General features: G+C 27.1%; 59 protein-coding genes, 2 pseudogenes and 1 riboswitch (1 of these 62 running past the window's edge). Of the genes and pseudogenes, 49 read left to right on the plus strand and 12 right to left on the minus strand.

Features of this window, described 5'->3' with window-relative positions:
• The first annotated feature begins 187 nt into the window (after nt 1-187).
• From CLOACE_RS04015 to eutM, 5 genes are all read left to right on the plus strand, one after another.
• A complete protein-coding gene (locus CLOACE_RS04015) occupies nt 188-850 on the plus strand; it encodes a cupin domain-containing protein (protein ID WP_070109765.1) in 663 nt (220 codons plus the stop codon).
• A 20-nt stretch (nt 851-870) separates the two neighbouring features.
• On the plus strand, nt 871-1,599 hold the full coding sequence (locus CLOACE_RS04020) for a BMC domain-containing protein (protein WP_070109766.1): 729 nt from the start codon (nt 871-873) through the stop codon (nt 1,597-1,599).
• A gap of 34 nt (nt 1,600-1,633) precedes the next feature.
• Entirely contained in the window at nt 1,634-3,232 is a 1,599-nt protein-coding gene (locus tag CLOACE_RS04025) for an acetaldehyde dehydrogenase (acetylating) (RefSeq protein ID WP_070109767.1), read from the plus strand.
• On the plus strand, nt 3,232-3,882 hold the full coding sequence (locus tag CLOACE_RS04030; protein ID WP_070109768.1) for a phosphate propanoyltransferase: 651 nt from the start codon (nt 3,232-3,234) through the stop codon (nt 3,880-3,882). Before CLOACE_RS04025 ends, CLOACE_RS04030 begins: the two co-directional genes overlap by 1 nt.
• A 68-nt stretch (nt 3,883-3,950) precedes the next feature.
• A complete protein-coding gene (gene eutM / locus CLOACE_RS04035; protein ID WP_070109769.1) occupies nt 3,951-4,241 on the plus strand; it encodes an ethanolamine utilization microcompartment protein EutM in 291 nt (96 codons plus the stop codon).
• Nucleotides 4,242-4,464: 223 nt separating this feature from the next.
• On the opposite strand, the gene CLOACE_RS04040 is transcribed toward eutM, so the two are convergent.
• On the minus strand, nt 4,465-4,956 hold the full coding sequence (locus CLOACE_RS04040; RefSeq protein ID WP_070109770.1) for a hypothetical protein: 492 nt from the start codon (nt 4,954-4,956) through the stop codon (nt 4,465-4,467).
• A 147-nt stretch (nt 4,957-5,103) separates the two neighbouring features.
• On the opposite strand from CLOACE_RS04040, the gene CLOACE_RS04045 reads away from it, so the two are divergent.
• The 15 genes and pseudogenes from CLOACE_RS04045 (at nt 5,104) to CLOACE_RS04115 (ending at nt 20,980) form a co-directional block, all read left to right on the plus strand.
• A complete protein-coding gene (locus CLOACE_RS04045; protein ID WP_070109771.1) occupies nt 5,104-5,508 on the plus strand; it encodes a gamma-glutamylcyclotransferase family protein in 405 nt (134 codons plus the stop codon).
• Nucleotides 5,502-5,693: pseudogene (locus CLOACE_RS04050) on the plus strand (hypothetical protein); the annotation flags it as partial. The gene CLOACE_RS04045 and the pseudogene CLOACE_RS04050, both read left to right, overlap by 7 nt.
• 46 nt (nt 5,694-5,739) lie before the next feature.
• Nucleotides 5,740-5,958: a DUF4351 domain-containing protein gene (locus tag CLOACE_RS04055; protein ID WP_070109773.1), complete on the plus strand. Its 219-nt coding sequence runs from the start codon at nt 5,740-5,742 to the stop codon at nt 5,956-5,958.
• A gap of 347 nt (nt 5,959-6,305) precedes the next feature.
• Nucleotides 6,306-7,133 (plus strand): Hachiman antiphage defense system protein HamA, encoded by an 828-nt coding sequence (locus tag CLOACE_RS04060; protein ID WP_101495382.1) that lies wholly within the window; start codon nt 6,306-6,308, stop codon nt 7,131-7,133.
• Nucleotides 7,123-10,500 carry a DEAD/DEAH box helicase gene (locus CLOACE_RS04065; protein ID WP_070109774.1) on the plus strand — a complete coding sequence of 1,126 codons (3,378 nt, stop codon included), beginning with the start codon at nt 7,123-7,125 and terminating at the stop codon, nt 10,498-10,500. Before CLOACE_RS04060 ends, CLOACE_RS04065 begins: the two co-directional genes overlap by 11 nt.
• Nucleotides 10,501-10,933: 433 nt before the next feature.
• Entirely contained in the window at nt 10,934-11,737 is an 804-nt protein-coding gene (locus tag CLOACE_RS04070; protein ID WP_070109775.1) for a hypothetical protein, read from the plus strand.
• A 46-nt stretch (nt 11,738-11,783) separates the two neighbouring features.
• On the plus strand, nt 11,784-12,002 hold the full coding sequence (locus tag CLOACE_RS04075) for a DUF4351 domain-containing protein (RefSeq protein ID WP_070109776.1): 219 nt from the start codon (nt 11,784-11,786) through the stop codon (nt 12,000-12,002).
• Between the two features lie 600 nt (nt 12,003-12,602).
• Nucleotides 12,603-14,012 (plus strand): hypothetical protein, encoded by a 1,410-nt coding sequence (locus CLOACE_RS04080; protein WP_070109777.1) that lies wholly within the window; start codon nt 12,603-12,605, stop codon nt 14,010-14,012.
• Between the two features lie 103 nt (nt 14,013-14,115).
• Nucleotides 14,116-14,658 (plus strand): GIY-YIG nuclease family protein, encoded by a 543-nt coding sequence (locus CLOACE_RS04085; RefSeq protein WP_070109778.1) that lies wholly within the window; start codon nt 14,116-14,118, stop codon nt 14,656-14,658.
• Between the two features lie 182 nt (nt 14,659-14,840).
• Nucleotides 14,841-15,545: a lantibiotic protection ABC transporter ATP-binding protein gene (locus tag CLOACE_RS04090; RefSeq protein ID WP_070109779.1), complete on the plus strand. Its 705-nt coding sequence runs from the start codon at nt 14,841-14,843 to the stop codon at nt 15,543-15,545.
• 2 nt (nt 15,546-15,547) lie between these two features.
• The gene (locus CLOACE_RS04095; RefSeq protein ID WP_070109780.1) at nt 15,548-16,297 is read left to right on the plus strand and encodes a lantibiotic immunity ABC transporter MutE/EpiE family permease subunit; all 750 of its coding nucleotides are present in this window, start codon (nt 15,548-15,550) and stop codon (nt 16,295-16,297) included.
• Nucleotides 16,297-17,073: a lantibiotic immunity ABC transporter MutG family permease subunit gene (locus CLOACE_RS04100; RefSeq protein ID WP_070109781.1), complete on the plus strand. Its 777-nt coding sequence runs from the start codon at nt 16,297-16,299 to the stop codon at nt 17,071-17,073. The genes CLOACE_RS04095 and CLOACE_RS04100 overlap by 1 nt, the downstream gene beginning before the upstream one ends.
• Before the next feature lie 55 nt (nt 17,074-17,128).
• Nucleotides 17,129-17,791 carry a response regulator transcription factor gene (locus CLOACE_RS04105; RefSeq protein ID WP_070109782.1) on the plus strand — a complete coding sequence of 221 codons (663 nt, stop codon included), beginning with the start codon at nt 17,129-17,131 and terminating at the stop codon, nt 17,789-17,791.
• Nucleotides 17,779-19,140 carry a sensor histidine kinase gene (locus CLOACE_RS04110; RefSeq protein ID WP_070109783.1) on the plus strand — a complete coding sequence of 454 codons (1,362 nt, stop codon included), beginning with the start codon at nt 17,779-17,781 and terminating at the stop codon, nt 19,138-19,140. The genes CLOACE_RS04105 and CLOACE_RS04110 overlap by 13 nt, the downstream gene beginning before the upstream one ends.
• A 154-nt stretch (nt 19,141-19,294) precedes the next feature.
• A complete protein-coding gene (locus tag CLOACE_RS04115; protein ID WP_070109784.1) occupies nt 19,295-20,980 on the plus strand; it encodes an ATP-binding protein in 1,686 nt (561 codons plus the stop codon).
• A 143-nt stretch (nt 20,981-21,123) separates the two neighbouring features.
• On the opposite strand, the gene CLOACE_RS04120 is transcribed toward CLOACE_RS04115, so the two are convergent.
• Nucleotides 21,124-22,038 (minus strand): MBL fold metallo-hydrolase, encoded by a 915-nt coding sequence (locus CLOACE_RS04120; protein ID WP_070109785.1) that lies wholly within the window; start codon nt 22,036-22,038, stop codon nt 21,124-21,126.
• Between the two features lie 288 nt (nt 22,039-22,326).
• Between CLOACE_RS04120 and cobU the strand changes: the two genes are divergently transcribed.
• From cobU to CLOACE_RS04140, 4 genes are all read left to right on the plus strand, one after another.
• Nucleotides 22,327-22,872 (plus strand): bifunctional adenosylcobinamide kinase/adenosylcobinamide-phosphate guanylyltransferase, encoded by a 546-nt coding sequence (cobU, locus tag CLOACE_RS04125; protein ID WP_070109786.1) that lies wholly within the window; start codon nt 22,327-22,329, stop codon nt 22,870-22,872.
• A 25-nt stretch (nt 22,873-22,897) separates the two neighbouring features.
• Entirely contained in the window at nt 22,898-23,659 is a 762-nt protein-coding gene (cobS, locus tag CLOACE_RS04130) for an adenosylcobinamide-GDP ribazoletransferase (RefSeq protein WP_070109787.1), read from the plus strand.
• Nucleotides 23,660-24,054: 395 nt separating this feature from the next.
• Nucleotides 24,055-24,432 (plus strand): ArsR/SmtB family transcription factor, encoded by a 378-nt coding sequence (locus tag CLOACE_RS04135; protein WP_070109788.1) that lies wholly within the window; start codon nt 24,055-24,057, stop codon nt 24,430-24,432.
• Between the two features lie 2 nt (nt 24,433-24,434).
• Nucleotides 24,435-26,336 carry a heavy metal translocating P-type ATPase gene (locus CLOACE_RS04140; RefSeq protein ID WP_070109789.1) on the plus strand — a complete coding sequence of 634 codons (1,902 nt, stop codon included), beginning with the start codon at nt 24,435-24,437 and terminating at the stop codon, nt 26,334-26,336.
• Nucleotides 26,337-26,618: 282 nt separating this feature from the next.
• Here the strand turns inward: CLOACE_RS04140 and CLOACE_RS04145 are convergent, their stop codons facing one another.
• A complete protein-coding gene (locus tag CLOACE_RS04145; RefSeq protein WP_242866392.1) occupies nt 26,619-27,884 on the minus strand; it encodes a PLL family lectin in 1,266 nt (421 codons plus the stop codon).
• A gap of 213 nt (nt 27,885-28,097) precedes the next feature.
• Here CLOACE_RS04145 and CLOACE_RS04150 point away from each other — a divergent pair, with 213 nt between their 5' ends.
• The 4 genes from CLOACE_RS04150 to cbiB all read left to right on the plus strand — a co-directional run bounded on the left by CLOACE_RS04150 (nt 28,098) and on the right by cbiB (nt 32,487).
• On the plus strand, nt 28,098-29,123 hold the full coding sequence (locus CLOACE_RS04150) for a FecCD family ABC transporter permease (RefSeq protein WP_070109790.1): 1,026 nt from the start codon (nt 28,098-28,100) through the stop codon (nt 29,121-29,123).
• A 13-nt stretch (nt 29,124-29,136) separates the two neighbouring features.
• Nucleotides 29,137-29,886, plus strand: coding sequence for an ABC transporter ATP-binding protein (locus CLOACE_RS04155; protein WP_070109791.1), 750 nt, complete (start codon nt 29,137-29,139; stop codon nt 29,884-29,886).
• A gap of 14 nt (nt 29,887-29,900) precedes the next feature.
• A complete protein-coding gene (locus CLOACE_RS04160; RefSeq protein WP_070109792.1) occupies nt 29,901-31,388 on the plus strand; it encodes a cobyric acid synthase in 1,488 nt (495 codons plus the stop codon).
• A 154-nt stretch (nt 31,389-31,542) separates the two neighbouring features.
• On the plus strand, nt 31,543-32,487 hold the full coding sequence (gene cbiB / locus CLOACE_RS04165) for an adenosylcobinamide-phosphate synthase CbiB (RefSeq protein WP_070109793.1): 945 nt from the start codon (nt 31,543-31,545) through the stop codon (nt 32,485-32,487).
• Nucleotides 32,488-32,762: 275 nt separating this feature from the next.
• Here cbiB and CLOACE_RS04170 read toward each other — a convergent pair whose 3' ends face one another.
• The 4 genes and pseudogenes from CLOACE_RS04170 to CLOACE_RS04185 form a co-directional block, all read right to left on the minus strand.
• On the minus strand, nt 32,763-33,167 hold the full coding sequence (locus tag CLOACE_RS04170) for a hypothetical protein (RefSeq protein WP_070109794.1): 405 nt from the start codon (nt 33,165-33,167) through the stop codon (nt 32,763-32,765).
• Nucleotides 33,168-33,249: 82 nt separating this feature from the next.
• A pseudogene (locus tag CLOACE_RS04175) lies at nt 33,250-33,396 on the minus strand (flavodoxin family protein); the annotation flags it as partial.
• A gap of 16 nt (nt 33,397-33,412) precedes the next feature.
• Nucleotides 33,413-33,604, minus strand: coding sequence for a helix-turn-helix transcriptional regulator (locus CLOACE_RS04180; protein ID WP_070109795.1), 192 nt, complete (start codon nt 33,602-33,604; stop codon nt 33,413-33,415).
• A complete protein-coding gene (locus CLOACE_RS04185) occupies nt 33,594-33,812 on the minus strand; it encodes a hypothetical protein (protein WP_070109796.1) in 219 nt (72 codons plus the stop codon). Before CLOACE_RS04185 ends, CLOACE_RS04180 begins: the two co-directional genes overlap by 11 nt.
• A 236-nt stretch (nt 33,813-34,048) precedes the next feature.
• Between CLOACE_RS04185 and CLOACE_RS04190 the strand changes: the two genes are divergently transcribed.
• Nucleotides 34,049-34,597, plus strand: coding sequence for a DUF7010 family protein (locus CLOACE_RS04190; RefSeq protein ID WP_070109797.1), 549 nt, complete (start codon nt 34,049-34,051; stop codon nt 34,595-34,597).
• Nucleotides 34,598-34,814: 217 nt separating this feature from the next.
• Here the strand turns inward: CLOACE_RS04190 and CLOACE_RS04195 are convergent, their stop codons facing one another.
• Both CLOACE_RS04195 and CLOACE_RS04200 read right to left on the minus strand, forming a co-directional pair.
• Nucleotides 34,815-35,015: a helix-turn-helix transcriptional regulator gene (locus CLOACE_RS04195; RefSeq protein ID WP_070109798.1), complete on the minus strand. Its 201-nt coding sequence runs from the start codon at nt 35,013-35,015 to the stop codon at nt 34,815-34,817.
• Nucleotides 35,016-35,019: 4 nt separating this feature from the next.
• A complete protein-coding gene (locus tag CLOACE_RS04200; protein ID WP_070109799.1) occupies nt 35,020-35,361 on the minus strand; it encodes a DUF3796 domain-containing protein in 342 nt (113 codons plus the stop codon).
• A 336-nt stretch (nt 35,362-35,697) separates the two neighbouring features.
• Here CLOACE_RS04200 and CLOACE_RS04205 point away from each other — a divergent pair, with 336 nt between their 5' ends.
• From CLOACE_RS04205 to CLOACE_RS04220, 4 genes are all read left to right on the plus strand, one after another.
• Nucleotides 35,698-35,985 (plus strand): ribosomal protein L7/L12, encoded by a 288-nt coding sequence (locus CLOACE_RS04205; protein ID WP_070109800.1) that lies wholly within the window; start codon nt 35,698-35,700, stop codon nt 35,983-35,985.
• A 74-nt stretch (nt 35,986-36,059) separates the two neighbouring features.
• On the plus strand, nt 36,060-36,797 hold the full coding sequence (locus CLOACE_RS04210) for a hypothetical protein (protein WP_242866394.1): 738 nt from the start codon (nt 36,060-36,062) through the stop codon (nt 36,795-36,797).
• Nucleotides 36,798-36,888: 91 nt separating this feature from the next.
• Nucleotides 36,889-37,554: a hypothetical protein gene (locus CLOACE_RS11855; protein ID WP_070109802.1), complete on the plus strand. Its 666-nt coding sequence runs from the start codon at nt 36,889-36,891 to the stop codon at nt 37,552-37,554.
• A 171-nt stretch (nt 37,555-37,725) separates the two neighbouring features.
• Entirely contained in the window at nt 37,726-38,640 is a 915-nt protein-coding gene (locus tag CLOACE_RS04220; protein ID WP_070109803.1) for a DMT family transporter, read from the plus strand.
• Between the two features lie 164 nt (nt 38,641-38,804).
• On the opposite strand, the gene CLOACE_RS04225 is transcribed toward CLOACE_RS04220, so the two are convergent.
• The gene (locus CLOACE_RS04225) at nt 38,805-39,416 is read right to left on the minus strand and encodes a VanZ family protein (protein ID WP_070109804.1); all 612 of its coding nucleotides are present in this window, start codon (nt 39,414-39,416) and stop codon (nt 38,805-38,807) included.
• A 410-nt stretch (nt 39,417-39,826) separates the two neighbouring features.
• Between CLOACE_RS04225 and CLOACE_RS04230 the strand changes: the two genes are divergently transcribed.
• From CLOACE_RS04230 to CLOACE_RS04290, 13 genes are all read left to right on the plus strand, one after another.
• Complete coding sequence (locus CLOACE_RS04230) at nt 39,827-40,939, plus strand: pyridoxal phosphate-dependent aminotransferase (protein ID WP_070109805.1); 1,113 nt, start codon at nt 39,827-39,829, stop codon at nt 40,937-40,939.
• A gap of 1 nt (nt 40,940) precedes the next feature.
• Nucleotides 40,941-42,260, plus strand: coding sequence for a cobyrinic acid a,c-diamide synthase CobB (locus tag CLOACE_RS04235; RefSeq protein ID WP_070109806.1), 1,320 nt, complete (start codon nt 40,941-40,943; stop codon nt 42,258-42,260).
• A gap of 169 nt (nt 42,261-42,429) precedes the next feature.
• Nucleotides 42,430-43,506, plus strand: coding sequence for a nicotinate-nucleotide--dimethylbenzimidazole phosphoribosyltransferase (gene cobT / locus CLOACE_RS04240; RefSeq protein ID WP_070109807.1), 1,077 nt, complete (start codon nt 42,430-42,432; stop codon nt 43,504-43,506).
• A 168-nt stretch (nt 43,507-43,674) separates the two neighbouring features.
• A complete protein-coding gene (locus CLOACE_RS04245; protein ID WP_070109808.1) occupies nt 43,675-44,301 on the plus strand; it encodes a precorrin-8X methylmutase in 627 nt (208 codons plus the stop codon).
• A gap of 153 nt (nt 44,302-44,454) precedes the next feature.
• Nucleotides 44,455-45,534, plus strand: a complete 1,080-nt coding sequence (gene cbiD / locus CLOACE_RS04250; protein WP_070109837.1) for a cobalt-precorrin-5B (C(1))-methyltransferase CbiD — start codon at nt 44,455-44,457, stop codon at nt 45,532-45,534.
• 15 nt (nt 45,535-45,549) lie between these two features.
• Nucleotides 45,550-46,152: a precorrin-6y C5,15-methyltransferase (decarboxylating) subunit CbiE gene (cbiE, locus tag CLOACE_RS04255; RefSeq protein ID WP_070109809.1), complete on the plus strand. Its 603-nt coding sequence runs from the start codon at nt 45,550-45,552 to the stop codon at nt 46,150-46,152.
• A 172-nt stretch (nt 46,153-46,324) separates the two neighbouring features.
• On the plus strand, nt 46,325-46,888 hold the full coding sequence (cbiT, locus tag CLOACE_RS04260) for a precorrin-6Y C5,15-methyltransferase (decarboxylating) subunit CbiT (protein WP_070109810.1): 564 nt from the start codon (nt 46,325-46,327) through the stop codon (nt 46,886-46,888).
• A 5-nt stretch (nt 46,889-46,893) separates the two neighbouring features.
• Nucleotides 46,894-47,577 carry a cobalt-factor II C(20)-methyltransferase gene (locus CLOACE_RS04265; RefSeq protein ID WP_070109811.1) on the plus strand — a complete coding sequence of 228 codons (684 nt, stop codon included), beginning with the start codon at nt 46,894-46,896 and terminating at the stop codon, nt 47,575-47,577.
• Nucleotides 47,578-48,342 (plus strand): precorrin-4 C(11)-methyltransferase, encoded by a 765-nt coding sequence (gene cobM / locus CLOACE_RS04270; RefSeq protein ID WP_070109812.1) that lies wholly within the window; start codon nt 47,578-47,580, stop codon nt 48,340-48,342. It abuts the gene before it with no gap.
• On the plus strand, nt 48,339-49,313 hold the full coding sequence (cbiG, locus tag CLOACE_RS04275) for a cobalt-precorrin 5A hydrolase (protein WP_070109813.1): 975 nt from the start codon (nt 48,339-48,341) through the stop codon (nt 49,311-49,313). The genes cobM and cbiG overlap by 4 nt, the downstream gene beginning before the upstream one ends.
• Before the next feature lie 14 nt (nt 49,314-49,327).
• Nucleotides 49,328-50,050, plus strand: a complete 723-nt coding sequence (gene cobJ / locus CLOACE_RS04280) for a precorrin-3B C(17)-methyltransferase (protein WP_070109814.1) — start codon at nt 49,328-49,330, stop codon at nt 50,048-50,050.
• A gap of 192 nt (nt 50,051-50,242) precedes the next feature.
• Nucleotides 50,243-51,019, plus strand: coding sequence for a cobalt-precorrin-6A reductase (locus CLOACE_RS04285; RefSeq protein WP_070109815.1), 777 nt, complete (start codon nt 50,243-50,245; stop codon nt 51,017-51,019).
• A gap of 184 nt (nt 51,020-51,203) precedes the next feature.
• On the plus strand, nt 51,204-51,776 hold the full coding sequence (locus CLOACE_RS04290; protein WP_070109816.1) for a hypothetical protein: 573 nt from the start codon (nt 51,204-51,206) through the stop codon (nt 51,774-51,776).
• A 178-nt stretch (nt 51,777-51,954) separates the two neighbouring features.
• Here the strand turns inward: CLOACE_RS04290 and CLOACE_RS04295 are convergent, their stop codons facing one another.
• Both CLOACE_RS04295 and CLOACE_RS04300 read right to left on the minus strand, forming a co-directional pair.
• Nucleotides 51,955-53,088: a sensor histidine kinase gene (locus tag CLOACE_RS04295; RefSeq protein ID WP_070109817.1), complete on the minus strand. Its 1,134-nt coding sequence runs from the start codon at nt 53,086-53,088 to the stop codon at nt 51,955-51,957.
• Entirely contained in the window at nt 53,066-53,776 is a 711-nt protein-coding gene (locus CLOACE_RS04300; RefSeq protein ID WP_070109818.1) for a response regulator transcription factor, read from the minus strand. The genes CLOACE_RS04295 and CLOACE_RS04300 overlap by 23 nt, the downstream gene beginning before the upstream one ends.
• Before the next feature lie 371 nt (nt 53,777-54,147).
• Between CLOACE_RS04300 and CLOACE_RS04305 the strand changes: the two genes are divergently transcribed.
• The 3 genes from CLOACE_RS04305 to CLOACE_RS04315 form a co-directional block, all read left to right on the plus strand.
• Nucleotides 54,148-55,089: a Rossmann-fold NAD(P)-binding domain-containing protein gene (locus CLOACE_RS04305; RefSeq protein ID WP_070109819.1), complete on the plus strand. Its 942-nt coding sequence runs from the start codon at nt 54,148-54,150 to the stop codon at nt 55,087-55,089.
• Nucleotides 55,090-55,164: 75 nt separating this feature from the next.
• A riboswitch (cobalamin riboswitch) is annotated at nt 55,165-55,340 on the plus strand.
• 147 nt (nt 55,341-55,487) lie between these two features.
• Nucleotides 55,488-56,438 carry a sirohydrochlorin cobaltochelatase gene (locus CLOACE_RS04310; protein WP_084027541.1) on the plus strand — a complete coding sequence of 317 codons (951 nt, stop codon included), beginning with the start codon at nt 55,488-55,490 and terminating at the stop codon, nt 56,436-56,438.
• Nucleotides 56,439-56,450: 12 nt separating this feature from the next.
• A protein-coding gene (locus CLOACE_RS04315; protein ID WP_070109820.1) for an ABC transporter substrate-binding protein crosses the window boundary here: on the plus strand, nt 56,451-57,671 show its 5' portion. It continues 192 nt past the right edge of the window; 1,221 of the gene's 1,413 nt are visible here — the first part of the coding sequence; its start codon is at nt 56,451-56,453; its stop codon lies off the right edge, out of view.

Below are 57,671 nucleotides of genomic sequence, written 5' to 3' on the forward strand. Positions count from 1 at the left end.
GTTATAATCAGTATCATGAACCATAGTGAAAACCTCCTGTATGTTTATACTCAACACCTATATCATACATGATTTTCACTATGGTTTTAATATTTTTTATCTGTTGCATTTAATTTTACAATGAACCTAATTATACTATTTTAAGATTTATATAGACACAAAATATCGTTTGAAAGGATGTGAATACATGAAAAGATTAATCTGTGCAAAGGACATTGAACCATTAATATCAAATAATGAAAAGTTATTTTATATAGATGGTACTGAAATAATTACACCATCAGCTAAGGATATTGCAAAGAATAATGGAATAATATTCACAACACAATCTCCTGCTCCTAAAGCAGAAACTGCAGATGCAAAAAAGAATATAAGCATAGAGGACATTGATAGTGAAATGATGCTTAAATTATTTAGAACAATGATGGACAAGGGTATGTTACAAGAAATGCTTCAATGCTTAAAGCAAAAAAATCTTCCATATGAAGCTGACTGTGATGCTACTGGACTTAAAGTTGTTAGAGGAAATACAGTAAAGATGGATGTATTTGATACAGGTAACCCAAATGCAAAAGTTCTTTTCCAAGAATTAATAAGCAAAGATGAATCAAAAATCAGTGCTGGATTTTTGATTATCGAAAATTCAAAATTTGATTGGGAATTAACTTACGAAGAAATTGATTATGTTATTGAAGGAACTTTAACTATTGAAATCAATGGAAAGACATACATAGCTCATGCAGGAGATGTATTATTTGTACCATCAGGTTCTAAAGTAGTTTGGGGTTCTCCAGACAAAGCTAGGGTATTTTATGCAACATATCCAGCAAACTGGGCGGATCTTTTATAGAAGATTAGGAGGATTAAACTATGCAAGCGCTTGGTTTAATAGAAACAAAAGGATTGCTTGCAGCTGTTGAAGCAGCAGATGTAATGGTAAAATCAGCAGATGTAAGTATTATTGAAAAAGCTTATGTAGGTGGAGGTCTTGTTACAGTTTCAGTTAAAGGTGATGTAGGTGCAGTAAAAGCATCTATAGAAGCTGCAGTAGCAGCTGTAAAAAAACTTGGTGAAGAATTTTTAGTTTCAGATCATGTAATTCCACGTCCTCATGAGGAATTGGAAAGCATAATTGGCCCTAAAACATCAGAAGAAGTTTTAGAAGAACCATCATCTTATGAAAATACAGATAATGTAGAGTATGCAGATGAAATAAAAGATGCAGAAAAAATAGAAGAAATATATGAAGTGAAAAATATAGAGAATATAGATAATCTAGTTGAAGTAGAAAAAAAAGAAGAAGTAAATGAAATAGAAGATGTAGAACAAACTGAAGATAATATTGAAGAAAATCAACAATATGCAGAAGATAAACTGCATAAATTAAATTTAGATAATCTTCATAAAGAAGATATAGACAATTTAGTAAGTAAAAATGGTATAGAAAAAGCCATATTGATATTATCTAAATTAAAAGTTGTTAAGCTTAGAAATCTAGCTCGTGAATATAAAGATTTTGTAATTACAGGCAGAACAATTTCAAAGGCAGGCAAAAATACATTAATTACAAAATTCAAATTATATTATGAGAAAAATTAGTTATTGTAAGTTTTACGAAAGGAAGTAATGCATAATGGAAAATTTCGATAAGGATTTGCGCTCAATACAACAAGCAAGAGACCTTGCTAGACTTGGAAAAATAGCAGCTGACAAAATTGCTGATTATAATGAAGAGCAAATTGATAAAATTATACGTAATATGGTTAGAGTAGCAGAAGAAAATGCTGTTTGTTTAGCACAAATGGCAGTTGAAGAAACAGGTTTTGGTAAAGTTGAAGATAAAACTTTTAAAAACCATTTAGCAGCTACTGTATTATATGATTCAATTAAAGATATGAAAACTATAGGCATAATTAAAGAAGACAAAGAAAAGAAGCTTATAGAAATTGCTGAACCAGTTGGTTTAGTTATGGGTATAGTACCTTCAACAAACCCAACTTCTACTGCAATTTTTAAATCAATAATTTCAATTAAATCTCGTAATGCTATAGTATTTTCACCACATCCATCTGCTGCAAAATGTACTATTAAAGCAGTTGAATTAATGAGAGATGCAGCTATTGAAGCTGGAGCACCAGAAAACATTATAAGTGCTGTAACTATTCCAACAATTGGAGCTACAAATGAATTAATGAAAAGCAAAGAAGTTTCTATAATAATAGCTACAGGTGGACCTGGAATGGTAAAAGCAGCTTATAGTTCAGGAAAACCAGCTCTTGGTGTTGGTGCAGGAAACTCCCCAGCATATATTGAAAGAACTGCAAATGTTCAACAAGCTGTTAGAAACATTATGGCAAGTAAAACTTTTGACAATGGTACAATTTGTGCTTCAGAACAATCAATAATCTGTGAAGAATGTAACCATGATGCAGTTGTTGAAGAATTCAAAAAACAAGGTGGATACTTCATGACAGCAGAAGAAACTGATAAAGTTTGTAAATTATTATTCAAAAATGGACATAGCATGAATGCTAAATTTGTTGGAAGAAGTCCACAAGTTATTGCAAATGCTGCAGGCTTTATAGTTCCACAAGGAACAAAAGTACTTATAGGAAAGCAAAATGGAGTAGGTGAAGGTAACCCATTATCTTATGAAAAACTTACAACAGTTCTTGCATTCTATACAGTAAAAGATTGGCATGAAGCATGTGAATTAAGCATTGAATTACTTCAAAACGGAATTGGACATACAATGAGCATCCACACTGAAGATAGAGATATGGTTATGAAGTTTGCTAGAAAGCCAGCTTCTCGTATTCTTGTTAATACTGGTGGAACTCAAGGTGGAACAGGTGCAAGTACAGGTCTTAATCCTTCATTTACTTTAGGATGTGGTACTTGGGGAGGAAGTTCAGTATCTGAAAATGTTACTCCAGAACACCTTATAAACATAAAAAGAGTTGCTTATGGTATAAAAGACTGTACCACATTAGCATCTAATGACCCAACTTTCAATTGCATAAAAACTAACCCAAATTGTCATGGAGTCCAAAATCAATTTATGAACATGAGTCCAGCTCAAATTGCAGCAGCTGCAGCAGCTTTAAATAAAGTTACTAATTGTGTTGAAGATACTACTCATTGTAATGAATGTAGCAGTGAAAGCACAAAAAATGAAGAACTTTTAGATTTAGTTAATCAAATAGTTTCTGCTATTAAAGGAAAAAACTAGTGGATAATTTGGAACAAGTATTAAAGCTGTTATTAGAAGCTGTTAAAAGCAAAGATACAAGTACTGCAGTTCACAAAGATCCATCTGGAATTCCAGTAGGAGTTTCAAATAGACATGTTCATCTTTCAAGAAAGGATTTAGATATTCTTTTTGGTAAAGATTATAATCTTGTGAAAATCAAAGACTTATCTCAACCTGGACAATATGCTTGCAAGGAAACTGTAACAATTTGTGGACCAAAAGGTGCAATTGAAAAAGTTAGAATACTAGGTCCTATAAGAAGTAAGACTCAAGTTGAAGTATTAGCTGGAGATTGCATTAAACTTGGAACAGTACCACATGTAAAATTATCTGGAGATTTAGCAAGAACATCTCCAATTACAATAGTTGGACCTAAGGGTTCAGTTCAAATTGACGAAGGGTTAATAGTTGCACAAAGACATATTCACATGACACCTGAAGATGCTAAAAATTTAGGTGTACATGATGGACAAATAGTATCAATAAAATTTGAGGATTTAAGAGGCGGAATATACAATAATGTAGCTATAAGAGCCAATGATTCCTCAAAGCTAGAATGTCACTTAGACATTGAAGAAGCTAATGCTATGAGCATTAACTCAAAATCAAGAGTAGCAATAGTAAAATAAATGTATATAAATAAAAAATTTAAATAAATAAAAAATAAAAAATAAATGATAATTAGGAGGATTTTAAAATGAAATATGATGCATTAGGAATGATAGAAACTAAAGGATTAGTAGGATCAATAGAGGCAGCAGATGCTATGGTTAAGGCTGCAAATGTATATTTAATAGGTAAAGAATATGTTGGAGGCGGACTTGTAACTGTTATGGTTAGAGGAGATGTTGGAGCTGTTAAAGCTGCTACAGATGCTGGAGCTGCTGCTGCACAACGTGTTGGAGAATTAATATCAGTTCACGTTATACCAAGACCACACTCAGAAGTTGAAGTAATTCTTCCATCATCAAAAGAAATTGCAAAATAATTTAATTTAAATGTAAAACGTCGCTAAAGTTATTTAGCGGCGTTTTTATTGTTATGATGTTATTTAGCTACTTATTATATAACAAATTAAAAGGTGAAATATTTAAATTTTTACTCTTTAGTTATGAAAAATATTAGTAAATATAAATGTGAAAATAAGAATCTAACTTATATGTTTTACTCCTTTAACTTTTAAATTTGGAAATAAGCTATAATTTTAAAAATTAACACATAACAATAATTTTATATGGTGTAGTTTGAGCAGGAATACTTTTAGTTGTAGGGCCATAAACCACAATTAGATTTCTGTTTGCAGGATTACCTGTAAAAGCTTGCCCATTTTCTAATAATATTTGTGTAGATGGACCAATATTTAATTTTAATTCATTATCACTACTAATTAATTGACTATCAAAGTAATCTACTTTTACATTTTCATTTTGTACATTTTTAGCCATGACAATTGCTTGGAATTGAGGAGGGTAAATAAGAGGAACAGGTGCATTTGCATCATAAAATCCAGTTACCATATCTCCTATCTTTACCATAACATGATCTACAAAATAAGTAGAAGGGGATACTACAAAATTTACTAAATTACCATATCCATTTTCTACAGATATTAATTTATAACAACCAGAGCTGTTTGGATCTCCATATATTTCAAAGTCATTAATCATAGTAATCACGCCATTAAAATACTGAAATGTTTTCATTTTATTCCTCCAAGATTATTTAAATTACTATATATAGCTTATGTGAATTTTAATTTTTTGTGTAATATATGCTTAATTTTAAGATGATAATTTATAATTAATTTGTTATAGTTATTATATAAAATTAACTGGAAAAGAGGTTTTAACATGTTATATTTTGCTTATGGAAGTAACCTTAATAAAATTCAAATGAAACAAAGATGTGGAGATTCAATACCAGTAGCCAAAGTTACCCTTAAAGATTATGAATTAGTATTTAATAAATATGCGGATGTTATAGAAAATAAAGGACAAACTGTTCACGGTGCAATTTATAAAGTCTCCGAAATTGATATAAAAAATCTTGATATATATGAAGGATACCCAGACCTTTATAAAAAAGTAGATGTAAAAGTTACAGATGAAAGCGGCAAAGAATATAATGCATTTGTATATGTTATGGTGGTTAAGGGGTTAAAGAAACCTGAAGAAGAGTATTATAATATTATTGTTGAAGGATATAAAAATTGGGGATTGTGTTTGGATAATTTGGAATCTGCTAGAGGAAGGTAAAAAAAATGAGAATGACTGAATTGGGGAAAAGTTTAATAGATGAAGGAAAGAATGAAGGAAAAAAAGAGAAAACTATAGAGATAGTTAAAAAAGCAATAAAAAAAGGAATGGATGATGAAACAATAAAAGAATTAACTGACTTAGATATTGATGAAATTGAATTAATAAGAAAAGTATTAAAATAAAAATGATTATTAATGTAGAATAATTACTTATAAGGAGAAATTGAGGATGACTGAACTTGGTGAAAGTTTGATACAAGAAAGAATTGAAAAGGGAATAAAAGAAGGTAAATCAGAACTTTTAATTAAAGTGTTATTGAAAAAGTTTAAAAAGTTACCAAATGGATATAAAGAAAAAATAAAATCACTTCCAGAAGAAACATTAGAAATAATTGCAACGGATATATTTGACTTGAATTCAATTGAGGAATTAGAGCAATATTTTTAAAGAGTAAAATTTAATATAATTTTGATGGATAAATGCATTGGTAATAAAGCCGATGCATTTTGTTTTATTTAAAATAATGATGATAATTGTAGTAGATCTTAAAAGGTTTTATTTTTTGTTACGTTTATGATTAATATTGGATATTATGTATTAATTTGATATAATTATGGTATAATCTGAAAAATAAAGGATTGCAATTATTGTTAATTAGGGTAATTGTTTTATTGTAGATTAATTAGAGTAGGACAAACTATTTTTTATAAAATGTAATAATATTTAATATTTTTATATAAGTATTTTTAATGCAGATAATGTCTATAATGTGAAGTTGAAAGATGGTGTATTAGTTGATAGGCACAAAACAAGATAAAATGATTGGTAAACATCCAATAAAAAATAGTATTTTTGCTGATTGGCTTATATGTAACGATATGGATTGTACAGAAAAAAAGATACATCGTTCGTTGATTGAAAATTCAGATTGTACCGATCAAGCTATAGAAGAAATAGCAAAATGGTTAATTAATTTTCATTTGACACGTAGAAAAAAAGATTTATTGGATAAAAAAAAGGTACTTCTTAAAAAATATGAATTTCATGAGTATGCAGATAGTTTACATATTTTCCCCTTAACTGATAAAACCCAAAAGGGGAATTTAGGAGAAGTTATTTTGACACAATATCTTCATGATACATCAGGAATAGATATTGTGTTTTATAAATTAAGATATAATCCTAATGTTGATCAATCTATGAAAGGTGACGATGTATTACTTGTAGATGATAAAAAAATATTACTTGGAGAGAGTAAGTTTAGAAAGAAAGCTGGAAAAAATGTAGTTGATGAAATATCAAAAAATTTTGCCACAAAACTAACTTTACCTATATCATTAAGCTTTATTGCTGATAGACTATATGATGAAGGAAATCATGAATTATCTGATAAGATTTCTGAAATTGAAACAGTTTTGTCAAAAGGCAAAATAGATATTAAAAATATTGGTTTTATTTTATCAGATTATTCTGCACATGTTTCAGTTGAAAAGCATATGAATTCTCAAAATAAAGATTTTATTATGATTACTTTAAATGTGGATAATGTTTTAGATTTATTAAATAAATCATTTGAAAGAGCAAAAGAAAAGATTAAAGGAGATTTTCCATATGAATATTGATAAAGTATTATATTTTTTTGATAAGTATGAAAAAGATGACACTATACAAAATTTTATAGCACAAGCAAATTCAAGATATATTTTATATAATGTAAATGAGATTCGAGAAAATTTTCCTAATTATACAAAAGGGTTAGATGAGAAATGTACTAACATAGCTGTTAATTATCTAATGTACGGATATTCGTTTTTTATTCATAATATGAAAGATGAAGCTGCTTATTCATTAGAAAAAGCAGCTTCTGTTTTAGAACATATATATTGTTTTAATGGTTGTGAAAATTCCTATAGAATATATTTTAGAATTGTATGTGCACTTGCATATTATACATCATCCCAGTATTCAAAAGCATTTATTATTCTTAAAAAATTTGATTTTGATACATTAATAGCAAAATTGATCAAGTTATTTTTAATAAAGGATTTATCAAAACTACAAATTCTTCTTGATGAGATTCAGTTTAATCAAAATATTCAAGGAGATAATACAAATTTTGAAGATAAAATCTATATAAAGATTTTATCTTTGTACTTTATTAATATTATTCAGTTCATTTATTCTGGTAACCAAAAATCTTTAGAAAAGGCAAAAGAAATAATTTGTGACTTAATTGAACTTTCTAGCATAAATCAAGAACCACATTTATGGTGGATTTTTAGATTGTTATCCTTAATTAATAGCCAATATAATTATACTTCGCTATGGAGAACAATATTACCATTAATAGATGATGGAAATAATAAAAGAGTAAAAGATTATATTTTAATAAATATATATAAACAGAAACCTATTATAGAACTGTTTAAATCACAATTAAATTGTTTAGAACAAATATCATCTAAAAAGGGTGCTGTAATTAGTATTCCTACGAGTTCAGGAAAAACTAAAATTGCTGAAATTGCAATTTTAAAAAGTTTAATTGAAAATGAAAATTCTAAATGTTTATATATTGCTCCATTTAGATCATTAGCATATGAGGTTGAAATTTCATTATCAAGTATATTAGAAATTATAGGATATAATGTATCTCATTTATATGGAAGCACTCAATATACACAAATTGATAGAACATTAGTTGAATACTCAGACGTTATTATTGCAACACCGGAAAAAGCAAAGGCAATTATTCGATCTACAGATGAAATTATTAATCAACTTAAATTGGTTGTTATTGATGAAGGTCATCTAGTTGGTATGCAAGATAGATATATTATAAGTGAATTGTTTATTGAGGAGTTAAAAGCTACACTCAAAATAAATGGTGGAAAAATGGTACTTTTATCTGCTGTATTACCTAATTTAACTGATTTTGCAAAATGGATTACTGGAGATGAAAAATTAATTGCAAGTTCAAATTGGAGACCATCATCACAACGTTTAGGGGTTTTAGACTTTTACAAGAATACCGTTAATGTTAAATGGTTTGGTATTGTTGAATCATTTAATAAAAGTTTTATTGAACCTAGACTAGTAAAGCCAGAAAGGATTACAAAAACAGGTAAAAGATACAAGGCTGTGTATTTACCTTCTAATAAGAAAGAAGCCGTTGCTGCTACTGCCGTTAAATTACTTTCATTAGGTTCGGTATTAATATATGTTGGAAGATCAAATATGGTTTTATCACAAGCAAGAATTGTTAGCAAAGTTATGCAAGATTTTAAAATTACACATGAGTGGAATAATCAAAATGATTATGAATTATTTAAATTAGTATGTGAAGAAGCTTATGGAATGAATTCGGAACTTTTAAAGTTTGTGTCACAAGGAATTATATGCCATAGTTCAAAACTTCCAACTGATGTAAGATTAAGTATAGAAAAATTAATGAGAAACGGAACACCAAAGATAATTATAGCAACATCAACATTAGCTCAGGGAGTTAATATAGGCATTTCAACTGTTATTATTTCTAATATATATTTGGATAAAGATAAAGTTGTAGATGTTAAGGATTTTTGGAACATTGCAGGAAGAGCAGGAAGAGCTTTTGTAGATACTGAAGGTAAAATCTTATATGCTATTAATAGAAATCAAGAAAATTGGTCTATATATAAGCAATACAAAGAAATGAAAAATTATTATAAACAATCTAATATTGAAAAAGCGGTAAGTGGTGTTTATCTTTTACTTAAGGGTATTTACAAAGTCTCAATTGAATGTGGTATTGATTATAATAATTTGCTAGAACTTATAGCTGAAAATCAAATTATAGTGTCTAAACAAGATAATATTGCAAAGTTTTGTGATTTTATGAGAAATAAGTTTGACTTAATCGATGATACATTATTATCTTTAAATATAAAATATAATAGTTTTGCTCTAGATGATAGTTCATCGTGGATTGATGATTGTTTTAGAGGTTCTTTAGCATATATAGAGTCTATAAATAAAAGAGATTTTGATGAAATAAAAATAATTGAAATTCTTAAAGCTAGAAATAAAGGAGTTTTAAAAATAGCTGGAAATCCATTAAAGTGGGCACATCTTGTTAGTAGTAGTGTACCGTTAAGAGTAAGTATTTCTATTTCCAATATGACAAATGATATAATTAGCAAAGTTAATAATTTTATAAATTCCAATCAAGATATTAATTCACTTTTAAAAATAGTTAAATATTTAGATAAAATTATATGTAGTTTACCAACTAAAAATATAAATGATTTTATTGTTGAAGAAATAGATATTGAAAATATTAGAAGATTATGGTTTAGTGGCTCACCAATTATATTAATAAATAAAACTAATAAATATGCACAAAAAATTTATGATGAATACTATGGTTTTCAATTTCCTTGGATAACAAATTCATTAGCTAAAAGAGTAAGAAAACTTGGATATGAAGATGAAGGTAAAGTTATAGAAAATATATCTTTATTAGCGGAACTAGGATTGCCTAATATTAATTGTGCTAAAATATATTTATCAGGAATAAGGACAAGAGAAACTTCGGTAGAAATTTCGAATAAATTAGATTTAGATAATGATTTAAGTCTTAGAAGTGTAAAAAATAAACTATTATATATATCTGAAAATGTAACAAGTGTGGGCATTGATTTTTCTAATAAAGGAGAGAAATGGTTAAACGTGTTGAATTTAGATAATAAATATAAAATAAAAAAACATATAAAGGGGTTTAGATTTAAGTTTTTTAGAGGTGAATTGTTAGGGGTAAATAAACTTTTAATAAAAAAAATTAATAAAAAATATTATGTAAGTACATTTGATTATAAGATAAAATGTGAAGTTTATCTACACAAAGAAGAATTGTTTGATAGTATTGCAAATATTAAAGGAATTTGGCTTGAGCGTATATCAGAGGAGAAATGGTTACTTAAATCAAATAATCCGTACATAATTCTTGAGTAATAAAAATTAATAGAAGTAAAAAATAAGTTTACTAATATGGGGGGATTAGATATGGTAAATGTGAATCTAAATTTCATTAAACTTAAATATTATATATGTGAGTTTAACTGAACTTACCGGTATTGATGTAATATGAGGAAAATGCAAATATTTTTAATATATCTAAAACATAATACAAGTATGTTTATCAATTTATAGGGTATATAAATTATAGAAAATAATACTTAGAATAATTGAGAGATTATCAAGTAGAGTATTCAACTGATATATAAATAAAAAAGTTTAAAATTTAGTTTTTAAAAATATTTAGAGTTATCTTCAATTATTAAGAAGAAGCTCTTTTTATTTAGGTAATCATAATTTATTTTCAATTGAATTATAATCATTAATCAATTAAAATAAAGATATAATAACAAGCTAGGATGGTGAACTAATGAAGCCTACAAACTATGAAGATTTAATAATGAAAAGAGCAATGGATCTTTTTGCAGAGGAAGGACTAAAATTCTTTGGAATAGACAAAAAAGTTAAAGAACTTGGGCCAACAGAACTAGTTGTTTTAGAAACTAAAAATTTGTTTATGGATTACACGTTTTTAATGGAAGATGATACTTTTATACATTTTGAATTTCAAACAACCAATAAAGGAAAAATAGATTTAAGAAGATTTAGAGCCTATGAAGCACTTTTAAGTCATCAAATAGGAAAAGATGTCTGCACTTACGTTGTTTATTCAGGAAATATAAAAAATCCAGAAAACACATTAAAAACAGGAATAAGCGAATTTAGAGTAAATTCAATATCTATGGCAAATAAAGATGGAGATAAAATATATAATGACATTGTAGATAAAATAAAATCTGGAATGGAAATCACAAAACAGGATATTATATCTTTAACATTTACTCCTATAATGGGAGGAAATATAAGTACAGTAGACAAAATAATTAATGCTATAAATATAGTCAAAGACACTAATAAAGATTATAAATATGATGTGGAATCTATACTATATGCTTTTGCAAATAAATTTCTAAGCGGAAAAGATTTGGAAAAAGTAAAGGAGGAATTGAGAATGACTGAACTTGGTAAAAGTTTGATAGATGAAGGAAAGAATGAAAAGACTATAGAAATAGTTAAAAAAGCAATAAAAAAAGGAATGGATAATGAAACAATAAAAGATTTAACAGATTTAGATATTGATGAAATTGAATTAATAAGAAAAGTATTAAAATAAAAATTATTATTAGTGTAGCACAATTACTTATAAGGAGAAATTGAAGATGAGCAAACTTGGTGAAAGTTTGATAGATGAAGGATTTCAACAAGGTATAGTTCAAGGAAAAGCAGAACTATTAATTAAGCAATTAATGAAGAAGTTTAAAAAAGTACCTAATGAGTATAAAGAAAAAATAAAAACGCTTCCGAATGAAACAATAGAACTTATTGCAATGGATATATTTGATTTAAAGTCAATTGAGGAATTAGAGCAATATTTTTAAAGAATAAAAGTAAATATAATTTTGATGGATAAATGCATTGGTAGTAAAGCCGATGCATTTTGTTTTATATAAAATAATGATGATAATTATGAATTAAAAGGTTTTATTTTTTATTATATTTATGATTAATATTGGATATTATGTATTAATTTGATATAATTATGGTATAATTTGAAAAATAAAGGATTATAATGATTGTTAATATATTTTGAGATTATATTGTTAATTATGGTAATTATATTATTATAGATTAATTAGTGTATAGGACAAGCATTAATATATAAATATTTTTAATGCAGATAATGTCTATAATAGGAACTTGGTTTTTCAAAAAATTATAACACTAATTACAAAAGTGTATTCAAAGAATAATCTTCTTAATTACAAAAATTCTAAGAAGCACATTAAACATTAAAAAAGTAATAGTTTCTGTAGTTTATAATGCAGGAAGAAGTGAAGTGATTGAAATTACATTGAAATTAACTTTTAATCAAATTGCATGTTATACACTTGATTACTTATAGTGTTATTATTAATGGACAAGGTTGTAGGATAACAAAAGCAAATAAATTTTATTATTCTAATGAAAGAGGTGGTTTGATGATTGCTAAAGATAATATTTATAATGTGATAATAACACATAGGCTTCCAGTATCTAGAAATGGTAAGCCGATAAAAGAGTTTTTGTCGGGATATTTTGATGAGTATATTCATGCACTAAAGTTTGCGTTACATAGAACTTCAGAATGTAAGTTAAGAGTTGATTGTTATTCCTTGATAGAAGAAAAATTACCAATAATTATAGAATTGTGCAGTAATATTATTAGAACATTTGATTTGTATGATTCAGCTAATATGAAAGTTCTCTATGAACATTTCGACCAAATGATGAAAAAAGTAGAGAGTTATCTATATGTTGAAGAAATTGGTCCTATAGGACATGAAAAATTTAAAAGTCTTTATAGAATTAGGCAAGGAGAAAATGAATATTCTCGGTTAGATATGTTTCATATACCTTTTGATAAACGACAGCTAATCAAGTCATATAGATATAGTATATCAGGTTATCCTTGTCTATACCTTTCTACAGGTTTGGAACTTTGTTGGTTTGAATGTGGAATGCCTAAAAAATTTAGTTATAGTTCATTTGCTTTTAATTTTATTAATGAAGAAAAAATAAGACTTATAAATTTTATTGAAAATCCTTTGGATTTAGTTAGTAGTGCAATTTGCTGGTATCACAATTACCCCGATGAGCATGATAAAATTGATTTATATCTTATTAAATATTTAGTAACTAACCCTATAAGAACAGCTTGTTCAGTACAAGTTGCAAATAGAGATTCTGCATTTATACAAGAATATATTTTTCCGCAACAACTGTTGCTTTGGATAAGACAACATAACAATTATGATGGTGTAGCGTATACAACTTCTTCGGCAATTGAAAATGCACAAGAGTGGAATTATTTTAATATTGTATTACCGGCTAAAAAGTTAAAGGACGGATATTGTGAAAAATTAACAAGGTTATTTAAAGTAACTAGTCCAGTTAAAGTTGAATTAAGTAAGCTGTTGAAAAATAGGAATAAAGAAATTAATAAAGTCGATGAGTTTGTTCAGAAACTCGAAAATAAATATTATAATGGTCATGCCATTTATCCATATAGGGAATTGTTATCACTTTGTAAAACCTTTCTAATGCTATGTAATGTTCTAAGTTCTGATGATTATAGTAACGGTGAATTGTTATACCAAGCAATGGATACTTTGAATTTATTCTCCTATCTTATTACTGATAACATAGAGAATATCAAGAAAAAAGCTATTACTAAGGGAAAGGAAATATTCTACGGAATAGATTCAGCAATTATTGAATCTGAGTTTAATAATACATTTAATGATTTTTCAGAAAATGTTAAGCCAGTATTATTTAGCCTTTGGGGATATATTTTGAGGATTCGTAGTGATTATAATATTGAACGGACAACATTTGAATTTGTTTTATAGGATACTTATGCTCATATTAGACTAATAATGTATAGATATTATATTATCGGACATAGTATAGCGATTATAGAAGTTACCATCATAAAGGAGGCTGAGTAACAATTTGAAAGAGTTATTAAATAAATTATTACAAAATACTTTTATCCCTACAATAGACATGCCCACTAAATTACCAGATGAAGCAGGAGCCTATTTAATATGTGCAAAAAATACTGATGTTTTACCAGAAAGAATGAAGGAATTAGAATATTCATACGTTGATGGATTACCAGTTATTTATGTAGGAATAGCTGGCAGACCAACTTCAAAGGTAAAAAGTATAAGAAGACGAGATTATAAAAATCATTTTAATGGAAAAGCTAGAATTTCTACATTACGAAAAAGCTTGGGAGTATTGTTTGGTTTTGAAAAAGAATATGAGAGTGAAATAAATAATTTAAAATATAAGTTTATTGATGAACACGAGGAAAAGTTATCAAAATGGATGAAAGATAATTTAATAATGCATTTTGTTACAATTGATAATCCTATGGAGTTTGAAATATATTTAATTAACACGTATGAACCACCTTTAAATTTAAAAGATAATAAAAGTGAAAAGAATAGAGCTTTTAGAAAACAATTATCTCAGTTACGAACTAGATAATACATACTATTAGTAGTTAATAAATTAGTTCGTACAGATTAATTTAAATAAATATAATTAACGGTTAAGACACTTATCTTTAAAAGATAGGTGTTTTTTTATTGTATAAGTGTTAAATTTCATTTCCTTATAAATTCCTTATAATTAGGGTTTAGTATTTAATTATAGGGAGGATGATATAAATGAACGAAATCATTTTAGAGACAAAAAAATTGTGTAAAACATTTAAAAAGCAAAAGGCGGTTAAGGATGTTTCAATATCAGTTCAGAAAAATTCAATATATGGATTACTTGGACCAAATGGGGCAGGAAAATCAACATTATTAAAGATGATTACAGGAATGCTTAGACTAACTTCAGGTGAAGTTTTATTTGATGGACATAAATGGAGTAGAAAGGATCTTAGTAAAATTGGTTCTTTAATAGAGTCAGCACCTTTGTATGAAAATTTAACAGCAAAAGAAAATTTAAAGGTTAGAACTACGGTATTTGGATTACCAGACTCAAGAATAGATGAAGTATTAAGTATAGTAGAACTTGAAGACACAGGAAAAAAGAGAGCAGGACAATTTTCTACGGGTATGAAACAAAGATTAGGAATTGCCATTGCACTTCTGAATAGTCCAAAACTTTTAATTTTAGATGAACCAACTAATGGACTTGATCCCTTTGGAATACAAGAATTAAGAGAACTTATACGTTCTTTTCCAAGTAAAGGCATTACAGTAATATTATCAAGTCATATATTAAGTGAAGTAGAACAAATAGCTGACCATATTGGAATTATATCAGGTGGAGTTCTTGGATATGAGGGAGAGTTAAAAAGAGGAGAAGATTTAGAAAAATTATTTATGAATATTGCAGGAAAATATAGGAGGGAGAAGTAATTATGGTTTCATACTTTATTTCAGAAAATATGAAGATAAAGCGTAAATTTGTAAAGAGATTAGTATGGATAGCCCCAATAATGGTGATTCTCCTTTCAGTTTTTTTAACATCAAATTATTTTCAAGTGAGTATTTATAACTGGTGGTATACTTCAATTCTTCCAGGGGTTATTGCTATAGAGGGATGTTTTTTATATAAGATAGATGGGTTTATGAAAAATAAATCAATAATGGCATTGCCTGTAGATTTAAAAAAAGTGTGGATTGCTAAAATATTAGTTGCAGTAAAAAATATAGTGATTTCTTGTATGATTATTTTTATAGCAGGCCAGTTAAGTGTGTTTGTTATTCCAATGAGAAGTGAATCTAACATTTCAATGTTAAGTGGATTTATAGGGATTTTAGTTATGATTATTACATCAATTTGGCAGATTCCACTATGGTTTTTTCTTGGAAATAAAATAGGAATATTACCCACTATTATACTAAGTTTCGCAACAAATATATTTTCTACAGTTATAGCAGTGAAAAAATTTTGGTGGATTAATCCTTTTTCATATACATCTAGACTTATGTGTCCTATATTAAGGATTCTTCCAAACGGACTTTTAGCAAAGGAAGGTAGTATAACATTCACACCAGAACTTTTAAATACATCATCAATACCACTTGGAATTGGAGTTTCTATAGTGTTATTTATAGTAATTACTTATTTAACAGCTAAATGGTATGAAAGACAGGAGGTAAAATAATGAAGATTTTACGCCTTATGAAGGCAGATTTTATAAAAATGAAACATACTCCATTTTATTGGATTCATATTTGTTTGCCAATTATAGGCATACTCATGTTCTTATGGTATTATTCATTTTCAATTTTGGGAAGTATAGGTAAGGTAAATGGTTATTTAGATGCATTATCATTAGTATTTCCAGTGTTAATTGGAATTATATGTTCAACTGTAATAGAACAGGAAGTAATGGCAGGAAAATTTAAAGAAATGTTATCAATAGAATATGGAAAGGGAATATGCCTTTTAAGCAAGATATTAGTTGTACTTGTTATGGGGTTGTTTTCACTTAGCTTAGCTGTAGGTGGATTTTTTATTGGATTTGAATATATTTTAAAGCAAAATATACTGCCTTTTAAGTTTTATGTTATTTTAACTTTATTAATATTTGTAGCACAGATATTTATATATTTATTTCATTTGTGGTTAAGCATTAAGTTTGGAAGTGGAGCATCTATAGGAATGGGAATATTTGAAAGTTTGTTCTCAGCATTAATTATTACAGGACTTGGTGATGGAATATGGCAATGGATTCCTTGTGCATGGTCTGTTAGATTTTGCAATAATTTTTTTATAAAAGAATCTAATTCTATAGATGTGTTTAATGAGTTAGCTGATTTTAATACAGGACTTTCTATTAATGCCATAGGACTCAGAAATTGCATTATTTTTACCATTGTTTTAGGGATTTTATTCGGAATATGGTTTAACTTTTTCGAAGGTAGAGAAAATGAATAATAAAGAATCGGATTTTATGGGAATATAACTTATAATAGATGTGGGAGGGATTAAAATGGCATATATTTTAGCTATAGATGATGAAGAAGGAATATTAACTATTGTAAAAAGTGCTTTAGAAAAAGAAGGACATACTGTCACTACAGTTTCTAATCCCACATGTCTTTCAAAAGATAAATATTTAAAATATGATTTAATTTTACTTGATGTAATGATGCCAGAAATAGATGGTTTTTCTCTTTGCAAGGAAATACGTAATTTAGTTGATTGTCCAATAATATTTTTGACAGCTAAGACCATGGAACAAGATATTGTAATGGGATTAAGTTTGGGAGGGGACGATTATATATCCAAGCCTTTTGGTATTAGTGAACTAAGAGCAAGAGTAGCGGCACATTTAAGACGTGAACATAGAGAAAAACAAAACGCTTTTTCTGTATCTAATGTGAAATTTAATATAACTTCAAAAGAGGCATATTATAATGAAAAATTAATACCTTTTACAAAAAGCGAGTATAGTATATGTGAATATTTAGCTATGAATCATGGACAAGTATTTTCTAAAGAAAGAATATATGAAAAGGTATTTGGAGTTTATGGAAATAGTGATACAACAGCAATTGTAGAACATATTAAGAATATTAGAAGTAAGCTTAAGATAATAGGAATAAATTCTATAGAAACAGTTTGGGGGATAGGGTATAAGTGGAAAGAATAAAGAAGCAAAAAAGTATTTCTAAAATTTTTGCAATATATGTAGTTGTCTTTTGTATGGTTACAATTAGTGTGGCAGTAATTGATTTAAGGTTATTTTTCATTGGTTTAAATAAAGGTTTTATATTACCAGCAAATTATTATGAACGAAAAATTGAAAATCAAAGAAGTGAAATAGCTAAAGCTAAAGATGTAAAGAAATTAATACCTGAAGAATGTAATTATGCAGTTTATGATTTAAATGGAAAAACACTTCAAGCAAATGTTTCACAAGATAAAGCTTTAGATATGTGGAATGTTGTAAAAAATAATAAAATAAGCAATGGAAAGTATTTTTATAAGATTATTCAAAGAAATAATGAAATTTGTGTTGTAGAGTATATTATTGATATAAGTTTTGCAAATCCGACTTTGAGAAAATATATTAAAAATCTTCAAAGTGTTTGGCTTATAGTATTATTTGCTTTATTCGTTATACAGATTATTATTTTTTCAAAATGCTTTCAAAAAAGATTGAAAAAAGAAATGAAAATTTTAAAGGATACTACAGAAAATATACAAATGGAAAACTTAGAGTTTAAAGTACAATACTCTAATATAGTAGAAATAAATGATGTAATTAATGCATTGAATAAGATGAAAACTAAGCTCAGTGAGTCACTGACTAAGCAGTGGGATATGGAAGAAACTCGCAAGGAACAAATAGGAGCATTGGCTCATGATATAAAAACACCTTTAACAATAATCAGGGGAAATTCAGAACTTTTAGGAGAATCAGATTTAAATGTTGAGCAAATTAAATTCAATGATGCTACTCTAAATGAAATTAAAAATATGGAATTTTATATTAAATCTTTAATAGAAATTACAAGGTCAGAAAAGGAAGCTGTAATACAAAAAAAGCAAGTAAACGTAATGGATTTTATAGATGATATAACAAAGAGTGCAAGTTTAATTAGTAAAAATAAGAATTTAAATTTTAAAAGTCAAATTAAAAATATACCAGAATTTATTTTTGTAGATGAAATAGCACTAAAACGAGTTATAAATAATATTATTTCAAATTCCATTGATTATTGTTTAAATAATGAGGAAATATTATTAACTGTTGATTCTGATGATAAAAATATACAATTTATAATTGAAGATTCAGGAAAGGGCTTTACAAAAGAAGAAATAAGTTTTGCAACAGATCAGTTTTTTCAAGGGGATAAAAGTAGAAATTCAAAAAATCATTATGGAATGGGGTTGTATATTTCAAAAAAAATTATGAAAAAACATAATGGAAGTATAATTTTAAAGAACTCCGAATCACTTAAAGGTGCAAAGGTTATATTAATTTTACCAATATAACACTTTGTATACACTACATAAAATAGATAGGGGAAATAAAATTTACGGTATTTTTAGCTCGTACTTCAAGTAACAACCAATATATATTCTTTTATCGTCATTACTTATTTAACTACTAATTGTGGTAAAATATAAGCAATGGAGGTGCTTTATAATGAAGAAAATTCCTTATGGAATATCTAATTTTCAAACAATAATAGAAGATAACTACCTTTATGTAGATAAAACTAAATATATAGAAATTCTAGAAGATTTTGCTCCTTATCAATTTTTTATAAGACCTAGACGATTTGGTAAAAGTCTTTTTATTTCAATGTTAGAATCTTATTATGATATAAATAAAAAAGATGAATTTGATAATATTTTTGGGAATTTGTACATAGGAAAAAATCCTACACAATATAGAAATAAATTTCTTGTTTGGAAAATAAGTTTCGCTGGAGTAGATACAGGAAATGGAGAAGAGGAACTTAGAAAAAGTTTTAACACAAAAGTTCTTTTATCTGTAAAAAAATTTATAAATGAATATTCAAATCTATTAGATGATAAAAATATTCCAAAAGAAGTAGAAAGTGCGGAAATGTTAGTTCAATATGTATCGCTTTTAGCTAGTAAAATAAACAAACAGATATTTGTTTTAATAGATGAATATGATAACTTTGCTAATGAACTAATAACAGGGGATAGAAAATCTACTTATGAATCTATACTTCATGGAGAAGGATTTGTAAAGTCTTTTTATAAAGCCATAAAAGATTGTACAAATGATAATTTTAAAAGAATATTTATAACAGGCGTAAGTCCTATAATGCTTGATGATTTAACTAGTGGATTTAATATAACTGAAAATTTAACTATTGAAGAAAATTTAAATTCAGTTTTTGGATTTACTAAAAAAGAATTAGAAATGATTATAGAACAAATAGATGTAGATAAAAATGAAAAAGACAAATTAATAAAAGATATGACCTTTTATTATAATGGATATAAATTTAATAAAAATGGCGAAAAAATATTTAATCCCGATATGACTATGTATTTTTTAAAAAACTATTTAAGATATAAGAGGTATCCAGAAGAAATGATAGATTTCAATGTAAGAACTGATTATGGAAGAATAAATAGATTAGCTATTAATTTTAAAGACGATTCTTTAATAACAGATATAATGAATACTGGAAAAACTAAGACCAAATTAGTAGAAAAATTTAATATTAGTTCAATGTATGATAATACAGAAAATTTTAAATCACTTCTTTTTTATTTAGGAATGTTAACTATAAAAGGTGTAGAAGCCAATAATGTTATATTAGGTATTCCTAACTATGTTATAAAAAATATATATTGGGAAGAATTTTATGATAGGATAAACAAGAGTATAAGATTAGATAATAGTAAAATAGCTGACAGTATATCAAAAATGAGAATTGATGGAGAAATTACAACATTTATAGAAGAATTTAAAAACATACTTAATGATTTATCAAATAGAGATTTAATGAGATTTGACGAAAAGTATGTAAAGATGATATTGCTTACTTTGTTTGCAGTAGATAATACTTATTTAATAAATAGTGAATTAGAAAATAATAGTGGATATTCAGATATATATCTAAAAACAAAAATACAGTTTAAAGAATATACAAAATATGAGTGGTTGATAGAACTTAAATATATAAAAGAATCTGAAAAGAAAAAGTTAGAATCCATAAAAAAAGAGGGATTAGAACAATTAAAGAAATATGAAAATAGTAAAATGATAAATGAAAGTGTAAGAGATTCTATATTGAAATCCATATTAGTTATAGTTGTAGGAAAAAATGAAGTATATGTTTATTAGTTAAATGGCCTTGAAGCCTTCACATTGTGAAGGCTTTTTAAGCAAATTTGATTAGTTTTAAGGATTATATTAGAAGTTAATTAAGTGAAGTTATAGAAAGAAAGGGGAAGTAAATATCCCAAGTATGATTTAAAAACATTTCACTACAATGCCTTACTAATCTCCACACAATTCCTAGTATATTTAAGAACTCCATCCTCCATAATTAATTTAATCATTCCTATTTCTTTTAAATATTCAATATAAGGCATTAATGATTCCTCTATAACTAAATATTTACCTGAATTTTTAACACTAATATTCCAATCTTCAATAATAGTTTTTATAATTTCTTCTAAAGTCATGGAAGCATTTATAATGTTATAAACATTGGAAGCTATGCTTTTATAAAATTTTATATTTTCATTTATAAGTTTTCTAATAGAGGTGTATACATCCTTATGTGATACTATGTATTTGCTGCATTTTAATTTAAGAAGTTTTTGTTTACTTTTTAAATCTTCTGTAAGTGCAAATGAATAGGGTAGTTTTGCTCCTTCCATAATTTCTGAACTTACAAGAGCATCAGCTAAATATACCACATTATCAGGGGTTATAATACATATATGTTTGGCACTGTGTCCAGGAGTATGAATAATTTTAAATTTAATATCGTTTATAGAAACACTATCTTGATTATCCCCAATAATAATATCTGCTTTGCAAATCATATGTCCAAAATCAGTTTTTACTTCTGATAATGTTTGATTAATATAGTGAGTTTTAAGAGTAATAGCGGAACTACTCAAAAAAGCATCGTAACCAGTCATGGCAACAAGTGAATTATATTTATCTTTTAAGTAAGAAACATTTCCTGTATGATCCACATGAACATGAGTACATATTATAGCAATTACTTTAAAATTGTTTTTTTCTAAAAGTTTATCTATGCCTTCTCTTTCTTTAGCTAAGCCTGAATCTAACATAATAATTTCTTCATCATTAACTTTATAAAAAGGTATATATGACATACCAGTATCAATACAAAAAGTATTTCCTTTTACTTTTATAATTTCCATGTAATTTCCTCCAGTTTTCAGGTGTTATTAAAGTACTAACAATAATTAAAATTATATCATATTTTAAAGTAATATAATAAGCTCACTTATTATTATTTAGTATATTAAAAATAAATAAAATATTCCAATATATAGATAATGATAAATGAAATTAGTGAGATTAATTTTTATAATTAAAAGTATTATTTTAATTTTATATTTGCCAACTAAAGACATGTTTAGTAAACTTATAGGTATTAAGAGTAATAGATAATAGTGTAAAAATAAAAACAATAAGGAGGACACCAATTGAAAATTACATTAGTAACTGGTGGTACAAGAAGCGGAAAAAGTGGTTTTGCTGAAAGCTTATTAAAAGATCAAAACAATGTACTTTACATAGCCACATCCATAGTTACAGATAAAGAAATGGAAAACAGAATTAAAAGGCATATAGAGAGAAGAAACCAAAACTGGACAACAGTAGAAGCCTTTAAGGACTTAAACAATGTAGTAAAGAATCATGAAGAAAAATACATATTATTAGATTGTGTTACAATAATGATTACTAATTTAATGTTTGAATTACATAAAGACTACGATAACTTTTCTATAGATGATACGGAAAAACTATACAATGAAATAAAAAAGGAATTTGACAAACTATTGTTACAAGTAAAAGAAGAAAATAAAGAAATAATATTAGTAACTAATGAAGTAGGATATGGAATTGTTCCAGAATATAAAATTAGCAGAGTTTTTAGAGATATAGCAGGAGAAATAAATAGCTACATAGCTAGTTTAAGTGATGATGTTTATTTAGTAGCTTGCGGTATACCTTTGAAAATCAAATGATAAACTATATGAGGTGAGGGACATAATGAGAAAACACTTTCAAAACTTTTTACTTATGATTCAATTCATGACTAGAATACCTATAAAATTAGAATTACCTTGCAGCCAAGAAGACTTTAAAAATGGAACTGCTTTTTTTCCTTTAGTGGGATTTACAGTAGGAATGATACAATGGATAGTTTATATTGCACTTATGAAAATACTACCACCTAAAATAGTAATGCTATTTGTAGTACTAATAGGCATACTCATAACAGGAGCCTTTCACATAGATGGATTTGGAGACACTTGTGATGGATTTTTTGCCTGTAAAGGAAAAGATAAAGTAATAGAAATTATGAAAGACAGTAGAGTAGGGGCTTTTGCTTGCATAGCTATAGTGTTTAACATATTATTTAAATATGAATGTATGGTAGAATTGCTTTCCAGCTATGATGGATTTTTTATAGTAGGTGTACCTATAATAGGAAGATTTTCAATTACTATATTAGCAGCACTAGGTGTACCTGCAAAAGAATCTGGCACAGGAAATTTATTTATAAGAAATATAGGCAAAAGAGAATTCCTTATAAGTTTTATTACAACCATAGTTTTATCTTCATTATTTTTAGGAGTAGTCAACACTGCAATAATAATACCATTAGTATTTGTAGTAACATTCTTATTTAACAGATTTTGTCTCCACAATATAAAAGGTATCACAGGAGACAGCTTTGGAGCTAATAATGAAATAATAGAAATTTTTGTTTTAACAGTACTTTTAGCCACTGCAAAGGTAATATTATAATAGGTAAGGAATATAGTATATAAAAAAGGAATATAAATAAGGGCGGTAACAGCTTTTATAAATTATTAGAATAAATTTTAGAGAGTCTTAGAATAAAAAATAAAAAAACTCCGTAATTCAGCTCAGGAAGTGCTGAGCTCTTTCATCCACAGGACGTGGAATTGAAAGAGGTAGGGGTTTTTTTGATTTTTAATTCTTAGAGTCTCTTAATGAAATGATTTATTTATAAAAGCTGTTACCGCCCTTATTTATATTCCTTTTTTATATACTATATTCTTCATCTAAATATCTTTTTTATTACTAAAATTTTTATTGCATTTTATGGATTTGTATGCTAATATCTAAATATAACGTATGAACATATATTCATATATTAAAGTGAGGAGTGATATTAAGTGAAAAATGATAAAAATAAAATAGAAGTATGTAGTTGTAATGTTATTCACAAGGAGTCTGTTGATAAGGTTAAAAGTAATATGATAGAAAAGGAGATTACAAAGGAGTTAGCTTCTTTTTTTAAAGTGTTGGGAGATCCAACTAGAATAAAAATTCTATATGCTTTGTCATTAGAGGAATTATGCGTTTGTGATATAAGCAATATATTGGAAATGAATCAGTCAGCTATATCTCATCAATTGAGAATATTGAGGGCAGCTAGACTTGTTAAGTATAGAAAACAAGGTAAAACCGTATTTTATTCATTGGATGACCAACATGTACAAAATATATTTGGACAAGGTTTGGAACACATTAAAGGGGAGAGAGAGGTGTAGCTATGGAAATTAAAAAGCTAATTATAGGAGGAGTTGTTTTTGCTGCAGGGTATTTTACTAAAAGTATGGGGAATATAAGTATAATTTTATTTTTAGCAAGTTATATAATAATTGGATCAGAGGTTTTGATGAATTCAGTAAAGAATTTGTTAAAAGGAGATTTGTTTGATGAAAATTTCTTAATGAGTGTAGCTAGTATAGGTGCAATTTTAGTTAAACAGTATCCTGAAGCAGTAGCTGTAATGTTTTTATATGAATTAGGAGAATATCTTCAAGATAGAGCAGCAGATAATTCAAGGGAATCAATACTAGAACTTATGGATATAAGACCGGATTATGCAAATATATTAAGAGATAGTGGTGATATATACAAGGTTTCTCCAGAGGACGTGAAAATAGGGGATATTATAGTTATAAAACCAGGTGAAAAGATTCCTTTAGATGGAAAGATAGTAGAAGGAAATTCTCTATTAGATGTATCTGCTTTAACAGGAGAGTCATTGCCTAAGGAAGTTTATGAAGGGGATACAGTTTTAAGTGGAAGTATAAATAAAAATCAACTTTTAAAAATAGAAGTGGTTAAAAACTTTAATGAATCTACTGCTTCTAAAATATTAGATTTAGTAGAAAATGCTTCTAGCAAGAAAGCAAAGGCAGAAAAGTTTATAACTAAATTTGCGAAAATATATACTCCTATAGTTGTTTGTTTAGCTTTACTTTTAGCTATAGTTCCTAATTTTATATTTAAAGATACTTCAGTGTATACTTGGATATACAGAGCTTCAGTATTTCTAGTAGTTTCTTGTCCATGTGCTCTTGTAATATCTATTCCTTTAAGTTTCTTTGCTGGAATAGGAAAGGCTTCAAAGAGTGGAATATTAATAAAAGGTGGAAATTATTTAGAAGCATTAAATAATATAGAAGCTATTGTTTTTGATAAAACAGGAACTTTAACAAAAGGAACTTTTAAAATAAGTAGCATAAAACCAGAAGATTTTATAAAGGAAAATGAACTTTTAGAATATGCAGCTTATTTAGAAAGCTTGTCCAATCATCCTATAGCAAAATCTATAGTTAAAGCTTATAAAGGTGATATAAACAAGGAAGAAATAAAAGAATTTACAGAAATACCTGGAAGAGGTTTGAAAGCCATAATAAAATGTAAAGAAGTGTCTATAGGAAATGAAAAACTAATGGAAGAAATGGGCATTAAAATAAACAAATCAGAAGAATATGCCACTGTTTTATATGTAGTAATAGATAAGCAATTTGCAGGATATATAGCTATAAATGATGAAGTAAAAGAAGATTCTAAAACCACTATAGAAGGTTTAAATAAAATGGGTATAAATAAAACAGTAATACTAAGTGGAGACAAAAAATATATAGCAGAATCCCTAGGAAAATCTCTAGGAATAAGCAAAATTTACTCAGAACTTCTTCCACAACAAAAATTAGAAAAACTAGAAACTTTAGAAAAAGAAAAATCTCCTGAAAATAATATTGTATATGTAGGAGATGGAATAAATGACGCACCAGCTCTAGCAAGAGCAGATATAGGAATTTCCATGGGAGGAGTAGGTTCCGATGCAGCAATAGAAGCCTCAGATGTAGTTATAATGAAAGATGAACCTTCTAAAATAATAGAAGCAATTAATATAGCTAAAACCACAAGAAAAGTAATAATACAAAACTTAATATTCATATTTGCTGTAAAAATATCCGTACTAATATTAGCAGCTTTAGGCATAGCCAACATGTGGTTAGCAATATTTGCAGATGTAGGAGTAGCACTAATTGCAGTAGTAAATTCTATGAGAATAATATCAATTAAAGTAAGCTTCAAAAAATCAGAAAACAGTGAACATTGCCATGGTGGATGTTGCTGTTGTCATAAACATTAATAAAAAATCCATAAAAATTTCAAAGAGAAATAGTTAACAAAGCATAGAAGACCTGTGACTTAAAGTGAATTTCACTCTTAAATTCTACCCATTAGAAAAAAACATTTTACTAAACTTTTCAAACTCACTACGTTCAAACAGTGAAAAGTTCTTCACGAAAAATATTTTTTCTAATGGGAGAAATTTATAGAGTTTATTCAATACAGTCACAGGTCTTCTATGCTTTGTTAACTATTTCTCTTTGAAATTTTCATGGATTTTTTATTAATGTTTATGACAACACTAAGATCTCCATATATGCCATAATTTATTGTTAGTGCCTCTAGCAAAAACGTCTATTCTGTTAGGACCCCAAGATACAGCAGCAGGTGCAGAGGTTAAAGTTAATCCACCAATATTTTGCCAGTTACTCCATCTGGAACCATTCCAGAATTTATGAATTAATTGATTATTGATATCTCTAGCAAAACAATCTATTCTGTTAGGAGCCCAAGAAGCTGCAGCAGGTGCAGAAGTTAATCTTCCACCTAGGTCTTCCCAATTACTCCATCTAGCTCCGTCCCACCATTTGTGCCACATAGCATTATTAGTGCCTCTTGTGAAAACGTCTATTCTATTAGGACCCCAAGATACAGCCGCAGGTGCAGAAGTAAGTACTCCACCTAAGTCTTCCCAGTTACTCCATCTAGTTCCGTCCCACCATTTATGCCATAATGCATTATTAGTACCTCTAGCAAAACAATCTATTCTGTTAGGAGCCCAAGAAGCTGCAGCAGGAGGAGAAGTAATTATTCCGCCTAAGTCTTCCCAACCACTCCAATTAGAGCCATTCCACCATTTGTGCCACATAGCATTATTAGTGCCTCTAGCAAAAACATCTATTCTATTAGGACCCCAAGATACAGCCGCAGGTGCAGATGTTATTACTCCACTTAAGTCTTCCCAATTATTCCATCTAACGCCATCCCACCATTTATGCCATAATGCTCTATTTTCTCCCATAGCAAATACATCTAATCTATTTCGCGCCCAAGAAGCTGCAGCTGGTGCAGATGAAATATTAATTCCACCTAAGTTTTCCCACCTACTCCAATTATCTTTTGGCGTAGTATCAGATAAATTTTCTAATGTAAATCTTATAATTGTTTTCATTATGGTATTAGCTCTGTTTAAAGGCACTCCATAACCTAAAAATAATCCTCTTACCCAAGGATATTGTTTTATAAAATCATTAAATATAGCATCAGTTTTTTGTGAAACAGTTCCAGTATATTTACTAGCATTACTTACAGTAAATGAAACTAAAGCTCTAAATATATTGTTTACTATTATATAGTTCATTCTATAGCCTCTTAATTCAGAATATATAGAAGCATATCTAGAATTAATTAGTTCCATAATTTTGTCTATGTCTTTATAATCTTGTCTAAATAAGCCTCCTTCAGTTTTTAGAGTTATGTCATTTAAATTAGATAATATATTATCTCTTAAGTAGCAGTTATACATACATGCATTGTTGTTAAAAGTATCTTGCCAATTAGTATACATAAATTAACCCCCTAATATTCATCACTTTATATAATATGAAAAAGTAGGAATATATGTTAATGTTTTTAAGTAATTTAATGTATTTTTTTTATTTGGTTTGTAAATTAAACTTTAAAATAACTAAAGTTGACAGAGCAAATTTGTTGTATTAAACTTAATATGAAAATTACATTTTTATAGGGAAATATTAAATTTTTACTTTAAGGTTCTATTATGTATTTAATTCAGCAAAGAAAGTTTGCTGTTTTTTATTTTATAAAAGTAGGTGGTATTATCAAAGATAAGAAGTTTGTATTTATATCATTAATATTAGTAGTATTTTTTTTAAGTATATTATCTATAAGCATAGGTAAAGTAAATATATTTAATGAAAATAAAGAAATAGGATTAAATATACTTTTAAATTTAAGGCTTCCTAGAATAATTATGGCAATGTTTGTAGGAGCTTCTCTAGCAGTAAGTGGAGCAGTTTTTCAAAGTCTTTTAAATAATCCTTTAGCAGATTCCTATACTTTAGGAGTATCTTCAGGGGCAGCTCTTGGAGCTTGTATTGCTATATATTTAAATTTAACTTTGTCTATTTATATACCTCCACAAATTTTATCTATTGTATTTTCAATATTAGTATTATTTATAGTGCTTTCCATAGCTAATGTAGGTGGATTTATTACTAATTCAAATATTATATTAGCAGGACTTATAGTAAGTTCTGTATGTCAAGCTGGTGTAAGTTTATTAAAAAGCATGGCTAATGAAAATGCTTCTGCTATGGTTTACTGGCTTTTAGGAAATTTATCTGCTAAAAGCATAAAAGAAGTAATTATGTTAATAGTGTTTTCTACCATAGGTATACTTATATGTTTTAGATATTCAAGGGAAATTAATATTATGACATTAGGAAGAAAAGAAGCTATTATTGTAGGTGTAGATTATGATAAAACCAATAAAATACTATTAATTAATTGTTCTATAATAACAGCTATTTGTGTTTCATTATGTGGAATTATAGGATTTATAGGAATTATAGTTCCTCATTTAATAAGGATTTTGGTAGGTGCAGATAATAGAAAAGTAATTCCATTAAGTTCTCTTTTAGGAGCAATTCTTCTTCTTTCTGCAGATACTTTAACTAGAACAGTTTTTCCTCATGAAATTCCAGTAGGTGTGTTTACTACTCTAATAGGAGGTCCATTTTTCTGCTATATATTCGTAAAGAGAAATAGTAGGACAAATATATAAAAGGAGAGCATATATGGATATATTAAATATAAAAAATTTACAAGTACAATTAGATAAAAAAATCATATTAAATAATATAAATTTACAATTTCAAAAGGGAAAAGTTTATGGAGTTTTAGGTCCTAATGGCTCTGGAAAAAGCACATTGCTTTTATCTATAGCTAAAATTATAAAAATTAAAAATGGAAGTATACATATAAATAAAAAAAACTTAAACAAATATAGTATAGAAAATTTATCTAAAGTTATATCTCTTCTTTCTCAAAATTTTCAGCTAAAACTTCCTTATACTGTAGAAGAAATAGTGTTTATGGGTAGGTATACTTATACTAAAGGTATTTTATCAAAAGAAGAACAGAATTTTATAGATAATATTATAGAAGAAATGGATTTATGTAAATTAAAATCTACTCAAGTTACTAAATTAAGTGGTGGAGAAAAACAAAGGGTGCTTTTAGCTAAGACTTTGTGTCAAGATACAAATATAGTATTAATTGATGAAGGCTTTAGTAATATGGATATACATTATCAAATTAAATTCATGAAGCTTTTAAGAGAAAAGGCCTATAAAGATAATAAACTTATAATATTTGTAATGCACAATTTGCTTTTAGCAAAAAAGTATTGTGATAATATTCTTCTTTTAAAAAATGGAGAAGTATACAATTTTGGAGAAAATGAAAAAGTGCTTACAAATAAGGCTTTAAAAGAAGTTTTCAATATAGATGGAAAATTTAGCGGCAATGCTTTTGAAATATTTTAATACGAGGTGATTTTATGGCTAGAATTATGCTTCAAGGAACTGCTTCTTCTGTAGGTAAAAGTATATTAGTAGCAGCACTTTGCAGAATTTTTAAACAAGATGGTTTTTCAGTTTGTCCTTTTAAATCTCAAAATATGTCTTTAAATTCGTACATAACATTAGATGGAAAGGAAATGGGAAGAGCTCAAGTGCTTCAAGCTTATGCAGCAGGTCTTAGTCCAGAAGTTTATATGAATCCTATACTTTTAAAGCCTACTGCAGATAAAAAATGTCAAGTTATAGTAAATGGAAAAGTACTTAAAAATACCACAGCTATGGAATATCAAAATATGAAAGTTCAGTTTAAATCCATGCTTAAAAGCCAATTTGAAGAATTAGAGAAAAAATTTGATATTGTGGTTATGGAAGGGGCAGGAAGTCCAGCGGAAATAAATTTAAGAGAAAATGATATAGTTAATATGGGTATGGCAGAAATTGTGGATGCACCAGTGCTTTTAATAGGTGATATTGATAAAGGTGGTGTATTTGCATCTTTAGCAGGAACTATGCTTTTGTTAAGAGATGAAGAAAAACCTAGAGTAAAGGGAACTATTATAAATAAGTTTAGGGGAGATGTAAAAATATTAGAACCTGGACTTAAAATGTTAGAAGACATTGTACATATACCTACTTTAGGAGTAGTTCCTTATTTTAAATTGGATTTAGAAGATGAAGATGGAGCTATAGAATTTAATAAAGAAATAAAAGCTCCAATTGATGTAGCAGTAATAAAGCTTCCTCATATATCTAATTTTACAGATTTAGATGCTCTTAAAATAGAAGAAGATGTTTCTGTAAGATTTATAGAGAAAAAAGGTGAACTTAAAAATCCAGATTTGCTTATAATTCCAGGAACTAAAAACACTATAGAAGATTTAATGTGGCTTAGAAATACTGGTTTAGAAGATGCTATAAAGGATTATAGTAAAGAAGGTTTTGTTATAGGTATATGTGGCGGATATCAAATGCTAGGAAATGTTATAAAAGACCCTTTTGAAGTAGAAACAGATTTAGGAGAAATAAAAGGAATAGGAATTTTAAATGTAGATACTGTGTTTGAAGAAGAAAAGGTAACTACAAGAGTTAAAGCTGTAAATAAAGAAAATAAAGTAAATGTTTATGGTTATGAAATTCACATGGGAATTTGTAATTATGGAGAAGGAACTAAAGAACTGTTTATTATAGAAGATAAAAATAATGAAAAAGTAAATTACAAAGACGGAGCAATAAATGAAAAAGGAAATGTTATGGGAAGCTATATTCATGGCTTATTTGATGGAGTAGAATTTAGGGAATATATATTAAATGTAATTAGAGTTAAAAAAGGCATGGAAAAACTTAAATCTAAAGAATATGAAAATATAAGAGAAATAGAATTAGATAAATTAGCGGATATAGTAAGGGACAGCTTGGACATAAAAGCTATTTATGAAATCATGGGAATTAAAGCACCTTGTAAATAACTATATTTGAAGTTAAATTTAGTTATATTAGCTAATTTACCAATTTTTATTGTGTGATAAATAGCTATATTAAAGTTAAATCAGAAATGCTAACTAGAATGTATTAATTTAAATAAATTAATACTAACTTATTTAAAGGGAGATAAATTTATTTATGTTTGGTAACTTTATAGATATAATTTTAGCAGTGGTTTTGGATTGGATAATAGGAGATCCTTATTCTTTTCCTCATCCTGTTATATACATGGGAAAGTTAATAAGTTTTTTAGAGAAAAAAGGGAGAAAGCTTTGCAAAACCAATGCTAGTATAAGAGCTTTTGGTGGCTTTATTGTAATAATAGTATGTTTTATAAGCTTTATAATACCTTTTGCAATACTTAAATTTTTAGAATTTTATAATATTTTTCATCATATAGCAAATATATTAATAATTTGGACTACATTAGCAGCAAAATCTCTTCATAAAGAGGCAAAAAAAGTTTATTACGAGATTAAACGTGGTGATTTAAAAGAAGCTAGAGTAAAATTATCTTATATAGTAGGAAGAGATACCACAAATTTATCAAAAGAAGAAATTATAAGAGCAGATGTGGAAACTATAGCGGAAAACACAGCAGATGGAATAATAGCTCCACTTTTTTATGTAGTAATTGGAGGAGCACCATTAGCTATAATGTACAAAGCAGTAAATACTATGGATTCAATGCTAGGATATTTAAATGAAAAATACAAATACATAGGATTTTTTCCAGCTAAAATAGATGATGTTTTTAACTATATTCCTGCTAGAATAACAGGGGTGCTTATTTGTTTATCAGCTCCTTTAGTTAAGGGAAATATAATTGAAAGTTTAAAAATAATGATTAGAGATAGGAAAAATCATAAAAGTCCTAATTGTGCCTATTCAGAAGCAGCCGCTGCAGCAGCTATGGGAATTCAATTAGGGGGAACCAATGTATATTTTGGAGAAGTTATATATAAACCAACTTTAGGAGATAAAAAAAAGGAATTAAATGAAGATCATATAAATGAATGTATTAAACTTATGTATGCTGCCGAAGTATTGTTTATGTTAATTTATTTTAATTGTATATATTGAAATAATTATAAACACATGTTACAATTACCAATAATTAAGTGACAATCTATATTTAATATAATTCACAATTACTTATATAAGTTTGTGAGGTGAATCAAGTGAACGAAAAAGATATTGTGTCAAAAACTTATTTTAAGGTTGGAATTTCTACATTAATTGGTGCTATATTAGGTATAATAGCGTATACAAACAATTGGTTAGGATAATTGGAAGTCAAATAAATTTAAATGACTAGGTATTAGTACAGTATACTTTTACCTAGTCATTCTTAAATATTAAAATTGTTCATTACTTTTTTTATAAAAACTTTTTTTCAAAATAAATTCTATAGTAATAAATATCGAAACTAATATTAAGCATTCAAGTTCAAATAACGAAACGCTTATATTATAAACAGCAGATTTATTTAATATTAGAAATATTGTAGTAAGTAGTAATGTAAATACTCCTGAAATACTCCATATTAAACTACATTTTCTATTAGCTGAAGCTACTGAATTTGTATCTTTAAAATAAGCTACTTTTTTATCATCTGAAAGGCCAGAAAAAAGCATTGCTATAGGTATAAATAAATCTAATATTTTGTCTACTTTTTTATATAAATTTAGTTTATATAAAATTCCTATGAAAATCATTAATATAGGAATACCTATATTACAAGTCAATATCAATATATTCATACTAAAACCTCCATATATGTTATAATTATTCGGGGTATTTCTTTTTATGCAATTATTATTGGTTAAGAATATTTTAACATTAAGCAGTACAAGGTTCAATATGTTTATCATAAAGCCAAATTAGATCATACTGAATTTTATGAAGTTCAATTTCTTCCATAAAAGGTTTTAATAGCTGAAATGTATTTCCATTTTTATGTGGACTGCCCATAAGAATACAATATTTCATTTTGTACCTCCATTTATTATTCTAGTTGAAAAATTTCTTCAACAGGTGTATTAAATAATTTTGCTAATTTTAAGGCTAATTCTAAAGTAGGGTTATATTTATTATTTTCTATTGCATTAATTGTTTGGCGAGTGACTCCTAGTTCATTTGCTAGATCTTCCTGTCTTAATCCCATTTGTTTACGAAGATATTTAATATTATTCTTCATCTTTACTCATTTTCCATTTTAAATATTGTTCTATGCCCATTTTAATTAAGTTTTGAGAGATTAATAAGAAGAATGCAAAAGAATTAAAACTTCCTACTTTTGTATAATCATATATAGTCCAAATAAACAAAAATAAAACTGTGTAAAACCAAGCCCATTTAATTGATTTTAAACTTATAGCCATCTCCATTTCATCCATTTTTCTCATTATCACTACCTCCTATATAAAAATGTAAAATGTTCTTTACATTTATAATATAATAAAGCGGTGGTAAATGTCAAATGTATTTTACATTTGTTATTAGAAATTAAGAATTTAATTTATATTAAAAATTAAATAATAGGTATTAAAAAACTATATAAATAATGGATATATTGGTGTATAATTGTAGGGTATTATGCAAAAAAGAATATTTATATTTTACTTATATGGGGGGACTTAATATGAACTTAGAAGAATTACGTTTAAGCTGTGCCATTAAGCAAAAGAAAGGACTACATTTTATATTAGCATCAATTATTATTTGGTGTGTTGTACTAATTATTCAGTTAACATCATTACCTATTTTAACTAAGAACTTATTTACATTTTGCGCTACAGCACCATTAATGCCTTTAGCATTTTTTATATCTAAAATAATAAAGGTTGATTTTCAAAATAAAGAAAATCCCTTAACTAATTTAGGAGTTCTTTTTTCTGCAAATCAAATGCTATACTTACTGATTGCTATGTGGATATATCCAACTATACCTAAAAAAATGCTAATGGTAATAGCAATGATTTTTGGAGCACATTTGTTGCCCTATGGTTGGCTTTATAAATCCAAGTCTTATATTGTGTTCGCTGTTTTAATACCAATTTTATCTCTTATAATTGGGCTAAAATTTGAACCGTACATACTTGCAATCATGATGGTGATAATAGAAGTTTTGTTTAGTATTAGCTTGACAGTTGAGAACAACAAACTTATGTCAGATTTTAAATATGAATAATTTGCTAGAGCACCGCATTATTCAAGTTTGAATTTTGGGGTGTTTTTGTATTGAGGAAAGATTGAAATTATAGCTGTAGAAAATAAGATAAAAGTACTAAAATTTTAGAAGTTTTAGTACTTTTATTTACTATTAAATATAGATTATCTCGACTATTTCGAAATTTAAACAAAAAGGTTTTTGACAAGCTATTTGCTCATAATCAAAATTCATCTCTTTAATCAAATATAAAAATATCTTCTATTGGAGCATTTACAGCCCTTGAAATATAAACTGCCATTTTTAATGACGGGTTATATTTTCCTGCTTCAAGCCGAATAATTGTTTCTCGACGCACATTTACTTTCTCTGCAAGTTCCTCCTGAGTCAAGTTGGCAGCTTGCCGATATTCTTTAAGTTTACAAGTAAAATCTGCCATATGATTACCCCCTTTTGTCTATGAAGTAAGCAAGTGCAGGTGCTAAGGTAAAAATAATAGCATAACCTATGGAACCTGCAAGCAAAACAGTTTCAGATGCTACTTTTTTATCAAGTGCAAATAAAATAAAGAAGCATAATATAAGGGCTAATCTTCCTGCAATGCTCACTGCTTTATTAATGTTTTCTTCTAATCGTTCATCAGACTTTTCTTTACCAATGAGTCCCCACCAAAAGAAACTGAAAAAACCAAAGAAAATGCAGAAGAACGGATTATAAATGATTCCTAAAATTCCAAGGAAACCTAGAATACCAAACACTGGATGGATGCGAAATGTTTTTTTCATATTTTATACCTCCTAAATAATTATGTGATATATTTGTAACGTTACAAATATATCACATAATTGGTTTAATGTCAAGAACTGGGTGTGATATATATAACATTAATATTTAAGCATTTGTTCAAAGTAGGGATTAATCTTTAGTTAAAAAACGAATTGTATTTTTTTAAAAGTGGATAATGCATTACTTAGAAAATATGGTATAATCAATTTATTATAGTATATTATAGGAGGTGGTATTATTAAAAAACTTTGGTATGATTGTTGCTGTAGAAATACAAGCAGTTTTAAATAAATTTTAAATTTATGAAGAATTAACTAGTGATGGAGGGTGAAAATATGGAATCTATGTTTATAGCTGTAATAACTATGTTAGCTATTATTTTAAATGTGAATATTAATAGGATACAACGCAATCAAGAGCGAATAGAATCAAAATTAAATGGAATTATTGAGCATTTGGGAGTACCTGAATTATCTATAGAGAATAAAATAAATGATGAATTGAAAGATGAGCTAATAAAGCTTGTTGAGGCAAATAAAAAAGTTAAAGCAGTAAAAAAGTTAAGAGATGCTACTGGAATGGGTTTAATAGAAGCAAAGAATTATGTAGATAGTTTAGGATAAACATTGAGAATTTATTTTGGAAATAAAGCAAATCTGCCAAAGTAACAAACTTCAATTTTTTAGGAGGAAACATATTGTATAAAGAAATAAAAGATTTATTAAATAAATTAAATAGCGAAAATGTTGAAGAATTAAAACCAAGTTTAATAAGAAAAGTTAATGAAATCATTTTAAATATAAATGATAATGATATATCGGATGATGAATTAGAGTCGCTATGCAACTTTTTTATAATAAGAGAGAATTTAAGAAAAGAGATAAAGAAAGAGAATCCATTAATTGAAGGATTACTTATAGAAAATTTTATTAAAGCATTTGATGAATTTATAAATGAAATTAATAATAAAGATTATATTTCAGATATCATTGAACTAATTAATACTTCTATAAGAAGCATTGGAGGAATTGCAAGAGGTTATAGGCTAATGAAAAAATATGCGCTATCTAAAGATATCAATAATATTCAGTATTTGATAGAGTTAAAAAATGAATTTTATAAGCATTTAAGATCATATAGTATTAAGGGAATTTATGAAGAACAGTTTGTAATATGTGGTCTTATTAATATTATAAGATTTGAATTAGAAGAAAAATCACAAGAACATGGAAGGTATATTATTTCTATGTTGACAGATTATAAAACAAAAAATATGAAAAGTATTGAGGAATTTGAAAGTGAATCCCACTTAGATGAATTAAAAATTAAAATGAAAATAGAGTTTGGAATAGAACTTCAAAGAAGAATATACTTATGGAATAAATTAACAAGTAAATTACAAGATCATTACTATTTAGAAAACTTATATAAATAAGAAGTTAATAATTTATAGAGTTTTCATAAAGAGAGAATAAGCTTATAAGAAATTTATAATAAAGATTTTTATAAAATAGTAAGGAGAAAATATGAAAATAGAGAATAATCATATTAAAGGTTTAGACTTTCTATATTTAGGATTATATGCTTTTGCAGGATTAGGTTCAGAATTATTGTTATCTCTTTTTATTGAACCATTATTATATGGAAAAAGCATAAATAAATTCACGAGCTCAGAAAATATAGCACATTGGATACTTACTTGTATTATGTGGGGCATTGTTGCAACACTATTGATTTACGTGTCAAAGAAGAAATATGAGTTTGATATATTTGCTAATAGAAATAAAATAGGAAAAATAAATTGGATTATTGCTTTAATTCTTTTGGGAATTTCTATAATCATAAGTATTTGGGAATGGAATGGATTTAAAGTCTTAATAGAATTTAAAAATAATGGCTGGTTGAAGTTTGTTTTTCAATACATTTATTATATTTTTGAAGCTGTACTTGTTTTATTGATTATAGTATTTGGTCAAAAAGCTGGAGAAATAATTTTTAAAAATACTAAACTTCCTTGGGGTGGTTTTCTTTTAGGACTAACATGGGGATTAGTACATTTTTTAATAAAAGGAAACTTAGTTATAGGTTTAATATTATGTTTAGTGAGTGTGCTATATGGCATTGCATATCTTGCTGTAAAGAAAAACGTTTATGTTGCATATCCACTTATATTTCTAATGTTTGTTTTATAGTATGCTAAGCTATTAATCTTATATTTAAATTGCAATGTAAAATTATATCAACGATGTATGAAGAACTTCCTACTCCAAAAGTAAAATAGAAAAAGAAATTTTTAAATTTCTTTTTAAGGTTGAGTACTTTAAATAGTAATTTGCTAGGAAGATAATTTAGGAGAGATAATAATGAGCTATAAAAAAAGTAATAACTTGATAATTGGTTGCTTGTGTGCAATAGGTTGCGAAATATTTTTCGGTCTTAGCTACATTTTCACGAAGCAGGCTACCGACAATGCAAGTGTATTGTCTCTATTGTGTTGGAGATTTCTCGTTGCGTTCATCGTCATGAGTATCTGCACTTTCTCCGGTTTTATAAGAATTAATCTGAAAGGAAAGAAAATCAAGCCAGTACTACTGATAGCGCTGTTCAGCCCGGTAATATATTATATTGGAGAAACCATAGGAATCAGCCATACGACCGCATCCGAAAGCGGCGTTTTCCTTGCATGCATTCCTGCAGTCTCCCTGGTAGCATCTACGTTGATTCTAAATAAGAAACCAAGTGGAAGACAAGTGGTGGGCATACTGGTAACTTTGATTGGTGTGCTCGTAACGGTATTGGCAATTGGGGCAACAGCAAGCCTGTCAGCAGTAGGATATTTGTTTCTTTTGATTGCAGTAGGTTCATATGCACTCTACAGTGTATTTGTAGAGAAAGCTTCCGATTATACGGGTGCAGAGATAACATATGTAATGCTGACCGCTGGAGCAATTGTATTTAGCATCTTAGCAATTGCTGAAGCATGTGTTATAGGAAATGTTAATGTCTTGATGAGTCTTCCTGCTAGGGATTCAAATTTTCTTATAGCCATTCTCTATCAGGGAATCGGATGCTCCGTATTAGCCTTTTTTCTCTCAAATGTGGCTATTGCTAAAATTGGAGTGAATCGTACATCATCATTCATCGGTGTAGCAACAGTTGTTTCGATAATTGCAGGAGTTATACTGTTGGGGGAGCGTTTCTCCATCTATCAGATTATTGGAGCTATTATTATAATTGCAGGCGTATATATTTCAAATACAAACAATATTGATGACTGACAAATTCCAATTTATAAAGCAATTTAAAAGACTTATTTAAAAATAAAACTTCATTTTTAAATAAGTCTTTTAAATTGCTTTATATATTCATCTATGTTAGGTAGGTTAAATTCTATAACATCAGTATTTTGTATAATGGATAAAAAATTCATTAACTTTTTTAATTACTTAAAAAAAGCACATACAATCGCAATTACTATATATAGATAAGGTTCTAATTTAATAGCTAAGGTATCATTGGAAGAAATATTAACAACTGTTTTACTAGATAACTTATGAAAAATTTTTTTCATAATGTTAAAGATCAACCAACCACAGATAGCACCTAGAGTATTCAGTATTAAATCATCTATATCAGTAGCACGATATTTTACAAATAATTGTCCAGTTTCAATAATAATAGAGAAAAACAGTCCATGAAAAAGGGTTGTCCATAAGTTACGATATTTTTCCCATAGAGTAGGTAATAGAAATCCAAAAGGTATAAAAAATATAATATTAAGTATACCTGAAATTTCAAGTCCATCTTTAAAAGGTATTGAATTTATATTAGGACTAAATACTGTTTGACTAAATCTTAAAGTTCTTCTCCATTCAAATAAAGAAGGAAATCCTACTTCTTCTAAAGCAATCATAAGATACAATATAAATAAGTATCCAAATATGTAATGTTGTAATTTTATTTCCTTTTTAAGAGATTTACTATTTTTATTTAATATTATATTTAATAAAGTTATTAAAGAAATTGCCATTATAAGACCTTTCAATGGGTTCATTTTTTCACCTTCTTTCAAAATAAAATAGGGTTAATCATATTTTCAACAGCATATCAATTAATTACTTTTACAGAAAAATAGTTATAATATACATATATTGTATAACTCATTGTTTAAGTTTTACTTAATAATATCTTAAGTTTTTCTTAATATAATTGTATATTAAAAAAATAAATATAATTTTTGAAATTTAATAAGATGTTAAGAAGTATAGTAATTGTACATTTAAATATGGTATAATTAGTATTAATTAAGTTTAAATAGTAAATTGATATAAGTTTAAAAATACCGTAGTATTCATGGGTGAATTTGCGGTATTTTTTATGCAAATTTAGTAGAATATATGGATATTAAATTTGAAATGTTTTAAATTAATAATATAGTTGATTAAAGTACATAGAGGTGATTTGATGGAACATGGCGGAGATATTTATACAGAAGGAATTTTAAAAGGAAAGACATTATTAGATTTTAGTTCTAATATAAATCAATTAAAATTGCCACAGGGATTTAAAGAATGTATTAATAAAGCTTTGGATAATGTTTATGTTTATCCAGATATACAATATAGAAGTCTTAGAAAAAACATATTAGATTATTTGAATTTTAGTATAAATTATTTTTATAAAACAAAAGGAAATAGTCTAAAAAATATTAGTGAAGAAAATATAGTATTAGGGAATGGAGCAGCTGAAATTATAGATGAAGTTATAGCATGTTTCAAAAGCATATGTATAGCAGTTCCGTCTTTTATAGAATATGAAAAAAATGCTTTAAAGCACAGTTTGAAAATTACTTATTCTTATTTAGATGAAAATATGAATTTAAATTATGATGATATAAAAGAAAAGCTTAAATATGTAGAGGCTTTATTTGTAGCTAATCCTAATAATCCTAATGGACAAATTATAGATAAGTCTAATTTTAAAGCTATATTGGATTATTGCGAGAAGAATAATAAAACTGTAATTATAGATGAAGCTTTTATAGAGTTTACAGGAAGAAATTCTTTTAGTTTTTTAAATGAATTGGATAATTATAAATGTATTTTTATAATAAAGGCTTTAACTAAATTTTATTGCATTCCTGGAATTAGATTAGGCTATGGTGTAAGTGGAAATACTTCTATTATAAGTAAGATAAAAGAAAATCAAAATCCTTGGAATATAAATTGCTTTGCAGAAGCAGCAGCAGAGTATTTATTAAAAGATAAGGACTTTATAAATAGGTCTTTAGAAGAAGTTGAAAAGGAAAGAAAATATTTGTTAAATGAGTTAGAAAATATTGATTTTATAGAAAAAGTGTATAAGACTTATAGTAATTTTGTGTTGTGTAAGACTAAGTATGAGTGTGATTATTTATATGATGTTTTACTTGAAAAAGGTGTTATTATAAGAAAAGCGGATAATTTTAAAGGATTAAATAAATATTACGTTAGAGTTGCTATTAAAGATAGAGAAAAAAATAAAGCATTTATAAATTGCTTAAAAGAATTAGATAAAAGTTTGAAAGAGAGGATTTAAATTGAAAAGTATAATTATATCTTCTAATTGTAGCGGTGGAGGAAAGACTACAGTAACTTTAGGACTTATGAAGGCTTTTATGAAAAAAGGACTTAAAGTGCAAGGATACAAAGTAGGACCAGATTACATAGATACGGCATTTCATAGTCATGTAACAGGAAATCCTTCAAGAAATTTAGATTTATATATTATGGGTGAAAAAGGAGTAAAAGCTTCTTATTCCCGAGGAAAAGGAGATATAGGAATAGTTGAAGGGGTTATGGGACTTTATGATGGAAAAGGCATAGATACAAGCTATTCCACTGCTCATTTAGCAAATACTTTGGGATTACCTGTAATATTAGTAATTTCTCCTAAGGCTCAAAGTGTTACTCTTTGTGCGGAGATAATGGGACTTATGAAGTTTGGAAATGTAAATATAGCAGGTATTATATTTAATAATATGAAAGAAGGGTATTACAAGCTTTTAAATGCCGCAGTAGAGAAAAATTGTGGCATTAAAGTTTTTGGTTATGTTCCTAGAGATGAAAAGTTAAGTTTGAAAAGTAGGCATTTAGGACTAATTCAAAGTAGCGAAATTAAAGATTTAGATGAAAAAATAGATTTGTGTAGTGAGCTTATATTAAAACATATTGATTTAGAAGAAATGTTGAAATATTTCCCAGAAAATACTCTATATGAAGATGACTTTTATATAGAAAATAGAAATTTAAAAATTGCTGTATCCCATGATAAAGCTTTTAGTTTTTACTATAGAGAAAATTTAGAGCTATTAAAAGAGGCAGGGGAAGTAACTTATTTCAGTCCAATGAAAGATAAAAAAGTTCCTGATAATATGGATTTTATTTATTTAGGTGGAGGATATCCTGAAGTTTTTGCTAAGGAAGTTAGTGAGAATAAATCTATGCTAAATAGTATAAAAGAAAATTTAGATAAGGGTAAAAGATGTTATGCAGAATGTGGTGGACTTATGTATTTAACTCAGGGAATAAATATAGATGATAAAAAGTATCCTTTGGTAGGATTTTTTAATGGAGAAAGTTACATGACAAATAGGCTTCAAAACTTTGGATATGCAGAAATAACTGTATATAAAGAAAATCATATATTAGAAAAAGGTTTGAAAATTAAATGTCATGAGTTTCATAAATCTTATATAGATTCAAAAGAAGAAAAGATTTATAAAATTCAAAAGACCATGTATGATAATTCTATAAAAAATTGGGAATGTGGATATTTAAAAAATAACACAGTAGCTTCTTATGGACATGTACACTTTTTTAGCAATATGAATTTTATAAAAAGTATATTAAATAAGTAAAATACACCAATATAGTATATAATGTTTTATATAAATTAATTTGGGAAATTTATATTAAAAATTTTAAGACATACAAAATAATATGTTTATTATATAAGGAATAAAAATTGAAGTATATAAATTATAAAAAAATATAGTTTTAAATTACATATGGAATGGAGATTTCAACATGAGTTTATTGGAAGAGGCATTAAAATCAATAACTCCTGCTGATAAAGATGCAATAGAAAAATCCAAAAAGAGAATAGATAATTTAACAAAACCTATAGGAAGTATGGGGACTTTAGAGGATATTGCTTCAAAAATGGCAGGAATTACTGGTAAGCTTTATAATGAAATATATAAAAAAAATATTATTATAATGTGTAGTGATAATGGGGTTTGTGAAGAGGGAGTTTCTGCTTGTCCACAAAATTTAACTAGAATTGTAACTAATAATTACACTAGAGGAATAACAGGAGTATGCACTTTAGCAAAATACAATAATTCTGATATTACTGTGGTGGATATAGGAGTAAAAGGAGAGTTTAATAATTCTAAAATAATAAATAGAAAAATAAATCATGGAACTAAAAATATGTGTAAAGGTGCTGCTATGACAAAAGAGGAAGCAGTAAAAGCTATAGAAGTTGGCATAGAAATGGTGGACAATTTGGTGAAACAAGGATATGACTTATTTGGAACAGGAGAAATGGGAATAGCAAATACTGCAACTAGTGCAGCAGTTATGGCAGCAATTTTAGATTGTCCTGTGGATTTGGTAACAGGAAAAGGTTCAGGACTTACGGAAGAACAATTTTCCACTAAAAAATCTGTTATAAAAAAGGCTTTAGATATTAATAAACCTAATAAAGAAGATGTTTTAGATGTAATTTCAAAAGTAGGTGGATTTGATATAGCAGGTATGTGCGGTTCATTTATAGGAGCAGCTAAAAATAAAGTTCCTATAGTAATAGATGGATTTATATCTTACACAGCAGCTCTTTGCGCTTATAGATTAAATAAAAATGTAAAAGATTATATATTTCCTTCTCATTTATCTAAAGAGCCTGGAGTAGAATATGCAATAAAAGAACTAGGATTAGAACCAATGTTGAATTTAAAAATGAGATTAGGGGAAGGATCAGGTTGTCCTTTAGCATTTAATATTATAGAATCTGCACTATATTCTATGAACAACATGGCTACTTTAAAGGAAGCTTCTGTGGAAGGGGATTTTTTTGTAGATATAAGAGAAGAAAACTAGAGATTTAATAGAGCATTTATAAAATATGAGAATTTATATTAATAAAGTTATAGTGTATAAAAATTTTTGCATATGAAAAATTAAGATATTTTATTAAAAAATATATGGATTATAACTTATTTCAATGTGAATTTATGATTTATAAATAATTAAAAGTTGGTGATTTAAATGAAAGATTACATAAAACAACCTATGGATATAGAAAAAAGAAGTTTCGAAATTATTGGGGAAGAAATGGGAGAGAATAATTTTTCACAAGAAGAACTTCAAATTGTTAAAAGAGTTATCCATACTACAGCGGATTTTGAGTACAAGGATTTAATATATATAAGAGAAAATTCTATAAAATCAGCTTTGGATTTATTGAAAAAAGGAGTAACTATTTATACAGATACTAATATGGCTTTATCTGGTATAAATAAAAGGGCTTTAAGTAATTTAAATTGCAAAGCAGAATGTTTTGTATCAAAAGAGAATGTAGCACAAATAGCTAATGAGAGAAATATTACTCGTTCTATGGCAGCAGTGGAACAAGCAGCGGAAGAAGGAATAGAATTCTTTGTGTTTGGAAATGCGCCTACAGCTTTATTTAAATTAAAAGAATTAACTTTAGCTGGAAAAGCAAATCCTAAATTTATAGTAGGTGCTCCTATAGGTTTTGTTGGAGCAAAAGAGTCTAAGGAAGAAATAGAAAAATTAAAATATATTCCTATGATAACTATAAGAGGAAGAAAAGGCGGAAGTGCTGTTGCAGCTTCTATAGTAAATGCACTTATGTATATGCTAACAAGGTAATTTTTAAGGATTTATTAAAATTGGATATGAAAAATTTTGAACAAAATAAATGATTTAATTATTAATAAATGCTTAATTGAAATAGTAGTAACTTTTAGATAAAAGAGATGGATTTTAGAAATCTTTTTTATGATAAAAAAGAGGGTGGTACATATACTCGAATTATATATAAACTCTAATGGGAAAAAGTTAAGGTGTGGATATACTACAGGTTCTTGTGCAGCGGCTGCAGCTAAGGCAGCTACTGTTTTGTTGTTTCATAAAGAAATATTAAAAGATATAAAGATTGATACACCAAAGGGAATAGAACTTTTAATTCCTATAGAAAAAGTAAGTATAGGTGAAGATTATGCTGAATGCTGTGTTTTAAAAGATGGAGGAGATGATCCTGATATAACTCATGGCATTGAAATATGGGCAAGAGCGGAAAAAAGAAAAGAAGGTTATTTTTTAAAAGGCGGTAGAGGTGTAGGTTTAGTTTGTGGAGAAGGTCTTTATGTTAAAAAAGGTGAATGGGCAATAAATCCAGTACCTAGAAAAATGATTGAAAAAGAAGTAAAAGAAGTACTTCCTAAAAATGTTGGAGTGGAGATTACTATTTTTGTTCCTCAAGGAGAGGAAATAGCTAAAAAAACTTTTAATCCAAGGTTAAATATACAAGGAGGCATATCTATTCTTGGAACTACAGGAATTGTTATGCCTATGTCTGAAGATGCTTTAAAACAATCTATAGAATTAGAAATAAATCAAAAGTCTACTGTTTATAAAGAATTAATACTTCTATTTGGAAATATGGGAGAGTCCATGGCAAACGAGCTTAATATGGATATGAATAAATCTGTTATAATATCTAATTATGTAGGTTTTGCTTTAAATTGTTGTGTGGAAAAGCAAATTGAAAAGATAACTTTAGTAGGTCATATAGGTAAACTTTGCAAAGTATCTTCTGGATGTTTTAATACTCATAGTAAAGTATGTGATGTAAGATTAGAAACTTTGGCTTTAGAATTAGCATTAATGGGAGAAAGTACGGATTTAGTAAGAGAAGTATACAGTGAAAAAACTACTGAAGGTGCTGTAAAACTTTTAGGGGATGGCTATGAAGAACTTTATAAAAATATAGCTAACAAAGCTAAAAGTAGAATGGAAAAGTACACTTATAATAAATTAAAAGTAGAAGTTGCAATGTTTTCTATGGATAGAGGAATTTTATACAATACACAAAATAATTAAAAGGCAGGTAATAGTATGGTTTATATTGTGGGAATAGGGCCGGGACATAAAGATTACATACTTCCAAAAGCAGCGGAGGTTTTGAAAAATTCTCATAGCATAATTGGTTTTGAAAGAGCAATATCAAGTGTAGATTTTATAGAAAATAATAAAATTAAAGTTAAAAAGCTAAGTGAAATATTAGATATAATAAATAATGCAGAAAACAAAGATATATCTATAATTGCTTCAGGAGATCCTTTATTTTACGGAATAACAAATTATATAAATAAAAATTATAAGGGAAAAGTAGAAATAGTCCCCGGAATAAGTTCTTTTCAATATATGATGGCAAAAATAAATATACCTTGGAATGAAGGATTTTTAGGAAGTCTTCATGGAAGAGAAGAAGATTTTTTAAATAAAGTTAAAGAACATAAAGTTTCCATATGGCTTACGGATAAAAAACACTCTCCAAGTTATATATGCGATATTTTAGAAAAAGAAAATATTGAAGCAACTATTTATGTTGGAGAAAATCTTTCCTATGAAGATGAAAGAATAACAAAAGGAACTATAAAAGAACTAAAAAACAAAGATTTTTCAGCTTTAACCGTTGTTGTGATTAAGAAACTTTAATTTTAGAGTAAGCTTATATTTTTAAAATTAGTTTAGTTTTTGATTACTAAAAAATTAAAATTTAAAATAGAAGTAAGAACTATATTTAAAAGTTAGCTGTTTTTAGGCTATATTGTTTTGAAAAAGTCATTACAAATTGTATTTTGTTGGCAAGCAAAAAGGAGAATGCTATATGAATTATATAAAGGATGAAGAATTTATTAGAGGTCAAGTGCCTATGACAAAGGAAGAAATTAGAATTCTTACCATAGCTAAATTGGGTATTAAGGAAAACTCAAAAGTTTTGGATGTGGGAGCAGGTACTGGTTCTATTTCTATTCAAATAGCTAAAATGTTTAAAAATGTAGAGGTTTTTGCTATTGAAAAAGAAGAGGAAGCAGTGGGATTAATACATAAAAACAAGGAAAAATTTAATATAGATAATTTAAGTATTATAAAGGGAGAAGCTATAGAGGTTTCAGAAAATATAAATGAAAAGTTTGATAGTATATTTATAGGTGGCAGTAAGGGAAACATAAAAGATATAATAGATATTTATAATAAAAAATTAAATGTAAATGGAAAAATGGTTATGAATTTTATAACTTTAAGTAACTTAGAAAAGGCTTTAAGTAAGTTAGAAGAATTAGGATATAAGGTAGAATGTATACAAGTTTCTATAAGTAAATTTATAGGAAAAAGTTTAATGGCAAAAGCAAATAATCCAGTATTTATACTAAGTGCAGAAAAGGAGTAGGATATATGAAAAAACTAGGAACATTTTATGGAATAGGAGTAGGACCAGGAGGAGACGAAGAATTATTAACTTTAAAAGCAGTAAAAGCTATAGAAAATTCTTCTGTAATTATAGCTCCAGCAGCTAGAAAAGGTGGAGATAGCATAGCTTTAGATACGGCTAAAAATTTTATAAAAGAAGGTTCAGAAATTAGAGTTTTGCATTTCCCAATGGAAAGAGGCAAATGGGAAGATAAAGTTTATAACAATTTTAAGTTAATTGAAGAAAAACTTTTAGAAGGAAAAAATGTAGCTTTTTTAACTATAGGAGATCCTCTTTTATATAGCACTTTTATATACATATTGAATCACATAAATGAAGAAGGATATGAAACAAAAGTAATACCAGGTATAAATTCCTTTTGTGCTGCAGCTAGTTTAAGTCAAACTCCTTTGGTTTTAGGAGATGAAAGTTTGCTTATTTTACCTGCTTCTAAAATAGATGAATTAAGAGATGAAAAATTTGTGGTAATTATGAAGTTAGGTGGAAAAGAAGAAGAAGTTTTAAATGTTTTAGATGAAAAAGGATACAAATATGTGTATGTTTCAAAGGCTTACAGAGAAGGAGAGCAAATATTAAGACATAGGGAAGAAATAATTAAAAATAGAAATTACATGTCTTTAATAATAGCAGAGAAAGAAGTGAATTAAATGGAAAACAAAATAGTTAGTTTTGTAGGTGCAGGCCCTGGAGATGTGGATTTAATAACAGTTAGGGGTAGAAAAATATTAGAAGAAGCGGATGTTATTATTTATGCAGGTTCTTTAGTAAACAAAGCTCATATGGATTTTTGTAAAAGCAGTGCAGAAATTTATAATTCAGCTCATATGAATTTAGAAGAAATAATAGAAACTATAAATAAACACTATAATGAAGGTAAAAAAGTAGTAAGACTTCATACAGGTGATCCAGCTATATATGGAGCTATTAAGGAACAAATGGATGAATTAGAAAAGTTAAATATACCTTATGAAGTTATTCCTGGAGTTAGTTCTTTTACAGCAGCAGCTGCAAGTATAAAAAGGGAATTTACATTACCAGGAGTAAGCCAAACTGTTATTTTAACTAGAGTGGAAGGAAGAACCCCTGTACCTAAATCAGAAGATTTAGAGGTTTTAGCTAAGGCAAATGCTTCTATGGCTATATTTTTGTCTGTATCTATGATTGATAAAGTAGTAGAAAAATTATTAAAAGGTTATGGAAGAAATGTACCTATAGCAGTTATTCAAAAGGCTACTTGGGAAGATGAAAAAATAGTTATAGGAACTTTAAAAGACATAGCTGAAAAAGTTAAAAGTGCTGGTATAAATAAAACAGCTCAAATACTTGTAGGAGATTTTATAGATACTAAATATAATAAAAGTTTATTATATGACAAAACTTTTTCTCATGAATATAGAGAAGGCAAGAAATGAAAATAGCTGTAATTAGTGTAACAAATCGAGGAGATGCTTTAGCTGAAAAACTAAAAGAAATATATGAAGTGGATTTTTATTCTAAAAATATCCTAGAAAATTTTAATATATATTCAGTAGCAGGAAAATCTATGAAAAATTACAAAACTATTGTGTTTATATCTTCTACAGGTATTGCTGTTAGGGCTATTAGTGGATTTATCAAAAGCAAAGCAAAGGATCCAGCGGTAATAGTTATAGATAGCAGTGGAAAATTTGTTATAAGTCTTTTAAGTGGTCACTTAGGAGGAGCAAATGAAGAAACTTTAAAAATAGCAAAACATTTAAAATCTATTCCTGTAATAACTACAGCAACAGATAATATTGGAATAAAAGCTCCAGATATAATTGCAAAGGAAAATAATTTAGTTATAGATAATTTTAAAGCTGCAAAAGATATAGCTGCACTTTTAGTTGCAGGAGAAAAAGTGGCATTTAAAGATTTTAGGGGTATAATAGAAATACCAAAAGGATACATAGAAAATCAAAAAGAAGCTAAAGGAATTGTATATGTTACTAATGAATTAAATAATTTAGAAGGTATGAAGGCTTTAAAGCTTATAAGAAAAGACATTGTAATTGGAATTGGTTGTAGAAAAAATTACGATTCAGAAACTATGAAGAATAATGTGCTAAAAATACTAGAACAATATAATATAGACAAAAGAGCTATTAAAAATATAGCTACTGTAGAAATTAAAAAGCATGAAAAAGCAATTTTAGATTTAGTTAAATACTTAAATTGTGATTTAAAAATATTTACTATAGAAGAAATCAAAAACATACAAGATAAATTTCAAGGTAGTGCTTTTGTAGAAAAGACTATAGGAGTTAAGGGAGTATGTGAACCAGTAGTAGAATTATCTGGTGGAAAATTAATTACAGACAAAATAAAAGTACAAGGCATGACAATAGCCTTGGGAATAATTTAAAAGTTGGTGATAATATGGGTAAACTTTATGTAGTAGGAATAGGTCCTGGAGGACTAGACTACATGACTATAAAGGCTAAAAAAGCAATAGAAGAAAGTGATATTATAGTAGGATATAAAACTTACATAAAATTTATAGAATCTATAATTCAAGATAAAGAAGTAATTTCTACAGGTATGGGTAAGGAAAAAGAAAGATGTGTAAAGGCTTTGGAACTTTCAAAAGATAAAATTGTATCGATTATAAGTTCTGGAGACGCTGGAGTATATGGTATGGCAGGACTTATTTTAGAATTAAGAAAAGATGAAAATGTAGAAATTATACCAGGAGTAACAGCATCTTTAGCTTCAGCATCTGTAGTAGGTGCCCCACTTATGCATGATAATTGCAATATAAGTTTAAGTGACTTAATGACACCTTATAATCTTATAAAAGATAGAGTAGAATATGCTTCAAAAGGAGATTTTATAATATCTTTGTATAATCCAAAAAGCAAGGGAAGACCTCATTATTTAAAAGAATGCATGGATATTATAAAAAAATATAGAAAAGGAAATACTCCTGTAGCAGTAGTAAAAAATGCTTTAAGAGATGGCGAAAGTACGGAGATTTTTACTTTAGAGACTTTTAAAGATGATAATGTAGATATGTTTTCTACTGTAATTATAGGGAATAGCGAAAGTTACATAAAAGATGGATTTTTTATAACTCCAAGAGGGTACTTAATTAATAAATAGATTTAAATTGTTTTAAGACGATTTATTGCTATGTTTTAAGATGATTTATTGCTATTTTTCACAATATTAAATAATAAATAAATTTAAATTATATAATAAGAAATGGAAGTTAGATTTATTAATTTCCATTTCATATACATAGAGTACTAAAAACAAATGGCAACATTTCATAATTTAGGAGATGAAAATAAAATGATAGGCTTAATATTAGGAACTACAGAAGGTAAGGACATATTATCTCTTCTCAATAGATTTACTGATGATATTTTTGTATCTACTGCTACAGCCTATGGAGGGAGTTTGCTTGAAAATTATAAATATAAAATAGTAAATACAAAACCTTTAAAAGAAGAAGATTTATTAGAAAATTTTAAGAAATATAATATAGATATTTTAATAGATGCATCTCATCCTTATGCTGTAGAAATAACGGAAAATACAATGAGAGTTTGTGAAAAGCTTAATATAGAATACATAAGATATGAAAGACCTTCTGTACTAGAGGATTTTCAAGACTATAAAAATGTTATAACAGTAGAAAACTATGAGGAGCTTTATAATCCTTTAAGCAAAATACAAGGCAATATACTAAACACCACTGGCAGCAACAATATAGAAAAACTATTAAGCTTAAAACTTACCAATAGAATAATCCACAGAATACTTCCATCAGTGAAAGTAATGGAAAAATGTTTTGATTTAGGGGTAGAAGTAGAGGACATTATTGCAATAAAAGGCCCTTTTAGCAAAGAATTTAACAAGGCTTTAATAGATGAATATAATGTTACTGCTATGATTCTAAAAGATAGCGGCATACAAGGTGGAACTTTAGAAAAACTTCAATGCTGTATAGAAGAAAATATCTATGCCATTGTAATAAGACGAAAAACCATAGAGTACAAAAAAGTATTTTATAACAAAAAAGATTTAATTAAGTATATAGAAAGAACCTTTTCTCCAGGGGTTTAACTTAATCCAATATGAATAATAAAAGTGATATAAAAAAATAGCACTGGGGTAGGCAGTAAGTATGTTTGAAATAACTCATTTCATTATTATAAATCTTAAGGTTTTCTTAAGGTTTATTTGAATTTATTTTAAGGTCTTTCCTTTAGTATAAAGAATATATAGGAAATAAAGGGAGGATTTATAGATGAGAAGGATGAAGTTGTATATAAAAATTATTTTGATAGGATTACTATTTATATTAATATTAAAAGAAGTTATTCCAAGAATAAATATAATGAGAATGGGATATTCATCTAAAAGAGTATATGAATTTCTGACCTCTGAAAGAAATAGGAGAAAAACTTATTTAGATGCTGCAAATTTAAATGGGGGTACTTCTCAAAATGCTTGTGTTTTTTTTGTAAGTGAAGTGTTAAGAAATAACAATTATGAAGTCCCTAAATCCATGGGAAATACCGGAGAATTTATAAGCTTTTTAAAGGAAAAGGGATGGAAAAAGAGAAAAAATTATAAAAGGTTAAAACCTGGAAATGTATGTTTTACAACAGATGAAAGTGGAAATAATAAAGATATACCTACCCACACATATATATTTATGGGATGGGTGGAAGAAGGAAAGTATGATTATGCATACATATGCGATAATCAAGCTAAGGATTATAAAAATAAAATATATCATATAAGAAATATAAATTGCATAGATAGAATTAAAGGAAATACAAAGGAAGCCTTCAGTTTTTTTATGACAATTGATTAAGTTGTATATAAAATTAAATTATAAATAGAGTTATTAGAAATTGTTATAAAGGTGAAAAGCAGTGTTTATCTACATTTTGTTAGACTATAGGAGGTATTAATAAATTCACATTAAATATACTTTGTAAAATTTAATTAAAGAATAAAGTGTACAATCTTACAAAGTATATTTAATGTAATTATAATTTATTACAATAGTACAAGGAAGAATTATTAATTAAAGGTAGCTTAATAATAAAAGTGGTTTTTTCATAATTACTTTCTATAGAAATTTCACCTTTATGCAAATTTATTATGTTTTTGGTAATTGCAAGACCTAGACCAGAACCTCCTGTAGATGTGGAACGAGATTTTTCAGCTCTATAAAATCTATCAAAAATAAAAGGTAAATCTACAGCAGGGATTGGTTCTCCATAATTTATTATTTCTATAATTCCTATAGAGTTTTCTTTTCTAGTAACAATATCAATATACTTACTTTGTTTTCCGTATCTTATTCCATTATTAATTAAATTTTCAAAGGCTCTTGCTAATTTAATAGCATCACCATTAATGAAAAGTTTATCTTCTGAAAAAAAAGTTCTACATTCCATATTTAAATTTTTAAATTGAATTCTAAATTCTAAATATAGCTGATTTAATAGTTCAATTAAATTTACTTCCTCTTTTTTTAAGATTAAAGTACTATTTTTAGTTATAGTGTATTCAAATAAATCATTTATTAATACATTCAATCGTTTTGATTTTTCATAGGCTATATTAACATAATACCTTAGTTGAATTTCATCTTTATAATAATCTTTATCAACTAAATCTAGATATCCAAGTATAGAAGTTAATGGTGTACGTAAATCATGAGATACATTTGTTATAAGGTCATATTTTGTTTGCTCAGCTAAGCGTTCTTCCTCCATTGATTTATTTAGTTTTTCAATTATTGTGTTCATATTTTTAGCTAATTTACCTAACAAATGATTTTCATTTTCAGGTATTTTTTTATCTAGATTACCTGTGGTTATATCATTCATGAATTGGTCAACTTCTACAAAGTATTTAATTTTTTTATACATAAATACATGAAGATAAATAATTAAAATTATTATCCAGATAGTATATTTCACATATGTAAAATTAATATGGCTTCTAAGCATAAAAATTGCATCTTTGTCGTCAGGTGAATTGTTAACAAATAATATTAAGAAAATTTTCCATAGGGCAAAGAGTACTCCCATAGATAAAATCGAAGATATAAAAATTAAAAATATATTTAAAAGTATTTTAAATTCAATCTTATAAATAGTTTTTGTCTTCAATTTTATAGCCAACCCCCCATACAGTGTGAATAAGTTTTTCGCCGTCTAAAGCATTATCAAGCTTGTCCCTAAGTTTACTTATATGAGCCATAACTGTATTATTTGATTGATAATACTTTTGCTTCCAAACTCTTTCAAAAATTTCCTCTGCACTAAAAACTCTTTCAGGATTACTAGCTAAAAGATATAATATTTCAAATTCTGTTGAAGTTAAATTAATAACTTTGTTATATGCTGTTACCTTATGAGTAGATTTTATTATTTTAACAGGTCCTACAACTAATGTATCTTTATCAATTATATCCTTATCATTTTTATCAAATTCATAAATTCTTCTAAATATAGTTTTAATCCTAACTACAAGTTCAAGTGGATTAAAAGGTTTAATCATATAATCATCTGCTCCATATAATAAACCATTTATTTTATCGATATCTTGATTTTTAGCACTTAGCATAATAATAGGTACATTAAGTTTTTCTCTAACTTTTTTACAAACCTCTATACCATCTACTTTTGGCATCATTATATCTAATATTATAAGATTAATATCAATACTACTTATTATTTTCAAAGCATCTTCTCCATTAAAAGATTTATAAATTTTATAACCTTCATTAATCAAATAGATTTCAATAAGATTAACTATTTCTTTATCATCATCTACTATTAGTATACTTTTTTGCATAAATAATCACCTTTCTGTTAAATCACTACTTTGTTTAGAATTATCTAAAGGGTTCACTATAAATAATAGCATAATCTATAAACAATTTATAGATTTTAAGTTTAGGCACTTAGTGTTAAGTAAAAGTGGACAGCAAACTGTTTTTTTGAAATAATTATTTATTGTTTATCGATAAATAATTTATGAAATACGTAAAAGAACTCATATAGATATTGTTTATAATTAAGCACATAACGTAAATTTTCGTAGGCAAGGTAAGTACTGCTTAATTATAATAAGTATTGATATTACTTTGTTTTAGAAAAAATTTCTTATGGAAAATTATATGTTATAATACAATTTGTATATGAATTTAGAAGGGATGTGTAGTTTTGAAGCTGGGATTTATAATTTCAAAAAGTATAGGAGAAAAAAGAGTTCCTCTTTTACCACAGCATATAAAAGACTTTGAAAATGAAATTTATATAGAAAAAGGTTATGGAAAAGATTTAGGAATAGAGGATTATGAATATGAAAAAAAGGGATGTAAAGTGCTTTCTAAAGAGAAAGTATTTAAGGAATGTGATGGTATATTTTCTTTGAAGGTTATTAAACCTGAAGATTATAAATACGTAAAAGAAGGGCAAGTTATATTAGGTTGGATACTTCCAGAAACTGCAGGAAAGGATTTTATGGAGAAACAAGCTATTCCTAAAAAATTAACTATAGTAAATTTAGATACCATAAATCCTTGTGCATATTATCAAGATAAAATTATTCCTGTAAATTGGATTAAGAAAAATTTTATAAGAAAGAATAGTTATATGGCAGGATATTCTGCAGTACTTCATGCTTTAATGAGCCATGGAATGTTGCCTAATTCCAATACTAAAGTAGCAATTTTAGGTGCAGGAAATGTAGCTCAAGGATCTTTTAATGCTATTTCATTATTTAATTCTGATATAAGAATGTTTTATAGAAAAACCATGAATGAGTTTTTAGAAGACATAGGAGAATATGACTTAATAATTAATGGAATACAAATAAAAACAGGAGATAATATAATAATAACTAAAAAACATTTAGAAAAAGTAAAAAAGGGTTGTTTAATAATAGATTCTGCAGCTAATGAAGATATGGTTATAGAAGATATAAAATATACTAACTTAGAAAATCCTCTATACTGTAAAGATGGAGTTTATTATTATTGTGTTAATAATGCTCCTTCAATATTTTATAGGGAATCTAGTAAAATTTTAAGTGAAGGTTTTAGTAAATATGTATTTTCTAAAGATATAAAGGCTTTTTTGGAGTTAAGAGTTGTGGGAGATTGACAGTTTTTTTGAATTTTCAATTAAAAAAATATATTCTTGACATTATTATAAAAATGTATGACAATATAGGTAAAAGTAAATAATGGGGTATAAGGCTTATTCTTAGAATAATTAAAAGGGAAAGTGGTGAAAATCCGCTGCAGCCCCCGCTACTGTATACGGCGACAAATTCTAAAACCACTGGGAAAACCGGGAAGGGAGAAGGAGAATGACCCGTGAGTCAGGAGACCTACCTTATATTTCGGCGATAAGTCTTTCGGAGGGAGAGAAAATTCGTAAAATGTAGAAATTTACGACATAGAAAATTTTTGTCATGTTGTAAGTCTATTTTTTGCGTTTAAAGAGCTTCGAAAGGAGCTCTTTTTATTATAAAATTTTATAGAAGGAAGGTATGAAAAATGAAAAAATCATTATCAATTATTCTTGCAGCAATATTTTTAACTATTGGACTTATAGGCTGCCAAAGTTCTAGTAAAAATTCTGAAAAGGACACTAAAGAAAACAAAACAGAACAAACTACAAAAAATACTAAAGGAAAAAAAGCTATACTTGTAGTTAGCTTTGGAACAAGTTATGCTGATACTAGAAAAGCATGTATAGAAAGTACAGAAAATAAAATTAAAGAAACATTTAAAGATTATGATGTAAAAAGAGCATTTACATCTGAAATAATAATTAAAAAATTAAAAGAAAGAGATAAAATAAATGTAGACAATGTAGATGAAGCTTTAGCTAATCTAGATAAAGAAGGCTATTCAGAAGTATATGTGCAACCACTACATATAATGCCAGGTGAAGAATATGACGGAGTAGTAGATTCAGTTAAAAAATACCAAGATAAAAAAGCTTTTGACAAGTTAGTTGTAGGAAGACCAATTTTATATAGAGAAAAAGACTATGAAATAGCTAAAGATGCTCTTATGAAACAAATCCCTAACATGAATAAAAATCAAGCAGTTATATTAATGGGTCATGGTTCAGCTCATCCAGGCAATGCTTCTTACTCTTTACTTCAATATGTTTTAGAAAGTGGAAAAGCAAACAATGTATATGTGGCTACAGTAGAAGGATATCCTACTTTAGATAATGTTATTAAAAAATTAAAAGATAATAATATTACAGAAGTTACACTTATGCCATTTATGTTAGTGGCAGGAGACCATGCTAAAAACGATATGGCAGGAGATGACAAGGATTCTTGGAAAAACATATTAAAAAATGAAGGATTTAAAGTAAATATTTATCTTCATGGTTTAGGAGAAAATAAAGCTTTCCAAGATATATATGTACAACACGTAAAAGACTGTATTAATGGAGACCCATTACTAGATCCAAAAAAAGATAAATAATGTGGTGATTATATGAAAAAAAAGTTACTTATAGTACTTACTTTATTAACATTTATTATTACTTTTTCTGCTTGTACCAATAATAAAAACAATGCAAACAATGCTTATAAAATAGAAATTACTGATGATTCTGGTGAAAAAATAAAATTAGAAAAACCAGCAGAAAAAATAATTTCTCTTTATTCTGCCCATACTGAAAATTTATTTAGTTTAGGTTTGGATAAAGAAGTAATAGGTGTTTCTGACAAAGATGCTTATCCTCCACAAGCTATAGACAAAAAAACATTTAGCTATAAAGACGATGCAGAAAGTATAATTGGTGCTAAACCAGACTTAGTATTAATTAGACCTTTTATAGAAAAGACAAATCCTAAACTTGTAAAAGACTTAAAAAATTCTGGTATAGCAGTAGTATCTTTATATCCTAAGAGTTTTAAAGAATTTGATGAATATATTAAAAAATTAGGAATTTTAACAGGAAAACAAAAAAAAGCAGAAGAAGTTTTAAAAGAATTTAATAAAGAATTAAAAGAAATAGAAAAAGAATCTGAAAGTATTAATCCAAAAGTGAAAGTATTTTTTGAGTCTACAGATACTAATTGTAGAACGGTAACTAAGGATTCCATGGCTGCTTATGCTATAAAATTAGCTGGAGGTATAAATATAGCAGAAGATGCTAAACCTACTAGCAGTACATCTAGTATAGCTTCTTTTGGAGAAGAAAAAATTTTAGCAAAAGCAGATAGTATAGATGTTTATGTAGCACAAAAAGGTGCTATGAATGCAGGAGGAAATCCTCATGCTATATCTATAAGACCAGGTTTTCAAAAGATAAAAGCAGTAAAGGAAAAAAGAGTTTATAATATAAATGAAAAATTAATATCTTCTCCTACTTTTAGGTTTGTAAAAGGTGTTAGAGAACTTCAAAGAATTTTTTATACGGATAAATTTGATAATATAGACTCTTATAATAATGATAATTTAATTACAAAATCAGATTTAGCTCATATTATAGTAAAATTCAAACACATTGGAATATATTCTCCTACTACTAAATCCTATGCAGGACGTAGAAATTCTCATGTATATGGTAGTTTTAAAGATGTAAAGCCAGAACATGAAAACTTTGATTATATAGAAACAGCAGTTATGGGTGGATATTTTGATGAAAAATCAGAAGAATTTTATCCAAATAAAAAAGTTAATAGAGAAGATTTAGCAAAAGTACTTTAT

Origin of the sequence: Clostridium acetireducens DSM 10703, assembly GCF_001758365.1 — a bacterium.
GTDB lineage: Bacteria > Bacillota > Clostridia > Clostridiales > Clostridiaceae > Clostridium_C > Clostridium_C acetireducens.

Excerpts from the sequence above, each read along its gene's own strand:
- CLOACE_RS04015 (WP_070109765.1), top strand. The coding sequence starts at position 188 with ATGAAAAGATTAATCTGTGCAAAGGACATTGAACCATTAATATCAAAT.
- CLOACE_RS04020 (WP_070109766.1), top strand. The coding sequence starts at position 871 with ATGCAAGCGCTTGGTTTAATAGAAACAAAAGGATTGCTTGCAGCTGTT.
- CLOACE_RS04025 (WP_070109767.1), top strand. The coding sequence starts at position 1,634 with ATGGAAAATTTCGATAAGGATTTGCGCTCAATACAACAAGCAAGAGAC.
- eutM (WP_070109769.1), top strand. The coding sequence starts at position 3,951 with ATGAAATATGATGCATTAGGAATGATAGAAACTAAAGGATTAGTAGGA.
- CLOACE_RS04040 (WP_070109770.1), bottom strand. The coding sequence starts at position 4,956 with ATGAAAACATTTCAGTATTTTAATGGCGTGATTACTATGATTAATGAC.
- CLOACE_RS04045 (WP_070109771.1), top strand. The coding sequence starts at position 5,104 with ATGTTATATTTTGCTTATGGAAGTAACCTTAATAAAATTCAAATGAAA.
- CLOACE_RS04055 (WP_070109773.1), top strand. The coding sequence starts at position 5,740 with ATGACTGAACTTGGTGAAAGTTTGATACAAGAAAGAATTGAAAAGGGA.
- CLOACE_RS04065 (WP_070109774.1), top strand. The coding sequence starts at position 7,123 with ATGAATATTGATAAAGTATTATATTTTTTTGATAAGTATGAAAAAGAT.
- CLOACE_RS04070 (WP_070109775.1), top strand. The coding sequence starts at position 10,934 with ATGAAGCCTACAAACTATGAAGATTTAATAATGAAAAGAGCAATGGAT.
- CLOACE_RS04075 (WP_070109776.1), top strand. The coding sequence starts at position 11,784 with ATGAGCAAACTTGGTGAAAGTTTGATAGATGAAGGATTTCAACAAGGT.
- CLOACE_RS04080 (WP_070109777.1), top strand. The coding sequence starts at position 12,603 with ATGATTGCTAAAGATAATATTTATAATGTGATAATAACACATAGGCTT.
- CLOACE_RS04090 (WP_070109779.1), top strand. The coding sequence starts at position 14,841 with ATGAACGAAATCATTTTAGAGACAAAAAAATTGTGTAAAACATTTAAA.
- CLOACE_RS04095 (WP_070109780.1), top strand. The coding sequence starts at position 15,548 with ATGGTTTCATACTTTATTTCAGAAAATATGAAGATAAAGCGTAAATTT.
- CLOACE_RS04100 (WP_070109781.1), top strand. The coding sequence starts at position 16,297 with ATGAAGATTTTACGCCTTATGAAGGCAGATTTTATAAAAATGAAACAT.
- CLOACE_RS04105 (WP_070109782.1), top strand. The coding sequence starts at position 17,129 with ATGGCATATATTTTAGCTATAGATGATGAAGAAGGAATATTAACTATT.
- CLOACE_RS04115 (WP_070109784.1), top strand. The coding sequence starts at position 19,295 with ATGAAGAAAATTCCTTATGGAATATCTAATTTTCAAACAATAATAGAA.
- CLOACE_RS04120 (WP_070109785.1), bottom strand. The coding sequence starts at position 22,038 with ATGGAAATTATAAAAGTAAAAGGAAATACTTTTTGTATTGATACTGGT.
- cobS (WP_070109787.1), top strand. The coding sequence starts at position 22,898 with ATGAGAAAACACTTTCAAAACTTTTTACTTATGATTCAATTCATGACT.
- CLOACE_RS04140 (WP_070109789.1), top strand. The coding sequence starts at position 24,435 with ATGGAAATTAAAAAGCTAATTATAGGAGGAGTTGTTTTTGCTGCAGGG.
- CLOACE_RS04145 (WP_242866392.1), bottom strand. The coding sequence starts at position 27,884 with ATGTATACTAATTGGCAAGATACTTTTAACAACAATGCATGTATGTAT.
- CLOACE_RS04150 (WP_070109790.1), top strand. The coding sequence starts at position 28,098 with ATGTATTTAATTCAGCAAAGAAAGTTTGCTGTTTTTTATTTTATAAAA.
- CLOACE_RS04155 (WP_070109791.1), top strand. The coding sequence starts at position 29,137 with ATGGATATATTAAATATAAAAAATTTACAAGTACAATTAGATAAAAAA.
- CLOACE_RS04160 (WP_070109792.1), top strand. The coding sequence starts at position 29,901 with ATGGCTAGAATTATGCTTCAAGGAACTGCTTCTTCTGTAGGTAAAAGT.
- cbiB (WP_070109793.1), top strand. The coding sequence starts at position 31,543 with ATGTTTGGTAACTTTATAGATATAATTTTAGCAGTGGTTTTGGATTGG.
- CLOACE_RS04170 (WP_070109794.1), bottom strand. The coding sequence starts at position 33,167 with ATGAATATATTGATATTGACTTGTAATATAGGTATTCCTATATTAATG.
- CLOACE_RS04180 (WP_070109795.1), bottom strand. The coding sequence starts at position 33,604 with ATGAAGAATAATATTAAATATCTTCGTAAACAAATGGGATTAAGACAG.
- CLOACE_RS04185 (WP_070109796.1), bottom strand. The coding sequence starts at position 33,812 with ATGAGAAAAATGGATGAAATGGAGATGGCTATAAGTTTAAAATCAATT.
- CLOACE_RS04190 (WP_070109797.1), top strand. The coding sequence starts at position 34,049 with ATGAACTTAGAAGAATTACGTTTAAGCTGTGCCATTAAGCAAAAGAAA.
- CLOACE_RS04195 (WP_070109798.1), bottom strand. The coding sequence starts at position 35,015 with ATGGCAGATTTTACTTGTAAACTTAAAGAATATCGGCAAGCTGCCAAC.
- CLOACE_RS04200 (WP_070109799.1), bottom strand. The coding sequence starts at position 35,361 with ATGAAAAAAACATTTCGCATCCATCCAGTGTTTGGTATTCTAGGTTTC.
- CLOACE_RS04205 (WP_070109800.1), top strand. The coding sequence starts at position 35,698 with ATGGAATCTATGTTTATAGCTGTAATAACTATGTTAGCTATTATTTTA.
- CLOACE_RS11855 (WP_070109802.1), top strand. The coding sequence starts at position 36,889 with ATGAAAATAGAGAATAATCATATTAAAGGTTTAGACTTTCTATATTTA.
- CLOACE_RS04220 (WP_070109803.1), top strand. The coding sequence starts at position 37,726 with ATGAGCTATAAAAAAAGTAATAACTTGATAATTGGTTGCTTGTGTGCA.
- CLOACE_RS04225 (WP_070109804.1), bottom strand. The coding sequence starts at position 39,416 with ATGAACCCATTGAAAGGTCTTATAATGGCAATTTCTTTAATAACTTTA.
- CLOACE_RS04230 (WP_070109805.1), top strand. The coding sequence starts at position 39,827 with ATGGAACATGGCGGAGATATTTATACAGAAGGAATTTTAAAAGGAAAG.
- cobT (WP_070109807.1), top strand. The coding sequence starts at position 42,430 with ATGAGTTTATTGGAAGAGGCATTAAAATCAATAACTCCTGCTGATAAA.
- CLOACE_RS04245 (WP_070109808.1), top strand. The coding sequence starts at position 43,675 with ATGAAAGATTACATAAAACAACCTATGGATATAGAAAAAAGAAGTTTC.
- cbiE (WP_070109809.1), top strand. The coding sequence starts at position 45,550 with ATGGTTTATATTGTGGGAATAGGGCCGGGACATAAAGATTACATACTT.
- cbiT (WP_070109810.1), top strand. The coding sequence starts at position 46,325 with ATGAATTATATAAAGGATGAAGAATTTATTAGAGGTCAAGTGCCTATG.
- CLOACE_RS04265 (WP_070109811.1), top strand. The coding sequence starts at position 46,894 with ATGAAAAAACTAGGAACATTTTATGGAATAGGAGTAGGACCAGGAGGA.
- cobM (WP_070109812.1), top strand. The coding sequence starts at position 47,578 with ATGGAAAACAAAATAGTTAGTTTTGTAGGTGCAGGCCCTGGAGATGTG.
- cbiG (WP_070109813.1), top strand. The coding sequence starts at position 48,339 with ATGAAAATAGCTGTAATTAGTGTAACAAATCGAGGAGATGCTTTAGCT.
- cobJ (WP_070109814.1), top strand. The coding sequence starts at position 49,328 with ATGGGTAAACTTTATGTAGTAGGAATAGGTCCTGGAGGACTAGACTAC.
- CLOACE_RS04285 (WP_070109815.1), top strand. The coding sequence starts at position 50,243 with ATGATAGGCTTAATATTAGGAACTACAGAAGGTAAGGACATATTATCT.
- CLOACE_RS04290 (WP_070109816.1), top strand. The coding sequence starts at position 51,204 with ATGAGAAGGATGAAGTTGTATATAAAAATTATTTTGATAGGATTACTA.
- CLOACE_RS04300 (WP_070109818.1), bottom strand. The coding sequence starts at position 53,776 with ATGCAAAAAAGTATACTAATAGTAGATGATGATAAAGAAATAGTTAAT.
- CLOACE_RS04310 (WP_084027541.1), top strand. The coding sequence starts at position 55,488 with ATGAAAAAATCATTATCAATTATTCTTGCAGCAATATTTTTAACTATT.